Annotated in this window: 54 protein-coding genes, 1 other RNA gene and 1 pseudogene (2 of these 56 running past the window's edge); 35 read left to right on the top strand and 21 right to left on the bottom strand. The window is 60.1% G+C overall.

The window, feature by feature from the left end:
* The 4 genes in view from ACM6G4_RS09070 to ACM6G4_RS09055 are tightly spaced (at most 22 nt apart) and all read right to left on the bottom strand, a layout consistent with a single transcriptional unit that may run on beyond the window.
* A protein-coding gene (locus ACM6G4_RS09070; RefSeq protein ID WP_414913519.1) for an amino acid ABC transporter ATP-binding protein crosses the window boundary here: on the bottom strand, positions 1-339 show its beginning. 399 nt of this gene lie to the left of the window's left edge; the window shows 339 of its 738 coding nt (coding positions 1-339); the start codon lies at positions 337-339; the stop codon falls past the left edge of the window.
* The gene (locus tag ACM6G4_RS09065) at positions 326-976 is read right to left on the bottom strand and encodes an amino acid ABC transporter permease (protein ID WP_056726384.1); all 651 of its coding nucleotides are present in this window, start codon (positions 974-976) and stop codon (positions 326-328) included. Before ACM6G4_RS09065 ends, ACM6G4_RS09070 begins: the two co-directional genes overlap by 14 nt.
* Positions 973-1,641, bottom strand: a complete 669-nt coding sequence (locus ACM6G4_RS09060; protein WP_046039042.1) for an amino acid ABC transporter permease — start codon at positions 1,639-1,641, stop codon at positions 973-975. The genes ACM6G4_RS09065 and ACM6G4_RS09060 overlap by 4 nt, the downstream gene beginning before the upstream one ends.
* Before the next feature lie 22 nt (positions 1,642-1,663).
* Entirely contained in the window at positions 1,664-2,449 is a 786-nt protein-coding gene (locus ACM6G4_RS09055) for a transporter substrate-binding domain-containing protein (protein ID WP_414913518.1), read from the bottom strand.
* Between the two features lie 256 nt (positions 2,450-2,705).
* Between ACM6G4_RS09055 and ACM6G4_RS09050 the strand changes: the two genes are divergently transcribed.
* The 7 genes from ACM6G4_RS09050 (at position 2,706) to ACM6G4_RS09020 (ending at position 10,946) form a co-directional block, all read left to right on the top strand.
* Positions 2,706-3,413 carry a FadR/GntR family transcriptional regulator gene (locus ACM6G4_RS09050; protein ID WP_414913517.1) on the top strand — a complete coding sequence of 236 codons (708 nt, stop codon included), beginning with the start codon at positions 2,706-2,708 and terminating at the stop codon, positions 3,411-3,413.
* A 120-nt stretch (positions 3,414-3,533) separates the two neighbouring features.
* Entirely contained in the window at positions 3,534-3,863 is a 330-nt protein-coding gene (gene trxA, locus ACM6G4_RS09045; RefSeq protein ID WP_003206727.1) for a thioredoxin TrxA, read from the top strand.
* A 247-nt stretch (positions 3,864-4,110) separates the two neighbouring features.
* On the top strand, positions 4,111-5,370 hold the full coding sequence (rho, locus tag ACM6G4_RS09040; protein WP_046039047.1) for a transcription termination factor Rho: 1,260 nt from the start codon (positions 4,111-4,113) through the stop codon (positions 5,368-5,370).
* 197 nt (positions 5,371-5,567) lie between these two features.
* Positions 5,568-7,553, top strand: coding sequence for an acyltransferase family protein (locus ACM6G4_RS09035; protein WP_414913516.1), 1,986 nt, complete (start codon positions 5,568-5,570; stop codon positions 7,551-7,553).
* A 70-nt stretch (positions 7,554-7,623) separates the two neighbouring features.
* The gene (gene ubiD, locus ACM6G4_RS09030; RefSeq protein ID WP_056726386.1) at positions 7,624-9,090 is read left to right on the top strand and encodes a 4-hydroxy-3-polyprenylbenzoate decarboxylase; all 1,467 of its coding nucleotides are present in this window, start codon (positions 7,624-7,626) and stop codon (positions 9,088-9,090) included.
* Positions 9,090-10,058 (top strand): CDP-6-deoxy-delta-3,4-glucoseen reductase, encoded by a 969-nt coding sequence (locus tag ACM6G4_RS09025; protein WP_414913515.1) that lies wholly within the window; start codon positions 9,090-9,092, stop codon positions 10,056-10,058. Before ubiD ends, ACM6G4_RS09025 begins: the two co-directional genes overlap by 1 nt.
* Positions 10,059-10,277: 219 nt before the next feature.
* The gene (locus ACM6G4_RS09020) at positions 10,278-10,946 is read left to right on the top strand and encodes a gamma-glutamylcyclotransferase (protein ID WP_056726388.1); all 669 of its coding nucleotides are present in this window, start codon (positions 10,278-10,280) and stop codon (positions 10,944-10,946) included.
* On the opposite strand, the gene glpT is transcribed toward ACM6G4_RS09020, so the two are convergent.
* Positions 10,922-12,271, bottom strand: a complete 1,350-nt coding sequence (gene glpT, locus ACM6G4_RS09015) for a glycerol-3-phosphate transporter (protein ID WP_008048696.1) — start codon at positions 12,269-12,271, stop codon at positions 10,922-10,924. The two genes, ACM6G4_RS09020 and glpT, sit on opposite strands and share 25 nt — an antisense overlap.
* 326 nt (positions 12,272-12,597) lie before the next feature.
* Here glpT and ACM6G4_RS09010 point away from each other — a divergent pair, with 326 nt between their 5' ends.
* Positions 12,598-13,212 (top strand): energy transducer TonB, encoded by a 615-nt coding sequence (locus ACM6G4_RS09010; protein ID WP_414913514.1) that lies wholly within the window; start codon positions 12,598-12,600, stop codon positions 13,210-13,212.
* A gap of 51 nt (positions 13,213-13,263) precedes the next feature.
* On the opposite strand, the gene ACM6G4_RS09005 is transcribed toward ACM6G4_RS09010, so the two are convergent.
* On the bottom strand, positions 13,264-14,241 hold the full coding sequence (locus ACM6G4_RS09005; RefSeq protein WP_056726390.1) for an NADPH:quinone oxidoreductase family protein: 978 nt from the start codon (positions 14,239-14,241) through the stop codon (positions 13,264-13,266).
* Positions 14,242-14,391: 150 nt separating this feature from the next.
* Here ACM6G4_RS09005 and ACM6G4_RS09000 point away from each other — a divergent pair, with 150 nt between their 5' ends.
* On the top strand, positions 14,392-14,799 hold the full coding sequence (locus tag ACM6G4_RS09000; protein ID WP_414913513.1) for a flagellar basal body-associated protein FliL: 408 nt from the start codon (positions 14,392-14,394) through the stop codon (positions 14,797-14,799).
* Positions 14,800-14,941: 142 nt separating this feature from the next.
* Here ACM6G4_RS09000 and ACM6G4_RS08995 read toward each other — a convergent pair whose 3' ends face one another.
* Positions 14,942-15,394 carry an EVE domain-containing protein gene (locus ACM6G4_RS08995; protein ID WP_056726392.1) on the bottom strand — a complete coding sequence of 151 codons (453 nt, stop codon included), beginning with the start codon at positions 15,392-15,394 and terminating at the stop codon, positions 14,942-14,944.
* Between the two features lie 195 nt (positions 15,395-15,589).
* On the opposite strand from ACM6G4_RS08995, the gene ACM6G4_RS08990 reads away from it, so the two are divergent.
* On the top strand, positions 15,590-15,745 hold the full coding sequence (locus ACM6G4_RS08990) for a hypothetical protein (RefSeq protein WP_007982896.1): 156 nt from the start codon (positions 15,590-15,592) through the stop codon (positions 15,743-15,745).
* Positions 15,746-15,780: 35 nt separating this feature from the next.
* Here ACM6G4_RS08990 and ACM6G4_RS08985 read toward each other — a convergent pair whose 3' ends face one another.
* The 4 genes from ACM6G4_RS08985 to ACM6G4_RS08970 form a co-directional block, all read right to left on the bottom strand.
* The gene (locus tag ACM6G4_RS08985) at positions 15,781-16,386 is read right to left on the bottom strand and encodes a 5-formyltetrahydrofolate cyclo-ligase (protein WP_008048703.1); all 606 of its coding nucleotides are present in this window, start codon (positions 16,384-16,386) and stop codon (positions 15,781-15,783) included.
* Between the two features lie 86 nt (positions 16,387-16,472).
* A non-coding RNA gene (ssrS, locus tag ACM6G4_RS08980) (6S RNA) lies at positions 16,473-16,651 on the bottom strand.
* A 30-nt stretch (positions 16,652-16,681) separates the two neighbouring features.
* Complete coding sequence (locus ACM6G4_RS08975; RefSeq protein ID WP_007982900.1) at positions 16,682-16,999, bottom strand: cell division protein ZapA; 318 nt, start codon at positions 16,997-16,999, stop codon at positions 16,682-16,684.
* Positions 16,996-17,205 carry a TIGR02449 family protein gene (locus tag ACM6G4_RS08970; RefSeq protein ID WP_007940359.1) on the bottom strand — a complete coding sequence of 70 codons (210 nt, stop codon included), beginning with the start codon at positions 17,203-17,205 and terminating at the stop codon, positions 16,996-16,998. The genes ACM6G4_RS08975 and ACM6G4_RS08970 overlap by 4 nt, the downstream gene beginning before the upstream one ends.
* Positions 17,206-17,325: 120 nt before the next feature.
* Between ACM6G4_RS08970 and ACM6G4_RS08965 the strand changes: the two genes are divergently transcribed.
* The 9 genes and pseudogenes from ACM6G4_RS08965 (at position 17,326) to gcvH (ending at position 26,414) form a co-directional block, all read left to right on the top strand.
* Complete coding sequence (locus tag ACM6G4_RS08965; protein ID WP_056726393.1) at positions 17,326-17,883, top strand: YecA family protein; 558 nt, start codon at positions 17,326-17,328, stop codon at positions 17,881-17,883.
* A 27-nt stretch (positions 17,884-17,910) separates the two neighbouring features.
* Positions 17,911-19,245 carry a Xaa-Pro aminopeptidase gene (gene pepP / locus ACM6G4_RS08960; RefSeq protein WP_414913512.1) on the top strand — a complete coding sequence of 445 codons (1,335 nt, stop codon included), beginning with the start codon at positions 17,911-17,913 and terminating at the stop codon, positions 19,243-19,245.
* Positions 19,242-20,429, top strand: coding sequence for a 2-octaprenyl-6-methoxyphenyl hydroxylase (gene ubiH, locus ACM6G4_RS08955; protein WP_414913511.1), 1,188 nt, complete (start codon positions 19,242-19,244; stop codon positions 20,427-20,429). The genes pepP and ubiH overlap by 4 nt, the downstream gene beginning before the upstream one ends.
* A gap of 58 nt (positions 20,430-20,487) precedes the next feature.
* Positions 20,488-20,574, top strand: a pseudogene (locus tag ACM6G4_RS08950) (tetrameric acyl-CoA thioesterase); the annotation flags it as partial.
* Between the two features lie 9 nt (positions 20,575-20,583).
* Positions 20,584-21,801 carry a 2-octaprenyl-3-methyl-6-methoxy-1,4-benzoquinol hydroxylase gene (locus tag ACM6G4_RS08945; RefSeq protein ID WP_414913630.1) on the top strand — a complete coding sequence of 406 codons (1,218 nt, stop codon included), beginning with the start codon at positions 20,584-20,586 and terminating at the stop codon, positions 21,799-21,801.
* Positions 21,802-21,981: 180 nt separating this feature from the next.
* Positions 21,982-22,986 carry an extracellular solute-binding protein gene (locus ACM6G4_RS08940; protein ID WP_056726397.1) on the top strand — a complete coding sequence of 335 codons (1,005 nt, stop codon included), beginning with the start codon at positions 21,982-21,984 and terminating at the stop codon, positions 22,984-22,986.
* 139 nt (positions 22,987-23,125) lie between these two features.
* Positions 23,126-24,742: an ABC transporter permease gene (locus tag ACM6G4_RS08935; RefSeq protein WP_056726677.1), complete on the top strand. Its 1,617-nt coding sequence runs from the start codon at positions 23,126-23,128 to the stop codon at positions 24,740-24,742.
* A gap of 156 nt (positions 24,743-24,898) precedes the next feature.
* Entirely contained in the window at positions 24,899-25,981 is a 1,083-nt protein-coding gene (gene gcvT, locus ACM6G4_RS08930; RefSeq protein ID WP_414913510.1) for a glycine cleavage system aminomethyltransferase GcvT, read from the top strand.
* Between the two features lie 49 nt (positions 25,982-26,030).
* Positions 26,031-26,414, top strand: a complete 384-nt coding sequence (gcvH, locus tag ACM6G4_RS08925) for a glycine cleavage system protein GcvH (RefSeq protein WP_414913509.1) — start codon at positions 26,031-26,033, stop codon at positions 26,412-26,414.
* 54 nt (positions 26,415-26,468) lie between these two features.
* Here gcvH and ACM6G4_RS08920 read toward each other — a convergent pair whose 3' ends face one another.
* Entirely contained in the window at positions 26,469-27,611 is a 1,143-nt protein-coding gene (locus ACM6G4_RS08920) for a DegT/DnrJ/EryC1/StrS family aminotransferase (RefSeq protein WP_414913508.1), read from the bottom strand.
* Positions 27,612-27,764: 153 nt separating this feature from the next.
* Between ACM6G4_RS08920 and gcvP the strand changes: the two genes are divergently transcribed.
* Positions 27,765-30,638 carry an aminomethyl-transferring glycine dehydrogenase gene (gcvP, locus tag ACM6G4_RS08915; protein ID WP_414913507.1) on the top strand — a complete coding sequence of 958 codons (2,874 nt, stop codon included), beginning with the start codon at positions 27,765-27,767 and terminating at the stop codon, positions 30,636-30,638.
* Positions 30,639-30,738: 100 nt separating this feature from the next.
* Here gcvP and ACM6G4_RS08910 read toward each other — a convergent pair whose 3' ends face one another.
* The 5 genes from ACM6G4_RS08910 to ACM6G4_RS08890 all read right to left on the bottom strand — a co-directional run bounded on the left by ACM6G4_RS08910 (position 30,739) and on the right by ACM6G4_RS08890 (position 34,802).
* On the bottom strand, positions 30,739-31,056 hold the full coding sequence (locus ACM6G4_RS08910) for a DUF2388 domain-containing protein (protein WP_056726402.1): 318 nt from the start codon (positions 31,054-31,056) through the stop codon (positions 30,739-30,741).
* 68 nt (positions 31,057-31,124) lie between these two features.
* Positions 31,125-31,574, bottom strand: a complete 450-nt coding sequence (locus ACM6G4_RS08905; protein ID WP_056726403.1) for an NfeD family protein — start codon at positions 31,572-31,574, stop codon at positions 31,125-31,127.
* Between the two features lie 8 nt (positions 31,575-31,582).
* On the bottom strand, positions 31,583-32,503 hold the full coding sequence (locus ACM6G4_RS08900; RefSeq protein ID WP_056726404.1) for an SPFH domain-containing protein: 921 nt from the start codon (positions 32,501-32,503) through the stop codon (positions 31,583-31,585).
* An 85-nt stretch (positions 32,504-32,588) separates the two neighbouring features.
* A complete protein-coding gene (locus ACM6G4_RS08895; RefSeq protein WP_414913506.1) occupies positions 32,589-34,373 on the bottom strand; it encodes a GspE/PulE family protein in 1,785 nt (594 codons plus the stop codon).
* 90 nt (positions 34,374-34,463) lie between these two features.
* On the bottom strand, positions 34,464-34,802 hold the full coding sequence (locus ACM6G4_RS08890; RefSeq protein WP_056726406.1) for a hypothetical protein: 339 nt from the start codon (positions 34,800-34,802) through the stop codon (positions 34,464-34,466).
* 126 nt (positions 34,803-34,928) lie between these two features.
* On the opposite strand from ACM6G4_RS08890, the gene ACM6G4_RS08885 reads away from it, so the two are divergent.
* Positions 34,929-35,399 carry an Lrp/AsnC family transcriptional regulator gene (locus ACM6G4_RS08885; RefSeq protein WP_056726407.1) on the top strand — a complete coding sequence of 157 codons (471 nt, stop codon included), beginning with the start codon at positions 34,929-34,931 and terminating at the stop codon, positions 35,397-35,399.
* Positions 35,400-35,485: 86 nt separating this feature from the next.
* Here the strand turns inward: ACM6G4_RS08885 and ACM6G4_RS08880 are convergent, their stop codons facing one another.
* Positions 35,486-36,853, bottom strand: a complete 1,368-nt coding sequence (locus ACM6G4_RS08880; protein ID WP_414913505.1) for an inorganic triphosphatase — start codon at positions 36,851-36,853, stop codon at positions 35,486-35,488.
* 157 nt (positions 36,854-37,010) lie between these two features.
* Between ACM6G4_RS08880 and argE the strand changes: the two genes are divergently transcribed.
* Together argE and argA are read left to right on the top strand one after the other, a co-directional pair.
* On the top strand, positions 37,011-38,168 hold the full coding sequence (gene argE, locus ACM6G4_RS08875; protein ID WP_414913504.1) for an acetylornithine deacetylase: 1,158 nt from the start codon (positions 37,011-37,013) through the stop codon (positions 38,166-38,168).
* Positions 38,169-38,319: 151 nt separating this feature from the next.
* A complete protein-coding gene (gene argA, locus ACM6G4_RS08870) occupies positions 38,320-39,618 on the top strand; it encodes an amino-acid N-acetyltransferase (protein WP_223541302.1) in 1,299 nt (432 codons plus the stop codon).
* A gap of 107 nt (positions 39,619-39,725) precedes the next feature.
* Here the strand turns inward: argA and tauA are convergent, their stop codons facing one another.
* On the bottom strand, positions 39,726-40,715 hold the full coding sequence (gene tauA, locus ACM6G4_RS08865) for a taurine ABC transporter substrate-binding protein (RefSeq protein WP_056726411.1): 990 nt from the start codon (positions 40,713-40,715) through the stop codon (positions 39,726-39,728).
* Positions 40,716-41,076: 361 nt separating this feature from the next.
* On the opposite strand from tauA, the gene ACM6G4_RS08860 reads away from it, so the two are divergent.
* The 10 genes from ACM6G4_RS08860 to ACM6G4_RS08815 all read left to right on the top strand — a co-directional run bounded on the left by ACM6G4_RS08860 (position 41,077) and on the right by ACM6G4_RS08815 (position 50,077).
* Positions 41,077-42,408: an OprD family porin gene (locus ACM6G4_RS08860; protein WP_414913503.1), complete on the top strand. Its 1,332-nt coding sequence runs from the start codon at positions 41,077-41,079 to the stop codon at positions 42,406-42,408.
* A gap of 413 nt (positions 42,409-42,821) precedes the next feature.
* On the top strand, positions 42,822-44,165 hold the full coding sequence (locus ACM6G4_RS08855; RefSeq protein ID WP_223541303.1) for an OprD family porin: 1,344 nt from the start codon (positions 42,822-42,824) through the stop codon (positions 44,163-44,165).
* A 292-nt stretch (positions 44,166-44,457) separates the two neighbouring features.
* On the top strand, positions 44,458-45,096 hold the full coding sequence (locus ACM6G4_RS08850; RefSeq protein ID WP_056726414.1) for a peroxiredoxin: 639 nt from the start codon (positions 44,458-44,460) through the stop codon (positions 45,094-45,096).
* 34 nt (positions 45,097-45,130) lie between these two features.
* Positions 45,131-45,379 (top strand): hypothetical protein, encoded by a 249-nt coding sequence (locus tag ACM6G4_RS08845; protein WP_223541304.1) that lies wholly within the window; start codon positions 45,131-45,133, stop codon positions 45,377-45,379.
* On the top strand, positions 45,380-45,973 hold the full coding sequence (gene ssuE / locus ACM6G4_RS08840) for an NADPH-dependent FMN reductase (protein WP_056726415.1): 594 nt from the start codon (positions 45,380-45,382) through the stop codon (positions 45,971-45,973).
* A 90-nt stretch (positions 45,974-46,063) separates the two neighbouring features.
* Positions 46,064-47,059: a sulfonate ABC transporter substrate-binding protein gene (locus ACM6G4_RS08835; RefSeq protein ID WP_409078180.1), complete on the top strand. Its 996-nt coding sequence runs from the start codon at positions 46,064-46,066 to the stop codon at positions 47,057-47,059.
* A gap of 25 nt (positions 47,060-47,084) precedes the next feature.
* Positions 47,085-48,233: an FMNH2-dependent alkanesulfonate monooxygenase gene (ssuD, locus tag ACM6G4_RS08830; protein ID WP_056726417.1), complete on the top strand. Its 1,149-nt coding sequence runs from the start codon at positions 47,085-47,087 to the stop codon at positions 48,231-48,233.
* Positions 48,234-48,242: 9 nt separating this feature from the next.
* Positions 48,243-49,025 carry an aliphatic sulfonate ABC transporter permease SsuC gene (gene ssuC, locus ACM6G4_RS08825; protein ID WP_414913502.1) on the top strand — a complete coding sequence of 261 codons (783 nt, stop codon included), beginning with the start codon at positions 48,243-48,245 and terminating at the stop codon, positions 49,023-49,025.
* Complete coding sequence (gene ssuB, locus ACM6G4_RS08820; protein WP_056726419.1) at positions 49,022-49,828, top strand: aliphatic sulfonates ABC transporter ATP-binding protein; 807 nt, start codon at positions 49,022-49,024, stop codon at positions 49,826-49,828. The genes ssuC and ssuB overlap by 4 nt, the downstream gene beginning before the upstream one ends.
* 33 nt (positions 49,829-49,861) lie before the next feature.
* Positions 49,862-50,077 carry a TOBE domain-containing protein gene (locus ACM6G4_RS08815; RefSeq protein ID WP_007967989.1) on the top strand — a complete coding sequence of 72 codons (216 nt, stop codon included), beginning with the start codon at positions 49,862-49,864 and terminating at the stop codon, positions 50,075-50,077.
* A gap of 139 nt (positions 50,078-50,216) precedes the next feature.
* On the opposite strand, the gene ACM6G4_RS08810 is transcribed toward ACM6G4_RS08815, so the two are convergent.
* Together ACM6G4_RS08810 and ACM6G4_RS08805 are read right to left on the bottom strand one after the other, a co-directional pair.
* Positions 50,217-50,852: a TetR/AcrR family transcriptional regulator gene (locus ACM6G4_RS08810; RefSeq protein WP_056726420.1), complete on the bottom strand. Its 636-nt coding sequence runs from the start codon at positions 50,850-50,852 to the stop codon at positions 50,217-50,219.
* Between the two features lie 263 nt (positions 50,853-51,115).
* A complete protein-coding gene (locus ACM6G4_RS08805) occupies positions 51,116-52,492 on the bottom strand; it encodes a glutamine synthetase family protein (RefSeq protein WP_414913501.1) in 1,377 nt (458 codons plus the stop codon).
* A gap of 667 nt (positions 52,493-53,159) precedes the next feature.
* Here ACM6G4_RS08805 and ACM6G4_RS08800 point away from each other — a divergent pair.
* Entirely contained in the window at positions 53,160-54,518 is a 1,359-nt protein-coding gene (locus ACM6G4_RS08800) for a glutamine synthetase family protein (RefSeq protein WP_056726421.1), read from the top strand.
* Positions 54,519-54,577: 59 nt separating this feature from the next.
* On the top strand, positions 54,578-55,359 hold the 5' portion of the coding sequence (locus tag ACM6G4_RS08795; protein ID WP_056726422.1) for an aspartate aminotransferase family protein. The gene runs 583 nt beyond the window's last position; the window shows 782 of its 1,365 coding nt (coding positions 1-782); the start codon lies at positions 54,578-54,580; its stop codon lies off the right edge, out of view.

Here is a 55,359-nt window from a genome sequence, read left to right as displayed (position 1 = left end):
GGCTTTCGGCACTTTCTGCACCACTTGCGGCGCGAGCATGACGTTCTCACCCACGGTCAGGTGCGGGAACAGGTTGAACTGCTGGAACACCATGCCGACTTTCTGCCGCAGGCTGCGCAGGTCGGCGCGGGCGGCGTCGAGGTACTCGCCGTCGACTTCGATCACGCCGTCGTTGATCGACTCCAGGCCGTTGAGGGTGCGCAGCAAAGTGGACTTGCCCGAGCCGCTGCGACCGATGATCGCCACCACCTGGCCTTCCTCGATGCTCAGGTCGATGCCTTTGAGCACATGGTGATCGCCATAATATTTATGCAGGGCGGAAATTCTAAGCAGAGGCATGCAGTCTCCTTTCCAGGTAGCGCGCACTGAGCGACAAGGGGTAGCAGAGCAGGAAATAGCCGAGGGCGACGAGGCCGTAGACCATGAAGGGTTCGAAGGTGGCGTTGGCGAGCATGCCGCCGGTCTTGGTCAACTCGGTGAAGCCGATGATCGAGGTCACGGCGGTGCCTTTGACCACCTGCACCGAAAACCCCACTGTCGGCGCCACGGCGATGCGCAGGGCCTGAGGCAGGATCACATGGCGCAATTGCTCCAGAGGGGTCAGCGCCAGACTCGATGAGGCTTCCCATTGGCCGTTTGGAATCGAATCGACGCAACCGCGCCAGATCTCCGCCAGATAAGCGCTGGTGAACAACGTCAGTGCAATCGCCGCCGCCATCCACGGCGAAATCTCTATCCCGGCCAATGCCACGCCGAAAAACACCAGGAACAGCTGCATCAATAGCGGTGTGCCCTGGAACAGTTCGATGTAGGTACGGGCGAAACTACGCGGCAGGGATTTTTTCGAGATACGCATGACCATGATCAGCAAGCCAATCAGCCCTCCGCCAATGAACGCCACCAGCGACAGCGCCAGCGTCCATTGCAGTCCCATGAGCAGGTTGCGCACGATGTCCCAGAAGGTGAAGTCGCTCATCGGCTGCTCCTTGCAATGAAGCGGTGGCCTATCCAGTTCAGCAACTGGCGGATCAGCAGCGCCATGCACAGATAGAGCAAGGTAGTCAGGGCATAGGTTTCAAAGGCGCGGAAGTTGCGCGATTGAATGAAGTTGGCGGCGAAGCTCAGCTCCTCCGTCGCAATCTGCGAACACACCGCCGAGCCGAGCATGACGATGATGATCTGGCTGCTCAGGGCCGGCCAGACCTTGCCCAGGGCCGGTAGCAGCACCACATGGCGGAACGCCTCGAAGCGCGTCATCGCCAGTGCCGCCGCGGCTTCCAGCTGACCCCGGGGGATCGCCTGGATGCCGGCGCGGATGATCTCGGTGGAATAGGCGCCGAGGTTGATGACCATCGCCAGCACCGCCGCCTGCCATTCGGAAATTTGCACGCCCAGGGACGGCAAGCCGAAGAAGATGAAAAACAACTGCACCAGGAATGGCGTGTTGCGGATCAACTCGACGTAGACCGCGAAAATTCCCGCGAAAGGCCGAATGTTCCACGCCCGCACCAGCGCCCCGACGATGCCCAGTCCCACGCCGAGCACAGCGCCGATGGCGGTCAGCTCAAGGGTGAACAACGCACCGCGCAGCAACAGGTCGGTGTTGTTCACCACCGGCAGGAAATCGAACTGATAAGCCATAAAACGTCTCCAGCACGCCGAATCAGAGATCGGCCGGCAACGGCTCTTTCAGCCAGGTCAGGGCGTTCTTTTCCAGCGCGCCGTCACTCTTGGCGGTCACGAGGATCTGGTTGACCTTGTCCAGCAGCGCCGGCTCGTTCTTGTTGACGCCGACGTAGACCGGCGAATCCTTGAGCTTCACTTTCAGCGCCGGCACGCGTTTCGGGCTTTTCTCGCTGATCGCGACCATCACCACGTTGCCGCTGGCGATCAGGTCGACTTGCCCGGCCAGGTACGCGGCAATGGTCGAGTTGTTGTCTTCGAAACGCTTGATGGTCACGCCTTCGGGGGCGACCTTGGTCAGTTCGATGTCTTCGATGGCACCACGGGTGACGCTGATGGTCTTGCCCTTGAGATCGTCCAGGCCCTTGATGTCGGCGTCTGGCGGACCGAACACGGCGAGGTAGAACGGCGCGTAGGCACGGGAGAAGTCGATGACTTTTTCGCGTTCCGGGTTCTTGCCGAGGCTGGAGATCACCAGGTCGACCTTGCCGGTGGTGAGGAAGGGGATGCGGTTGGTGCTGTTGACCGGGGTCAGTTCGAGTTTGACCTTGAGCTGGTCGGCCAGCAGTTTCGCGGTGTCGATATCGAGGCCGCGGGGTTTCATGTCCGGGCCGACCGAGCCGAAGGGCGGGAAGTCCTGGGGCACGGCCACCTTGAGGACGCCGCGCTTGACCACATCCTCCAGACCGTCGGCGTGGGCGGGTGCCTGGTTCAGCATCAGGCTGGCAAACAGGGCGGCGAGGAGGGCGCTGTAACGCTGGGTCATGGCAAATCTCCGGATCGGCAAGAAGTGATTTCTGCGGATCGACAGAGCATGGGCCATGCCAACATGGGGTCTTGAGGGCGCCAGGGCGCGGTTTTGCTGGTGTCGTACGGTCTTACTGGTCTGAACAGTCGGGTTGCGTTTCGCACCCCGATGGCGCAGCCGTGAAAATCACCGAACCCCCATGGGGCACGACTTGCCGGGCGTCGCGAATAGCTTTACAACTGAGCGCACATTGGCCTGGTTCGTCTGGAAAACCATGAACTCGATCTCCCGCGCCGTACCTGAAGTGGCGCTGCAAGCCATCCGTAAACTGATTACCGAACAGGGCTTCGGGCCGGGGGATGCCTTGCCTTCGCAACGGGACCTGGCGGTGCAACTGGGGGTCAGTCGGGCGTCGCTGCGCGAGGCGTTGTCATCGCTGAGTGCGCTGGGGGTCATCAGCATCCAGCCGGGCAAAGGCGTATTCGTGCAGTCGCCGGTGGAGCTGCCGCGTGGCGATGCAGCGCCGGGCTGGCCGTTCGCGGCGCAGGCTGCGCCGCTGGACATCTTCCAGTTGCGCTATGCGCTGGAAGGGTTTGCGGCGGGGTTGGCGGCCGTAACCTTGAGCACCGACGAACTGGATGCGCTGGAAGACAATGTCGCCGCCATGCGTAACGAACTGAAGTCCGGCGACTTCGAAGCCGCGGCCCGCCTGGATTTCGAATTCCACCGCCGCATCCTGCTGGCCAGCGGCAATCAGGCGATGCTGAGCATCCTGACTGCCAGCGCCGACATCTTCCTGGAGAGTCAGAAGCTACCGTTCATCCGGGTCGAACGTGCCATGGAAACCTGGCAGGAACACCGTAAAATCCTTCGTGCGCTGGCCCGTCGAGCGTCTGGCTCCGCGCAAAAGGCTATGCAAGAGCACGTACGCAATGCCGCGCTGCGTACCGGAATCGCGTTCATCGCTCCCGTCGCCTCATGACCTGAGCTATACCCAAACTCATGAATCACCATAGCGAGACTCAATCATCTGCACCTTCCTGAACGAGGGAAGGACCGCTATGATGGGCCACGTTTTTTTGCTTACAACCTGGAGAATTCCATGAGCAGCGATCTTATCAAACACGTTAGCGACGCTAGCTTCGAGGCCGACGTACTCAAGGCCGAAGGCGCTGTACTGGTCGACTACTGGGCTGAATGGTGCGGCCCTTGCAAAATGATCGCTCCGGTTCTGGACGAAATTGCCGAGACTTACAAAGGCAAGCTGACCGTTGCCAAGCTGAACATCGACGAGAACCAGGAAACCCCGGCCAAGCACGGCGTGCGCGGTATCCCGACCCTGATGCTGTTCAAGAACGGCAACGTTGAAGCGACCAAGGTCGGCGCACTGTCGAAGTCGCAACTGGCTGCCTTCCTCGACGCCAACATCTAAGCGTCGCTGCAAAGTGTCCTGAAAAAGCCCCGCAAATAGCGGGGCTTTTTGCGTATTCAGGGCTAGACGCTCCTAAACTCAGGTGGTACATTCGGCCCCGCACTGGTTTCTCCATTGCCCCCTGCTAGCCGTCGCCGACGCACTCCTTTTCGAATAAGTACGCGATCCTGTCGCCTTCTCTGCGGCGCGGCCTCATTAAGCCAAAAGCTTAATTTCCCCCCTCCATAAATGATTACGTCATTCCTATATGAATCTGACTGAACTCAAGCAAAAGCCGATTACCGAACTGCTCGAATTGGCCGAACAGATGGGCATAGAAAATATGGCCCGTTCGCGCAAGCAGGACGTGATTTTCTCCCTGCTCAAGAAGCACGCGAAAAGCGGTGAGGAAATCTCCGGTGATGGCGTGCTGGAGATTCTCCAGGACGGCTTCGGCTTCCTGCGCTCCGCTGACGCTTCCTATCTCGCCGGCCCAGACGATATCTACGTCTCGCCGAGCCAGATCCGTCGCTTCAACTTGCGCACCGGTGACACCATCGTTGGCAAGATCCGCCCTCCAAAGGAAGGCGAGCGTTATTTCGCGCTGCTCAAGGTCGACACGATCAACTACGACCGTCCGGAAAACGCGAAGAACAAGATTCTCTTCGAGAACCTGACCCCGCTGTTCCCGACCGTGCGCATGAAGATGGAAGCCGGTAACGGCTCCACCGAAGACTTGACCGGTCGTGTCATCGACCTGTGCGCCCCGATCGGCAAAGGCCAGCGCGGCCTGATCGTTGCACCGCCGAAAGCCGGCAAGACGATCATGCTGCAGAACATCGCGGCGAACATCGCACGTAACAACCCTGAAGTTCATCTGATCGTATTGCTGATCGATGAACGTCCGGAAGAAGTGACCGAAATGCAGCGCACCGTGCGCGGCGAAGTGGTTGCCTCGACGTTCGACGAGCCGCCAACCCGCCACGTGCAGGTTGCCGAAATGGTGATCGAGAAGGCCAAGCGCCTGGTCGAGCACAAGAAAGACGTGGTGATCCTGCTCGACTCCATCACCCGTCTGGCCCGTGCCTACAACACCGTGATCCCGAGCTCCGGCAAGGTACTGACCGGTGGTGTCGATGCCCACGCCCTGGAGAAACCGAAACGTTTCTTCGGCGCCGCGCGGAACATCGAAGAAGGCGGCTCGCTGACCATCATCGCCACCGCGCTGGTTGAAACCGGCTCGAAGATGGACGAAGTGATCTACGAGGAATTCAAAGGCACCGGCAACATGGAACTGCCGCTGGATCGCCGTATCGCTGAAAAGCGCGTCTTCCCGGCCATCAACATCAACCGTTCCGGCACCCGCCGCGAAGAGTTGCTGACTGCCGACGACGAGCTGCAGCGCATGTGGATCCTGCGCAAGCTGCTGCACCCGATGGATGAAGTGGCTGCCATCGAGTTCCTGGTCGACAAGCTGAAAACGACCAAGACCAACGACGAATTCTTCCTGTCGATGAAACGCAAGTAACATCGCCCGTTGAGTTCAAGAGAATGGCGCCCCGGTGGGGCGCCATTTTTTTTGCCCGCACTTTTTTGCCCGGGCCATGGGAGGTTTTTGATTGGCCAAGGTCAGTTACTTGGCAATTCAACCAGGCGCGTTTGCAGTCATCTCCGGGGACGATGCCCAAGCGCGCCGAAAACAACGATCTGAATGGTTTAATGTTTATGAGCTCACTGGCTTATCGACGGGATATCGACGGCTTGCGCGCAGTGGCGGTGATCGCTGTCGTGCTGTTTCATTTTGGTGTTCCGGGGTTTACCGGCGGCTTTGTCGGCGTGGACGTGTTTTTCGTGATTTCCGGTTACCTGATCACCTCGATCATCTGGAATCAGCGCCAGGCCGGGCAATTCAGCTTTGTCGATTTCTGGGCCCGGCGTGCGCGGCGGATTTTGCCGGCGTTGTTCGCGATGATCATCGCGGTGCTGGCGGTCGGCTGGTTTTTGCTGGCACCGAAGGATTACGAAGAGCTGGGGCGATCGGTGCGTTACCAGGTGATGTTCGTGTCCAACATCCTGTTCATGCGCCAGGACGGCTATTTCGATGTCGCCTCCGATCTCAAACCCCTGCTGCACACCTGGTCGCTGGCCGTGGAGGAGCAGTTTTACATCGTCTTCCCGTTGCTGCTGACACTGCTGTCGAGCCGTCTCAAGCATCGGCGACTGACGCTGTTCGGCGTATTGCTGCTGTCCTTTGGCTTGAGCGTGTGGGCCGTCGCCCATCATCCGGAAAAAGCCTTCTTCCTGTTGCCGATGCGTGCGTGGGAGCTGTTGGCCGGAGCGATGCTGGCGGTCGCGCCCAAGTCTGCGTGGCGTCTCAAGCCGATGGCGGCGCAGTGGCTGAGCCTGCTGGGCATGGTGCTGATCCTGCTGGCGGTGTTCGGTTATGACAAGGCCACGCCATTCCCGGGCGTCGCGGCGTTGTTGCCGGTGCTGGGTGTGGTGCTGCTGATTCTGGCCAACGGTCATCGTGAAACCTGGATTGGTCAGTTTTTGAGCAGTCGGATAATGGTCGGCCTCGGCCTGGTTTCTTATTCCTGGTACCTGTGGCACTGGCCGGTGTTCGTATTCTCCCGCTATGCCAGCATCGGTGAGCCGAGTGCTTTCGACAGTGCCGGGTTGATTCTGCTGACGCTGTTGCTGGGTTATCTGTCCTGGAAATTTGTCGAAACCCCGTTTCGTGAGCGTCGCCTGCTTGCCGGACGCCGGCAGATCCTGCTCGCCAGTGCATGCGGTGTCCTGGTGCTCGGCCTGGCCGGGCAGACCTTGCGCTGGACCGACGGCTTGCCGTGGCGTCTGTCTGACCAGGCCTTGCAATACGCCAAGGCTCGCGAATGGCGACCGGAGCTGATGGCCTGCCTGGCCGATGACAAGACGCCGGATGACAAGTTGTTCTGCCGTTATGGCGCACAAAATCGCCTGCCCCCAGCGCTTGTCTGGGGCGATAGCCATGCCACGGCGTTGATTCCGGTTTTCGACGAGGGTGCCAAGGCCCATGGCGTCAACGTGATCCTCGCCAGTTCTGCTGGTTGTTTGCCAGTCGATGGCCTGGAGCACGATGCGCGTTGTGCGCGGTTCAACCGGCGCGTTGAACAGGCCTTGATGCCGCAAGCTGTCGGCGATGTGGTGTTGGTCGCGCACTGGAGCCTGTACCTCTATGGCGACGGCAAAGGTGACTTGGGCCACGCACTGAAAAGCGCTGACGGGCACTACGACCGCGCCAGCGCCGAACAACGTCTGGCCGATGGCTTGCGTGCGCGAGTCGCGCAATTGCGTGCCGGCGGGCATCGGGTCTGGCTGGTAAAAGAGGTGCCGTTGCAGGCCTTCAGCCCTCCGTATCGCCTCACCCGTCTGGCAATGCTGGACCGTCCGGTCGACGATGTCGGGCTGGCGCTCGCAGAGCACCACAAGCGCCAGGCATTCATCAGTCGATTGTTTGCACAACTGGCGCAAGACCCGGCGGTACAGGTGCTGGATCCGGCGCCAAGGCTGTGTGACGCGAGCGGCCTGTGCCGCGCCGAACGCAGCGGCTACTCGTTGTACACCGATAACAATCACCTCTCGGAAGTCGGTGCGCGGTTCGTGGCGCCGATCCTCGAACCGCTGTTTGTCAGTCTGCAACCGGGGCAAACCCGGGGTAATGCATCCAGATAAGCAGCGATAAGCTGCCAGCGGCCAGCAGAGCAGGTAGGATGTACGCCTATTTTTCGGGTGCCATCATCAAATGAAATTCAAGGATCTTCGGGATTTCGTGCAGCAGCTTGAGCAGCGCGGAGAGTTGAAACGCATCCAGATCCCCGTCTCTCCAGTGCTGGAGATGACCGAGGTGTGTGATCGCACACTGCGTGCCAAAGGCCCGGCGCTGTTGTTCGAAAAGCCGACAGGCTATGACATCCCGGTGCTCGGCAACCTGTTCGGCACCCCCGAGCGGGTCGCCATGGGCATGGGTGCCGAGTCGGTCAGCGAGCTGCGCGAAATCGGCAAGCTGCTTGCGTTCCTCAAGGAGCCCGAGCCGCCGAAAGGCTTGAAGGATGCCTGGTCCAAGCTGCCGATCTTCCGCAAGATCATTTCGATGGCGCCGAAAGTCGTCAAGGACGCGGTGTGCCAGGAAGTGGTCATCGAAGGCGACGACGTCGACCTGGCCATGCTGCCGGTACAGACCTGCTGGCCGGGCGATGTCGGTCCGCTGATCACCTGGGGCCTGACCGTCACCAAAGGCCCGAACAAGGATCGCCAGAACCTCGGCATTTATCGTCAGCAGGTGATTGGTCGCAACAAAGTCATCATGCGCTGGCTGAGCCACCGTGGCGGCGCGCTGGATTACCGCGAGTGGTGCGAGAAGCACCCGGGCCAGCCGTTCCCGGTTTCCGTGGCCCTGGGTGCGGACCCGGCGACCATCCTCGGTGCCGTGACCCCGGTGCCCGACAGCCTTTCCGAATACGCCTTCGCCGGCCTGTTGCGCGGTAACCGCACTGAGCTGGTGAAGTGCCGCGGCAACGACCTGCAAGTGCCGGCCACCGCCGAAATCATCCTCGAAGGCGTAATCCATCCGGGCGAGATGGCCGATGAAGGCCCATACGGCGACCACACCGGTTACTACAATGAAGTCGACAGCTTCCCGGTGTTCACCGTCGAGCGCATCACCCATCGGATCAAGCCGATCTATCACAGCACCTACACCGGCCGTCCGCCGGATGAGCCGGCGATCCTCGGCGTGGCGTTGAACGAAGTGTTTGTGCCGATCCTGCAGAAGCAGTTCCCGGAGATCACCGATTTCTACCTGCCACCCGAAGGCTGCTCGTACCGCATGGCCATCGTGACCATGAAGAAGTCGTATCCGGGCCACGCCAAGCGGGTAATGCTGGGTGTCTGGTCGTTTTTGCGACAGTTCATGTACACCAAATTCGTTATCGTCACCGACGACGATATCAACGCCCGGGACTGGAACGACGTGGTCTGGGCCATCACCACGCGCATGGATCCCAAGCGCGACACGGTGATGATCGACAACACGCCGATCGACTACCTGGACTTTGCCTCGCCGGTGTCCGGCCTGGGGTCGAAAATGGGCCTCGATGCCACGCATAAATGGCCGGGCGAAACTACCCGCGAATGGGGCCGGGTCATCGTCAAGGACGATGCCGTGACCCAGCGGATCGATGCCATCTGGAATCAGTTAGGAATAGATTGATGCGTGTAACCTTGCAGCCCTCCGGAGCAGTGCTTGAGATATTGCCCGGCGAGCGGATTCTCGATGGCGCACGACGTCTGGGCTACGAATGCCCGCAAAGCTGCCGCAACGGCAATTGCCATGTGTGCGCGGCGCTGCTGGTGGAAGGCCGGGTCGAGCAGACCGGCGATGTGCGCGACCATGGCGAGTTCTACACTTGCATAGCGGAGCCGCTGGAAGACTGCATCGTGCTGTGGGATGGCGTGCTCGCGCTGGGAGAACTGCCGGTGCGCAGCGTGTCGTGTCAGGTCATTGAGTGCAAGGAAGTGGGCGGCGACACCTGGCGCGTGCGTCTGCGGGCTCCGGCCGGTAAACCACCGCGCTACCACGCCGGCCAGTACTTGATGATCGAGCGCGAGAACGGCGAAAAGTCCGCCTTCTCCCTCGCCTCGGCCCCGCATGCGGGGCGCGACCTGGAAATCCACGTACTGGCGCGCGAATCCAGTGCGCTGAGCCTGATCGAACAGCTCCAGCGCAACAGCATGGTGCGGGTCGAATTGCCGTTTGGCGATACTCACCTGGAGGAGTTGCCGGACGGTCCTCTCGTGCTGATCGCCGCTGGTACCGGCATGGGCCAGATCCACAGTCTGATCGAGCATTGCCGGGCCTCGGGGTTCAAGCACCCGGTGCATCTGTATTGGGGCGTGCGTCGTCCTGAAGATTTTTATCAAATCGAGCATTGGGACGAATGGCTGAAGCTGCCCAACCTGTTCCTGCACAAGGTCGTCAGCGATCAATGCGGTTGGGGAGGGCGGTGCGGCATGTTGCATGAAGCGGTCTGTGAAGACTTCCCTGACCTCAAGCCGCTGCACGTGTACGCCAGCGGCTCTCCGGCCATGGTCTACGGCACGCTGGATGCGCTGGTGGAAGCGGGGATGGACGCCCACCAGATGCGCGCCGACGTTTTTGCGTATGCGCCGCGGTCTTGAGCCGCGCTCTTGATCCGCGCTCTTTCGTTATAACTCTATATATAGCCAATCGGCGTTTATAAACTTTTATAAATGTCGGTAGGTTATATGTCGTACAGGCATTTAAATAAGTACGGTGCCATGGCATTCAAATTGCCTTAAAACTTATGTGCCTTATTGTTACAGCTGTGCGTTCTATTAAGTAATTCTTCACTCGCGGGGAGCTGAACGCTATTCGCCATGAGCGCCATTGAATCTGCTTTTTTGAATCTGGCTTACCCTCCGCGGCTCGATCTGGGGCCGCAGCTCACGCACGAACAACTGCTCGGCTCGATGCAATCGACCATGGCGCGCCACAAAGGTGGGCCGGTCTGGTTGTTTGCGTATGGTTCGCTGATCTGGCGCCCTGAGTGCACGGCGGTTGAGCGGGTTCGCGGCCGGGTGCATGGCTACCATCGCGGGTTGTACCTGTGGTCCCACGAACATCGCGGCACACCGGAAATGCCTGGCCTGGTGTTTGGCCTGGATCGCGGCGGTTCTTGCAGCGGTTTCGCCTATCGCTTGCCCGAAGAGCAACTCGAAGCCTCGCTCTACGCACTATGGCAGCGCGAGATGCCTTTCCCTTCCTACCGCCCGCACTGGCTCAACTGCCGTCTCGAAGATGGCAGTCAGGTTCAGGCATTGGGATTCGTTCTGGAGCGACACCTGCCCAGCTATGCCGGCAACCTGCCGGACCATGTGCTGAGCCATGTGTTCGAAAACGCCTGCGGGCGCTACGGCACCACTCGCGATTATGTCGAGCAGACCGCGCACGCCCTGCGCAGCCACGCCATGCCAGACCGGAATCTGGAGGCGCGGCTCAAGCGCTGTAAATCAACGGCCGATCAAGCGAGTGCTTCGCGGCCCTGACTGGCGATTTGTTTGTGCCGTAGCGTCGGGGCCAGGAAGGCCATCGCCAGCAGGCAGGCGCCGACCAGCAGCACGAAGCCGCCGTCCCAGCCGAAATGGTCCACGGTGTAGCCCATCGCTGCACTGGCCGCGACCGAACCGCCCAAGTAGCCGAACAGACCGGTAAAGCCCGCCGCCGTACCGGCAGCTTTCTTCGGTGCCAGTTCCAGCGCCTGCAGGCCGATCAGCATTACCGGGCCGTAGATCAGGAAGCCGATGGAAAGCAGCGCGATCATGTCGACCATCGGATTACCGGCAGGGTTGAGCCAGTAAACCAGCGTCGCAACCGTCACCAGCGCCATGAACACCATGCCGGTCAGGCCACGGTTGCCCCGGAAGATCTTGTCCGACATCCAGCCGCACAGCAGCGTGCCCGGGATACCTGCCCACTCGTAGAAGAAGTACGCCCACGAGGTTTTATCCACAGTGAAACCCTTGGCCTCCTTGAGGTAGGTTGGCGCCCAGTCCAGCACGCCGTAACGCAGCAGATAGACAAAGACGTTGGCCAGGGCGATGTACCAGAGCATTTTGTTGCGCAGCACGTATTTGACGAAAATTTCCTTGGCGCTGAATTCCTCTTCGTGGCTGGCGTCGTAGCCTTCCGGGTAGTCGTTCTTGTATTGCTCGATCGGCGGCAGGCCAACCGATTGCGGGGTGTCGCGCATGGTCACAAAGGCAAACACCGCTACTGCCAGCGCCACGGCTGCCGGCACGTAGAACGCGGCGTGCCAGTCATTGAACAGGCCCATGCCGATCAGGAACAACGGGCCGATCAGGCCACCACCGACGTTATGCGCCACGTTCCATACGGACACCACGCCGCCACGTTCCTTCTGCGACCACCAGTGCACCATGGTTCGACCACTCGGCGGCCAACCCATGCCCTGCGCCCAGCCGTTGATGAACAGCAGAATGAACATCATGGTCACGCTGGACGTCGCCCAGGGTGCGAAACCGAAAATGAACATCACTCCGGCCGACACCAATAGGCCGAACGGCAGGAAGAAGCGCGGGTTGGAACGGTCGGACACCAGGCCCATCAGAAACTTCGACAGGCCGTAGGCAATCGCGATGGCAGACATCGCCAGGCCCAGCTGGCCACGGGAGTAACCCTCGTCGATCAGGTACGGCATGGCCAGGGAGAAGTTCTTGCGCAGCAGGTAGTAACCGGCATAGCCGATGAAGATACCGGCGAAAATCTGCCAGCGCAGGCGTCGGTAGGTGCTGTCTATTTTTTCTTCAGGCAATGGAGCCTGATGTGCGGCAGGACGAAAGAAAGCAAACATTCAAGAGCTCCAGGTTTCTTGTTTTGACTGCGGATACGAATGTTACAGTTTCGTTACCGAAAATAGCACCGGTTCTCATCGGCAAAACAGCGGAAATGTTGGATATCGCGCGTTCCTTTATGAACATGTCGGTCAGATGTAAGTGAGGGGCGTTGTAGGAAGCGTTACCTGTTTGGTTGGCAGGCGCTTGATGTGCCTGAAATAGGGCAGGTCTTTAGGAAAGGCCCTTCGTTTAAAGCAGAAGTCATGGCGTTATGCCGAATGACTCAGCGCCTTAACCTTTGTGCTGTTGCCAGGTCTGGCGTTGCAGGCGAAGGGAGAGGGACATGCGGTGGTGGGTATGCGTGCTGTTGTTGGTGGTGTCCCTGGATGTCAGGGCCGGGGAGGTGTTCCTGATACCCGAGAATAATCCGAAGCCGGTTTATCCAATGGCGCTGCATAGGGCGGGTGTCACCGGCATGGTGCGTATCAGCATGACTGTGAAGGCCGATGGATCAGTCAGTAATGCCGTGATTGCGCAAAGTGCGCATCCCGAACTCGAAGAGGCGTCATTGGCCGCAGTCAACCAATGGCGATTCAAGCCGTGGACAATTACCAAGGATCAGCCTGCACAAATCATCGTGGTCGCACCTATGGAGTACAGGCTGGACAGAGATCATCCCTTCCACGTCAACAAGGAATTGGAGCGGCTGAAATGCAGTGCTATCGCACGGGCATCGTTGAACATCGCCACTTCCTCGTGGGTGGACCTGCCGGTTTTCAGCTGGACTCGCAGTTACCTGACCCACTCGCTTTCACCGACGCAATTGCCGGAAGAGAAACGTCTGGCTCTGATCGCCAGGCTCAATGCCAGCGTGCGTTCGATTGTGCAGCGGTGTAGCGCACATCCGGCGAGTCGGTATGTGCGGTTTTTGCCGGAGGAGATTCGGGTGTTGCTTTGACGGCAAGAAAGAGCGCGGCTAAATGGCCGCGCTTTTATTGCAGATAGAGATTCAGCGAACCTGCACCACCACTTTCCCCACCGCTTTACGCTGGCCAAGGTCATTGATCGCCTGCGCCGCATTGCTCAGCGGATACACCTGAGACACCAGCGGCTTGAGCTTGCCTTCGGCAAACCAGCCAAACAACTGTTGGAAGTTTGCCGCATTGTCTTGCGGCTGACGTTGGGCGAACGAGCCCCAGAACACGCCGAGCACCGCCGCGCCCTTGAGCAGGGCCAGATTGACCGGCAATTCGGGAATGCGCCCGCTGGCGAAGCCGACCACCAGCAGGCGGCCGTTCCAGGCGATGGCGCGGATCGCCTGGTCGAACAGGTCGCCGCCGACCGGGTCGTAGATCACGTCGGCACCCTGGCCGTCGGTCAGGCGCTTGATTTCGTCCTTGAGACTGGTTTCGCTGTAGTTGATCAGTTCGTCGGCACCGGCGGCCTTGGCCACGGCGAGTTTCTCTGCGCTGCTGGCCGCGGCGATCACCCGGGCGCCCATGGCTTTGCCGATTTCCACCGCCGCCAGGCCGACACCACCGGAGGCACCAAGCACCAGCAGGGTTTCGCCCGGCTGCAGGTTGCCGCGCTGCTTGAGGGCGTGCATCGAGGTGCCGTAGGTCATGCTGAAGGCGGCGGCAGTGTTGAAGTCCATCGATGGCGGGATCGGCAGCGCGTTGTAACCCGGCACAGCGACCTGCTCGGCAAAGCTGCCCCAGCCGGTCAGGGCCATGACCCGGTCACCGACTTTCAGGTGGCTGACCTTTTCGCCCACTGCGCTGACCACGCCGGCTGCTTCACCGCCCGGTGAAAACGGGAAGGGCGGCTTGAACTGGTATTTACCCTCGATGATCAACGTGTCGGGGAAGTTCACCCCGGCGGCGTGCACGTCCAGCAGGATTTCGTTCTTCTTTGCGACAGGACTGGCGACGTCTTCCAGCACCAGCGATTCGGCAGGGCCGAAGGCTTTGCACAGCACGGCTTTCATCAGGGCTATTCCTTTGGGAGTGATGGCCGATAAGTGTAGGTGTGTGGGTCGATGGGTCAACGAGCATGCCCGACCCTGATAGTCAGCCATAAGCTTGTGCTGGCGTGGCGGGTCGTTATGCTAGGCCGCAAACCGGATAAGGAGCGAATTGTGAAAGCGTGGATCATGTTGATGCTGGCCCTGTCTCTGCCTGTGGCAGCGGTGGCCGAAGAAGCCAGGGAAGATGCAGCGCCGAAAGTCAGTTACATCACCCTGAGCCCGCCGTTCGTGGGTAACTACGGGCTGGATGGCACGCCGAAACTGAAGGTCTACAAGGCCGATGTGGCGTTGCGGGTAACCGGTGACGAAGCCGCCAAGGCGGTGAAGGCCAATGAGCCGTTGATCCGCAATCAATTGGTCGCGCTGTTCGCCCAGCAGACCACCGAGACGATGAACAATGTCGAGGCCAAGGAAAAGCTGCGTCAGGAAGCGCTGAAGCAGACCCAGCAGATCATGAGTGATGAAACCGGTAAGCCGGTGGTTGAGGATTTGTTGTTCAACAACCTGATCATCCAATAAGACTCTCGCTGTCCTGACGGGCCTCTTCGCGAGCAAGCCCGCTCCCACAGGGTTCCGTGGTGGACTTATGATCATGTTCCAACACAAATCCACTGTGGGAGCGGGCTTGCCCGCGAAGGCGTTCTGAAAGACGCTGCAAATCCTACGGCTTGAGCGCAACCACCGCTGCCCACTGCTCCGCCGTCACCGGCATCACCGACAGCCGCGAGCCTTTCTGCACCAGCGGCAAGCCGGCCAGCGCCGTCTGCTGTTTCAGATAATCCAGTTTCAGCACCCGGGCAAAGGTCTCGACATGCTCGACATCGATCGCGCTCCAGGCGTTTTTGTCCGGGGTGGCCTTAGGGTCGAAATAATGGCTCTCTGGCTCCAGCGCCGTCGGGTCCGGGTACGCGGCTTCGACAATCTTGCCGATTCCGGCGATGCCCGGCTCAGGGCAGCTGGAATGATAGAAAAAGAACTCATCCCCCACCGCCATGGTCCGCAGGAAATTGCGTGCCTGATAGTTGCGAACCCCGTCCCAGCGCGCTTTGCCGAGCTTTTCCAGCCCCTTGATCGAGAGTTCGTCGGGCTCGGACTTCATCAGCCAATAGGCCATGTCTGTTGCTCCTTGCGTGGTGATTGAGCAGCTTGTAGGCGATTTTATGACAAACCGACAGTCGGTTGACGTCAGCATTTGCGCAGCGGTTCACGTTGTCGCAAAATGCCGGCCTTTAGAGCTTGACGCTGCTGCACGGCCTACAAACGGAAACCGCTGCTGTCATCGTGTTGATGTGCCTTTGGGGGGCAATCGATGAAACGCAAACCGGATTTACTATGGATTTTGGTCATTTTGTTTGGCCTTGGCGTCGTGACCACTGGCTATGCCCAAAGCCTGTGGGCCAACAAGACCGATGCACCGGTCGAACTCGCCCAATTGCAGCAACAGTCGACCGCCTTCAAGCGCTGATCCTGTTGCCTCGGCGCCACTGATCGAAGTGGCGTCTAGCCTGCGTAATACCAGGCCTTGTCTGTCACCGTTCCTTGCAGCGGCACATCCCAGCTCGCCTGAGCCAATCGCGCCACTTTCTGACATTCATGGGCCAGCCCCAACAGCGTCGGCTTGCGCCAGTCGTTTCGTCGCGCCAGGTAGGCCAGGCTGCGGTCGTAGAAGCCACCGCCCATCCCCAGGCGCCCGCCGACATCGTCAAAACCCACCAATGGCAACAGCACCAGATCCAGTGCCCAGATCTTGCGCTGCCGGGCGAGGTTGGCCCGTGGTTCGAGAATACGGAAGCGGTTGGGTTTGAGTTTTTCCCCGGGTCGGATGCGCTGGAACACCATTTTGGTTCGCGGCCAGGCGCTCAGCACCGGTAGATAGGTGGCCTTGCCCCGGCGTTGCGCGGCGCGCAGCAACAGGCGCGGATCGATTTCACCGTCGGTGGGCAGGTAGAGCGAGATGTGCCGGGCGCGGCGGAACAGCGGTTGCTGGGCCAATTGCTTGTACAGTCCGCGAGCGGCCTGGCGTTGCTGACTGGGAGTCAGTGCGCGGCGGGCCTTGCGCAGCATGCGTCGAAGTTGCGGGCGGGGGAGCAGCGCAGGTTCGGTCATGTATTCGGGCTTCAACAATGCGGATACGTGAAGCGTACCCGTAAAAACGCCAATGCCGGTATCAAAACCGGCATTGGACTGAAATCAGGCTCCCCGAATGTGCCGCTGTCGACTTAGCCCTTGAACCCGAAAGTTCAAGGTGGAAGATGCAGTAGGCTTTAAGGCTTTCCGTCTAGCGGACATGCACACCAGCCCAACGTGCAACCTCCAGGGTATAGCAAATCGGCTCAGGGACATCGCCAACTGGCAAGCACCCCAGGGAGTGAGGGGATTATACCGCAAGCGGCGGCGCGAATCAGCCTTTGGTGACGTCCGGATCGGTGGCGAGCGCCAGATCGACGCGATCGAGCAGGTCACGCACCTGTTCGCGGGTCGATCCGCTGGCCTGGATATCCGGGCGTTCTTCCTTGTGCAGCAAGTCGTGGGTGATGTTCAGCGCGGCCATCACGGCGATACGGTCGGCACCGATGACCTTGCCGCTGCTGCGGATCTCGCGCATCTTGCCGTCCAGATAACGGGCTGCGCTGACCAGGTTACTGCGCTCTTCCTGAGGGCAGATGATCGAATACTCTTTGTCGAGGATCTGCACGGTGACGCTATTGCTTGAACTCATGAGTCTTGCTCCAGGGCCTTGAGGCGCGAAATCATCGATTCGACCTTACGCCGGGCGATTTCGTTTTTTTCAATGAGGTGCGCGCGTTCCTCGCGCCAGGTCTTTTCCTGAGCTAGTAAGAGTGCGTTTTGACTCTTAAGTTGCTCGACTCGGGTAATCAGCAGCTCGAGTCTGGCCATCAGCGCTTGCAGGTCGGTGTCTTCCATATTGTCCACTGTGTCTGACGGGGTAGCTGGCGGACAGCCTTTAATAGTCTTGGCGAGTCTGTCGATGTAGGATACAAGGCCTTCATTCTAGACATAGCGCCGTCTGGCGCCTAGCTGCCCATGACCATTCAGAATTCCCCGTACCAAGCCTTCGCCACCCTGCTGACTTCCAGCGGTCACAACGTCTCGCCCGCTGAACTGCACGGGCTGTTGCTCGGCCGCAGCTGCGCCGGCGCCGGTTTCGACGCCGAAGGCTGGCTGATCGACGCCGCTGAACTGCTCGAAAGCGAGCCGCAGGACAACGTTCGCAACGCCCTGACCGGCCTGCAAGAGATGGTAAAAGGCGAACTCACCGGCGATGACGTGACCGTCGTTCTGCTGCTGCCGACTGACGACGCCCCGCTCACCGAGCGTGCCGCTGCACTGGGCGAGTGGTGCCAGGGCTTCCTCAGTGGCTTTGGCTTGAACTGCCGTGACAGCAGCGCCCTGAGCACCGAGGCCACCGAGGTGTTGCAGGATCTGGCGGCCATTTCCCAGGTGCAAGATGCCCTGGAAGAGTCCGACGACGGCGAAAACGACTACATGGAAGTCATGGAGTACCTGCGCGTCGCACCGCTGCTGCTGTTCTCCGAGACCAAAAAAGACGTGCAGGTCGCTGCCAAACCGTCTTTGCACTAATCGTAAGACAGGGAAAACCATCTGCCCATGATTCATATCCCGAAATCGGAATACAGCCGTCGCCGCAAGGCCCTGATGGCGCAGATGGAACCCAACAGCATCGCCATCCTGCCCGCCGCCGCGGTCGCAATTCGTAACCGCGACGTCGAGCACGTCTACCGCCAGGACAGCGACTTCCAGTACCTCAGCGGTTTTCCCGAGCCTCAGGCCGTACTGGTGCTGATGCCGGGGCGCGTGCATGGCGAATACATCCTGTTCTGCCGCGAACGCAATGCCGAGCGCGAGCTGTGGGATGGCCTGCGTGCCGGGCAGGAAGGCGCAATTCACGACTTCGGCGCCGACGACGCCTTTCCAATCACTGATATCGACGACATCCTGCCAGGCCTGATCGAAGGCCGTGACCGGGTGTATTCGGCGATGGGCAGCAACCCCGAATTCGATCGCCACCTGATGGAGTGGATCAACGTGATCCGCTCCAAGGCCAACCTCGGTGCCCAGCCGCCGAACGAATTCGTTGCCCTGGATCATCTGCTGCACGACATGCGCCTGTATAAATCGGCGGCAGAAGTGAAAGTGATGCGCGAGGCGGCGCGGATTTCCGCCCAGGCGCATGTACGGGCCATGCAGGCCTGTCGCGCCGGGTTGCACGAATTCAGCCTGGAAGCCGAGCTCGATTACGAATTTCGCAAGGGCGGGGCGAAGATGCCAGCCTACGGGTCGATCGTCGCGGCGGGGCGTAACAGCTGCATCCTGCATTACCAGCAGAATGACGCGTTGCTCAAGGATGGGGATATGGTGCTGATCGACGCCGGTTGCGAGATCGACTGCTACGCCAGTGACATCACCCGGACCTTTCCGGTCAGCGGTAAGTATTCTGCGGAACAGAAAGCGATTTACGAATTGGTGCTGGCTTCCCAGGAAGCCGCCTTTGCCGAAATCGCCCCGAACAAGCACTGGAATCAGGCACACGAAGCAACGGTCCGGGTCATTACCGCCGGGCTGGTCAAACTGGGCCTGCTGCGGGGCGACGTTGATGAACTGATCGCCAGCGAAGCCTACAAGGCGTTTTACATGCACCGCGCCGGCCATTGGTTGGGCATGGATGTGCATGACGTCGGCGAATACAAGGTCGGCGGCGAGTGGCGCGTACTGGAAGTCGGCATGGCGCTGACCGTGGAGCCGGGGATCTATATTGCCCCGGACAACCAGAATGTTGCGAAGAAATGGCGTGGCATTGGCGTGCGCATCGAGGACGACGTAGTGGTCACCAAAACCGGCTGTGAAATATTGACGAACGGCGTGCCGAAAACCGTCGCCGAGATCGAGGCCCTGATGGCCGCCGCGCGGACACAGGCAGCATGAGTCGAGTCAACCTGGCAATCATTGGTGGCGGGCTGGTCGGTGCAAGCCTGGCGCTGGCGCTTCAGGCCGGGGCCAAGGCCCGGGGCTGGAAGATCGTGTTGATCGAACCGTTCGCCCCTGGCGACAGCTATCAACCGAGTTACGATGCCCGTTCCTCGGCGTTGTCCTTCGGCTCGCGGCAGATCTATCAACGGCTGGGCGTCTGGCAGGAAGTCTCGCGCCGCGCCGAGCCGATCAAGCAGATTCATGTTTCCGACCGTGGTCGGTTCTCGACGGCGCGGCTGTCGGCGATGGAAGAGGGTGTTCCAGCGCTGGGCTATGTCGTTGAAAACGCCTGGCTCGGCCAATGCCTGTGGCAAGGCCTGGACAAGGACGTGATCAGTTGGCGCTGCCCGGCGGAAGTCACCCGCATGGAGCCGCTGAGCGATGGCTATCGCCTGACCCTGAATGATGAAACCACCCTGGAATGCGACCTCGCGGTGCTCGCCGATGGCGGCCGTTCCGGCTTGCGCGAGCAGTTGGGGATCGGTATCCGCAAGCGTCCGTACAACCAGAGCGCGCTGATCGCCAACATCACCCCGAGCGAAGCCCACAACGGCATGGCCTTCGAGCGTTTCACCGACGAAGGCCCGATGGCGTTGCTGCCGCTTCCGGATAATCGCTGCGCACTGGTCTGGACCCGCCTGGGCATGGACGCGCAACGCCTGGCGGCCCTGGATGAGCGCAGCTTCCTCAGCGAGTTGCAGGGTGTGTTCGGTTATCGCCTCGGCACATTGAAGCAGGTGGGTGCGCGGCATCTGTATCCACTGACGCTGGTCGAGGCTGAAGAACAGGTGCGCCCGCATCTGGCGATTCTCGGCAACGCAGCGCACAGCCTGCATCCGATCGCCGGCCAAGGGTTCAACCTGTCCCTGCGCGATGCCCAGGCTTTGGCCGATGCCTTGCTCGCCAGCGAAAACCCTTTGGGCGACTTCGCCACGTTGCAGGCCTATCGCGAACGCCAGCGACTCGATCAGGACCTCACCGTGGGTTTCTCCGATCAGGTTACGCGCCTGTTCGGCAGCACCCAGCCGCTGGTGTCCCTGGGGCGCAACATCGGCTTGCTCGGCCTGGATCTGCTGCCACCGGCCAAACGCTGGTTTGCCCGGCAGGCGATGGGGTTGGGTACGCGACCGGATGCGTGACTGGCTGATCCGCGGATTCGGCAAGGCACGATCGATAAAAATACCTGCCTGCAGGTTCGGCATTCATGACGGCTCTTGCCACTTGGTGGCGTGGGTCGGGAAAACCCTTTACGTGCGGCTCAAGCCGCAAGAGAGACAGGCTTAAAGCATGGAAATGCGCGCAGATCTGCTGATTGTCGGGGCCGGAATGGTCGGCAGCGCCCTGGCGCTGGCGTTGCAGGACAGCGGGCTGGAAGTCCTGCTGCTGGACGGCAGCCCCTTGAGCGTCAAACCGTTCAACGCTCAGGCTGCGTTTGAACCGCGGGTGAGCGCCTTGTCGGCCGCCAGCCAGCGGATTCTCGAGCGCCTGGGCGTGTGGGACGGCATCGCCGGGCGGCGCAGCAGCCCCTACACCGACATGCAGGTCTGGGATGGCAGCGGCACCGGGCAAATCCACTTCTCGGCGACCAGCGTGCATGCCGAGGTACTGGGACATATAGTCGAGAACCGCGTGGTGCAGGATGCCTTGCTCGAGCGCCTGCACGATTGCGACCTGGGGTTGCTGGCCAATGCTCGCCTGGAGCAGATGCGCCGCTCCGGCGATGATTGGCTGCTGACCCTGGCCGACGGCCGCACCCTGCGCGCGCCGCTGGTGATCGCGGCGGATGGCGCCAACTCGGCGGTGCGACGCCTGGCCGGTGTGGCGACCCGCGAATGGGATTATCTGCACCATGCCATCGTTACCAGCGTGCGTTGCGCCAGGCCGCATCAGATGACGGCCTGGCAGCGCTTCACCGATAACGGTCCGTTGGCGTTTCTGCCCCTTGAGCGCGACGGCCAACAGGATTGGTGTTCGATCGTCTGGTCGACCACACCCGGCGAAGCCGAACGCCTGATGGCGATGGATGAACAAGGTTTCCGCAAGGAGCTGGAGCGGGCCTTTGAAGGTCGGCTCGGCGAGGTGCTTAGCGCTGACCCGCGCCTGTGTGTGCCTCTGCGCCAGCGGCATGCCAAGCGTTATGTGGCTGAAGGCCTGGCATTGATCGGCGACGCGGCCCACACCATTCACCCGTTGGCCGGGCAGGGGGTGAATCTCGGGTTCCTTGATGCCGCCGTGCTGGCCGAAGTGTTGCTGCAAGCGACAACACGTGGCGAACGCCTGGCGGATGTGAAGGTCCTCAGCCGTTACGAACGTCGGCGCATGCCCCACAACCTGGCGCTGATGGCGGCGATGGAAGGCTTCGAGCGCTTGTTCCAGGCCGATCCGTTGCCGGTGCGCTGGTTGCGTAATACCGGGTTGAAAATTGTGGAGAAGATGCCGGAAGCCAAGGCGTTGTTCGTGCGTGAAGCGCTGGGGTTGACCGGGGATTTGCCGGCACTCGCCAAACTCTGAGATTTTCGTTGAGGCTTATGGCCTCATCGCGAGCAAGCTTGCTCGCGATGGCGGCAGTTCAGTCACCTCATATTCCAGCTCAAGCAACATCTGGTAACTCCTCCACGGCCAGCTTCGATTGAGAAGCTAAATGTGAGTCCTTATCATTTGTCCTCATTTTTCAATCGAGAGACCGCTCCCATGTTGGCACCGAAGCGTCTACTGACTGCACTGGCCTTGACCCTGATCGGCAGCACCGCCGCCCAGGCCGCTGACGAAGTGGTGGTCTACTCCTCGCGAATCGACGAGCTGATCAAGCCAGTATTCGATGCCTACACCGCCAAGACCGGCGTGAAGGTGAAGTTCATCACCGACAAGGAAGCGCCGCTGATGCAGCGGCTCAAGGCCGAGGGCGCGAATACACCGGCCGACCTGCTGCTGACCGTCGATGCCGGTAACCTCTGGCAAGCCGAGCAGATGGGCATACTCCAGCCGTTCACCTCGAAAACCATCGACACCAATATTCCGCTGCAATACCGGGCTGCCTCCCATGCCTGGACCGGCCTGAGCCTGCGGGCGCGGACCATCGCCTACTCCACTGATCGGGTGAAGCCGGGTGAACTGACCACCTACGAAGCGCTGGCCGACAAGCAATGGGAAGGCCGCCTGTGCCTGCGCACGGCGAAGAAGGTCTACAACCAGTCCCTGACCGCGACCATGATCGAAGTGCACGGCGCCGGGAAGACCGAGGAAATCCTCAAGGGCTGGGTCAGGAACCTGTCCACTGACGTGTTCTCCGACGACACCGCCGTGCTGGAAGCGATCAACGCCGGCCAGTGCGACGTCGGTATCGTCAACACCTACTACTACGGCCGCCTGCACAAGCAGAAGCCAGACCTGCCGGTGAAGCTGTTCTGGCCGAACCAGGCTGACCGTGGCGTACACATCAACCTGTCGGGTATCGGCTTGACCCAACACGCGCCACACCCGGAAGCGGCCAAGGCCCTGGTGGAGTGGATGACCACCCCTGAAGCACAGAAAATCTTTGCCGACGTGAACCAGGAGTTCCCGGCGAACCCGGCCGTGCAGCCATCGGCTGAAGTCGCCGCATGGGGCAAGTTCATCGCGGATACCTTGCCTGTGGAAATCGCCGGCAAGCGCCAGGCCGAGGCGATTCGCCTGATGGACAAGGCTGGCTGGAACTGAGCCTGCTGTTTTAAAAGGTCAAAAGATCGCAGCCTCCGGCAGCTCCTACAGGGTGATCACCAACCCAATGCAGGAGCTGCCGGAGGCTGCGATCTTTTTGCGTTTTCTCTACTCTTCAAAATTTCGCGAGAGATTTTCCTTGGCCCATCCCGCCCAACGCCGCTGGTATCCCGTCGTCTTCGCCATCGCTGCGCTGGTCCTGTTGCCCCTGAGCGTCCTGCTGCTTTCCTGGCAAACCATCGATCAACAGATCTGGTCCCATCTCTGGGACACACAGATGCCGCGGTTGCTGGGCAATACACTGACCCTGGTGCTAGGCGTCGGTGTCGGCGTGACCGCCCTGGGTGTCAGCCTGGCCTGGCTCACCAGCCTTTGCGAATTCCCCGGCCGGCGCTGGCTGGACTGGGCGCTGATGCTGCCCTTCGCGATCCCTGCCTATGTGTTGGCCTTCGTCTTCGTTGGCCTGCTGGATTTCGCCGGCCCCGTGCAAACCCTGCTGCGCGAGTGGTTTGGCAGTGGTCTGCGGCTGCCGCGCGTGCGCTCCACAGGTGGGGTGATTGTGGTGCTGGTGCTGGTTTTCTATCCCTATGTCTATCTGCTGGCGCGCACCGCCTTCCTCGCCCAGGGCAAGGGCCTGATGGAAGCCGCGCGAGTCCTTGGCCAGTCGCCCTGGCAAGCGTTCTGGCGGGTGGCGTTGCCCATGGCGCGACCAGCCATCGGTGCGGGCGTGGCATTGGCTTTGATGGAAACCCTGGCGGACTTCGGCGCCGTGTCGGTGTTCAACTTCGATACCTTCACCACGGCCATCTACAAGACCTGGTACGGTTTTTTCAGCCTGTCGTCCGCCGCGCAACTGGCCAGCCTGTTACTGCTGGTGGTGATGCTCGTGCTCTACGGCGAACGGCGTGCCCGTGGGGCCAACCGGGCGAGCAACGAGCGACCACGGGTCAAGGCGCTGTATCACCTGCGAGGCATCAAGGCACTGGCGGCCACGACGTGGTGCGGTCTGGTGTTCGCCTGCGCCTTCGTTATCCCGATGCTGCAATTGGCGGTGTGGTTCTGGTTGCGCGGGCGCTTCGATCTCGACGAGCGCTACACCGGGTTGATCGTCCATACCTTGTACCTGGGGGCGATGGCGGCGTTGATCACCGTCAGCGTCGCCTTGTTACTGGCGTTTGCCCGACGACTGGCACCCACCCGGGTCATTCGTTCCGGGATCAGTCTGGCCAATCTGGGTTATGCCTTGCCTGGTTCGGTGCTGGCGGTGTCGATCATGCTGGCGTTCAGTTACCTGGATCGCGAGCTGGTGATCCCGTTCTCGAGCTGGCTCGGTGGCGCGGGCAAGCCACTGCTGCTGGGCAGCCTGTCGGCGTTGTTGCTGGCCTATCTGGTGCGTTTCATTGCGGTGGCCTACGGTCCGCTGGAAAGCAGCCTGGCGCGTATAAGGCCATCTTTGCCCGAAGCGGCACGTAGCCTTGGCGTCAGTGGGCCACGACTGTTTTTCAAAGTGTATCTGCCATTATTGCTACCCGGCACGTTGAGCGCCGCGCTGCTGGTGTTCGTCGACGTGCTCAAGGAAATGCCCGCGACCTTGCTGATGCGCCCGTTTGGTTGGGACACGCTGGCAGTGCGAATCTTCGAAATGACCAGCGAAGGCGAATGGGCGCGGGCGTCTTTGCCGGCCTTGACCCTGGTGCTGGTCGGGCTGTTGCCGGTCATCGGATTGATCCGGCGCTCGGCGCATCGAAACAGCTAGGTGTCAGTCCTACACCTTGCGGCTACAATGCGCGGCATTCGGTGCGGTCAGTCTGACAGACCAGGTAGCTGAAATCGGCTGAAGGCCCTTTGTTTCAAGGCATTCAGTCCGTGCAGCACTTGCCCGCGCCTTCGCCACGCCCGGAAGGAGAAACCCATGGGACAGCGTACGCCTCTGTATGACCTTCATCTCGCACTCGGCGCGAAGATGGTCGATTTTGGCGGTTGGGACATGCCTCTGCATTATGGATCGCAGGTCGAGGAGCACCATCAGGTGCGCCGCGATTGCGGTGTCTTCGATGTATCCCACATGACCGTAATCGATGTCGGCGGCACCCAGGCCAAAGCCTGGCTCCGGCATTTGCTGGCCAATGATGTCGAACGCCTGCACAGCCCCGGCCGTGCTTTGTACAGCACCATGCTCAACGAGCAGGGCGGGATCGTCGATGACATGATCGTCTACCGTCTCGATGAGGGTTATCGCCTGGTGGTCAACGCCTCCACCCGCGATCAGGACATGGCCTGGATGCAAGCGCATCTCGACGGTTTCGACGTGCAACTTCGCGAGCGTTCCGAATTGGCGATGCTGGCCATCCAGGGCCCTCACGCCCGGCAGAAAATTGCCGAACTGGTCAGCCAGTCCCGCGGCAACCTGATCCAGCTCCTCAAGCCCTTCGAAGGCCTGCCCGATGGTGACTGGTTCATCGCGCGCACCGGTTATACCGGCGAAGACGGCCTGGAAATCATTCTGCCGGCCGATCAGGCGCCAGGCTTTTTCAACGATCTGGTCGGTGCCGGGATTTCTCCCATCGGCCTTGGCGCGCGGGATACCTTGCGGGTCGAAGCCGGCATGAACCTTTATGGTCAAGACATCCAGCAGGATATTTCACCCTTGGCCTCCAATATGGCCTGGAGCATTGCCTGGGAGCCCGCCACCCGGAAGTTCATCGGGCGCAAGGCGCTGGAAGCCGAGCAGGCCGCCGGCATACAGCACAAACTGGTAGGGCTGGTCCTTGAGGAGCGCGGTGTTTTGCGTGCTCATCAGGTGGTTCGTATCGCTGATGTTGGCGAAGGGGAGATCACCAGTGGTAGTTTCTCTCCTACGCTAAGCAAGTCGATTGCACTGGCGCGCGTGCCGATGGCAACAGCCGACCGCGCTGAAGTGGAAATCCGTGGCAAGTGGTACCCGGTCCGGGTGGTCAAGCCGACCTTCGTACGCCACGGCAAAACCTTGATCTAATCTTTTCCAGCGGTTAACGACCGCTGACAATTTCCTGAGGACACAGAACATGAGCAATATCCCTGCCGACCTGCGTTTTGCCGAAAGTCACGAATGGGCACGTCTGGAAGCCGATGGCACCGTCACCGTGGGCATCAGCGATCACGCGCAGGAAGCGCTGGGTGATGTGGTGTTCGTCGAGCTGACTGAAGTTGGTAAAGTCTTCAGCGCTGGCGATCAATCTGGTGTGGTGGAGTCGGTTAAAGCCGCTTCCGACATTTACGCTCCGATCAGCGGCGAAGTGATTGCAATCAACGAAGAACTGGGTGGTTCGCCAGAATTGCTCAACACCGACCCGTACGGCGCGTGGATCTTCAAGCTCAAGCCAAGCGACAAGGCAGATCTGGACAAGCTGCTGGATGCCGCCGGCTACAAGGCTGCCATCGGCGAATAAGCCTGACGCAACATCCCAAAGCCCCGATCCGTCGGGGCTTTTTCATTTGCGGGCTCAGGCGTCGCGCAAAACCGCTTTCACCGCCGCCACCGAACGCTCGACATCCGCTTTGCTCATCGCCGTGAACATCGGCAGCGAGACAATCAGCCGACCGACCCGCTCAGCGAGCGGGAACATGCCCTCCTTGAAGCCGCACTCGCGGTACAGGCTCAACAGGTGAATCGGCGGGTAGTGATAGCCGATCCCGACACCCAATGCCTGCATCTGCTCCATGAAAGTCGCCCGCGCCGGTTTGCCATCCGTGCGTTCCGGTAATACCAGCTGGAACAGATGCCAGTTACTGTTCTCGAAATCCGCTGGCGGCAGTTGCGCTCCGTACTGCGCTTCGAAATCCTCGCCAAAACAGGCGAAATAGTGCCGGGCCAGGTCACGGCGATGAGCGGTGATGGCTTCGATATGAGCAAATTGCCCCAGGCCAATGGCTGCGGCGACGTCGGTCATGTTGAACTTGCCACCCAGCACGTCGACATCCAGGCCATCGAAGCCGTTGCGGGTAACGCCCTGCAGCCGGTATTTCTCCGCCAGTCGTACTTCTTCGGCCGTATTCAGCACCAGGCAACCGCCCTCGGAGGAGGTGACGTTTTTGTTCGCCTGGAAACTGAAGGACACGAAATCCCCCGTCGAGCCAATGCGTTGACCGTTCCAGCTGGAGCCCAATGCCTGGGCCGCATCTTCGACAATCCGCAGGCCGTGCTTTTTCGCCAGGGCGTACAACCGCGTCATGTCCACCGGCAAACCGGCGAGGTACACCGGGATGATGGCTTTGGTGCGGGGGGTAATCGCCGCTTCCAGTTGATCGAGATCGATGTTGCGGGTTACCGGGTCGATGTCGGCAAACACCGGGGTGGCGCCGACTTCCAGGATGACGTTGGCGGTGGCCACCCAGGAAATCGGCGTGGTGATCACTTCATCGCCCGGCCCGACCCCGGCAATCCGCAAGGCGATTTCCATGGTGCAGGTGCCGGAATTGAAGGTGCGCACCGGGCGCCCGCCAAAATACTCCGAGAGTTGCGCTTCGAAGGCCTGGACCTTTGGGCCGCTGGTGATCCAGCCCGAGCGCAATACGTCGCCGACGGCGGCAATCGTGGCTTCATCGATAGTAGGTTTGGAAAACGGCAGGAAAGGCAGTTGGCTCATGGATACAGTCACCGATCAGCGGACATTGGGCAGGCGGCGGACATGATGATCCGGATTGCTCGAGCGCGCTACGCCATCCACCGGGAGATCGACTGCTATGCTGGTTTGACCGTGTTGCATCGACGCTGAGCGCCAGTCAAGAGAGAGCCCGTCATGTCCCAGTTGCCGTCCCTGAGCCAGTTACGCGACCCCAATGCCTTTCTGCGCCGCCACCTCGGGCCCGATGCCGCCGAGCAGCAGGCGATGCTCGACAGCCTCGGCCTGGGCAGTCGGGTCGAATTGATCGAGCAGACGGTGCCGCCGGGCATCCGTCTCAACCGGGCGCTGGATCTGCCCCCGGCACTCGATGAAGAGGCCGCGCTGGCCAAGCTGCGCGGTTATGCCGAACAGAACCAGGTCTGGACCAGCCTGATCGGCATGGGCTACCACGGCACCCTCACACCGGCCGTCATTCTGCGCAACGTGCTGGAAAATCCCGGCTGGTACACCGCGTACACCCCTTATCAACCTGAGATCGCCCAAGGGCGGCTCGAAGCGCTGCTTAACTTCCAGCAACTGACCATTGACCTGACCGGCCTGGAACTGGCCAATGCCTCACTGCTTGATGAGGCCACCGCCGCGGCGGAGGCCATGGCCCTGGCCAAGCGGGTCGCCAAGTCCAAAAGCAACCTGTTCTTTGTCGACGAAAACTGCCACCCGCAAACCATTTCCGTGGTGCAGACCCGTGCTGAAGGTTTCGGCTTCGAGCTGATCGTTGACGCTGTGGATAACTTGAAGCAGCACCAGGTGTTCGGCGCATTGCTGCAATACCCCGACACCCACGGTGAAATCCACGACCTGCGGCCGCTGATCGATCATCTGCACGCGCAACAGGCCCTGGCCTGCGTCGCCACGGATTTGCTGAGCCTGTTGATGCTGACCCCGCCAGGTGAACTGGGTGCCGATGTGGTGTTCGGTTCGTCCCAGCGATTTGGCGTGCCCATGGGCTACGGCGGGCCTCACGCGGCATTTTTTGCCAGCCGCGATGAATACAAACGGGCAATTCCCGGGCGGATCATCGGTGTTTCGAAAGATGCGCGGGGCAACACCGCCTTGCGCATGGCCCTGCAAACCCGCGAGCAACACATCCGCCGGGAGAAGGCCAACTCCAACATCTGCACGGCCCAGGTGCTGCTGGCCAATATCGCCAGTTTCTATGCGGTCTACCACGGCCCCGAAGGGCTCAAGCGGATCGCCCAGCGGGTTCATCGGCTGACCTGCATCCTGGCCGCCGGGCTAGAGCGCAACGGTATCACCCGGATCAACCGGCACTTCTTCGACACCCTGACGCTGGAAGTCGGCGGAGCCCAGACCGCGATCATCGAAAGTGCCCGGGCCGCACAGATCAACCTGCGCATTCTCGGGCGCGGCCAACTGGGCTTGAGCCTTGACGAGACCTGCGACGAAGGCACCGTGGCGAAGCTGTTCGATGTGTTCCTGGGGGCCGATCACGGGCTCAGCGTCGATGACCTGGATGCCGAGGTCTTGCCTGGCGGTATTCCCGAAGGGCTGGTGCGAACTTCGCCTTATCTGCGCCATCCCGTGTTCAGCGCCCATCACAGCGAAACCGAGATGCTGCGCTACCTCAAGCAACTGGAAAACAAGGACCTGGCGCTCAATCAATCGATGATCCCGCTGGGCTCCTGCACCATGAAGCTCAATGCCACCAGCGAGATGATCCCGATTACCTGGCCGCAGTTCGCCAACCTGCACCCGTTCGTGCCCAAGGAACAGGCCGCCGGTTATGGGCTGATGATCGAAGAGCTGGAGCGCTGGTTGTGTGCGATCACCGGTTTCGACGCGATCTGCATGCAACCCAACTCCGGTGCCCAGGGTGAATACGCCGGGCTACTGGCAATCCGCAAATACAATGAGAGCCGGCAACAGGGCGGCCGCGATATTTGCCTGATTCCTTCGTCGGCTCATGGCACCAATCCCGCGTCGGCGCAGATGGCCGGGATGCGCGTGGTGATCGTCGAGTGTGACGAGGCGGGCAACGTCGACCTGGATGACCTCAAGGAAAAAGCCGCGCAGGCCGCAGACAAACTCGCCTGCCTGATGGCGACCTATCCTTCGACCCATGGCGTGTATGAGGAGGGAATCAGCGAAATCTGTGAAGTGATCCACCATCACGGGGGGCAGGTGTACATGGATGGCGCCAACCTCAATGCTCAGGTCGGGTTGGCACGACCGGCCGATATTGGCGCCGATGTCTCGCACATGAACCTGCACAAGACCTTCTGCATTCCCCATGGTGGCGGTGGGCCGGGCATGGGGCCGATTGGTGTTCGGGCGCATCTGGCGCCGTTCGTGGCCAACCATCCGGTGGTGCCGATCGACGGCCCGCTTCCGCAAAATGGCGCCGTCAGCGCAGCACCCTGGGGCAGCGCAAGCATTCTGCCGATCAGCTGGATGTACATCGCGATGATGGGGCCGCAGTTGGCGGACGCCAGCGAAGTGGCGATCCTCGCCGCGAATTACCTGGCGCGGCATTTGTCCGGTGCCTTTCCTGTGCTCTACACCGGGCGCAACGAGCGGGTGGCCCATGAATGCATCCTCGACCTGCGTCCGCTCAAGGCGTTGACCGGCATTACCGAGGAGGACGTGGCCAAGCGCTTGATGGATTACGGCTTCCATGCCCCGACCATGTCGTTTCCGGTGCCGGGGACGCTGATGGTTGAACCGACCGAAAGTGAGTCGAAGGCGGAGCTGGACCGGTTCATCGGGGCAATGCTGAGCATCCGCGCGGAAATCAACGAGGTGCAGAACGGCAATTGGCCGGCTGAAGAAAACCCGTTGAAAGGTGCGCCGCATACGTTGGCCGATATCACCGGCGTGTGGGAGCGGCCATACAGCATCGTGCAAGCGGTCACGCCAGACGCGCACACCAAGGCGCACAAATACTGGCCGGTGGTGAACCGGGTGGACAACGTGTATGGAGACCGGAACCTGTTTTGTGCCTGTGTGCCGGTGGATGATTACCGCTGACATTTCAGGTTGCTCCCACAGGGGTATCAGTGAACATGAGGTTGTGTTCGCAAGGCAAAAAAAATGCCGCTCATATAGCGGCATTTTTCATTCGCAACGCTTACTCCGAAGCCACGGCATTCTTCGCCAGGATCGCGTTTGCCAGCTCCATGTCCGTGGCTTGCAGGCCCGGGTTGTCGGCGCGGACTTTCTGCATGGCCGCTTCCAGGTACGGGCCGCGGATACTGCCATCACTGGCGACGAAGCTGCTGGCATCGTCCTGGGCTGCGACAACCAGCTTGTTATCCTTGGATGTCAGATAGCTCGAACCGGTGGTTGCACCGGAGGTGAGAACGTTACGCCAAAAAGTATCGGCCATCGCCGAACCGACAGGCAAAGACAACAGCGCGACGGTAGCGACAGCAAGTTTGAAACGCATGACAGGGTGACTCCACTGGGTTGACTACGCGGTTGGATTGCCAACCCCCAATCGAGTTCCGTGGTCGCCTAATCCGCCGCTTCGACCAGCAGGATTGCGCCTTGCTGGCCGACCACCCGCACGCGACTGCCAATGCCAGCATCCGGCCCTCGGGCCATCCACACGCCGTCGGCCACCTTGATTTTGCCGCGACCGTCGACAATCGCTTCATGCACCACAAAGGTTTTGCCGATCAGATCCTGACCGCGCAGGTTCAGGTGCGGCTGATCGCTCGGGCGCGCCGCCGTGCGCTGACGTCGCCACCAGTACAACGCGGTGGTGATCGATAGCAGGCCGAACAGCAGAAACTGCCATTCCCAGGACAGGTCCGGCAGCAGGAAGGTCAAGACGCCCACGGCGGCCGCAGCCATGCCGATCCACAGCAGGTAACCGCCGGCGCCGAACACCTCAAGAATCAACAGCACCGTGCCCAGCGCCAACCAGTCCCAGAACGAAAGGTGCTGCAAAAATGCCCACATGGCGCGCCTCAGGCTTTCTTGTTATCGAAAGTGGCCTTGACGATTTCGCCAATGCCGCCCACCGCGCCAATCATCGAACTGGCCTCCAGCGGCATCAGGATCACCTTGCTGTTGTTGGCCGAAGCCAGCTTGCCCAGCGCATCGATGTACTTTTGCGCGACGAAGTAGTTGACCGCCTGCACGTTGCCGCTGGCGATGGCTTCGGACACCACTTTGGTCGCCTGTGCTTCTGCCGCGGCTTGCCGCTCGCGGGCTTCGGATTCCAGGAACGCGGCCTGGCGACTGCCTTCGGCTTCGAGGATCTGTGCCTGCTTCTTGCCTTCCGCGGTCAGGATCGCTGCGGCGCGCAGGCCCTCGGCTTCGAGGATCTGTGCACGCTTGATCCGTTCGGCTTTCATTTGCCCCGACATCGCCGCCATCAGGTCGGCGGGTGGGCTGATGTCCTTGATCTCGATCCGGGTGATCTTGATGCCCCACGGTGCGGTCGCTTCGTCGACAGTGCGCAGCAGTTTTTCGTTGATCCCGTCACGCTGGCTGAGCATGGCGTCGAGTTCCATCGAGCCGAGCACGGTGCGGATGTTGGTTTGCAGCAGGTTGCGGATGGCGTGTTCGAGGTTGTTGACCTCATAGGCCGCCTGGGCCGTGTTGACCACCTGGAAGAAGCACACGGCGTCGATTTGCACCGTGGCGTTGTCGGCGGTGATGACTTCCTGCGGCGGAATATCCAGCACGCTTTCCATCACATTCATCTTGCGGCCGATGCGGTCCATGACCGGAATGATGACGTTCAGACCCGGCTTGAGCGTGTTGGTGTAGCGACCGAAACGCTCGACTGTCCATTCAAAGCCCTGGGGCACGACCTTGAAACCCATGAACAGAATGGCGACCACCAGGCCGACAAAAAGCAAAAGCACACTACCGATCTGCATAACGATTCCTTGTTGATGTGTGGATCTGTGGAGTTTCAATCGCTGGAGTGTAGCTGTGCCGATGCCGGATAAGTACAGCCGGGTCTCAGTTCTGCTCGCTCTGGGGTGTCACGCGCAGAACCTCCTCGATGGTCGTCAGCCCGGCGCCGATTTTTTGCGCTCCTGACAGCCGCAGGCTGCGCATGCCTTCCTTGAATGCCTGGCGCCGCACCGCCAGCAGGTCGGTATCAGGACTGATCAGCGCTTTGATGCCATCGCTTAACTGCATGATTTCGTAGACCCCGGCGCGACCGCGATAACCGGTGTCGCGGCACTCCACGCAACCGATGGCTCGCTGGGCATTGGTCGGCAAGGGTGCTTGCCAGGGGCGGGTCAGGGTTTGCCAGTCGTCTTCGCCCAACGTCAGCGGCGCCTTGCAGTGCGAGCACAGGGTTCGCACCAGTCGCTGGGCCATGACGCCAAGCACCGTGGCCTTGATCAGGTAGTGCGGCACGCCGAGCTCCAGCAGGCGGCTGATGGCGCTGGGTGCGTCGTTGGTGTGCAGGGTCGACAGCACGAGGTGCCCGGTGAGCGCGGCCTGGATCGCCATCTCTGCAGTTTCGAGGTCGCGGATCTCGCCGATCATGATGATGTCCGGGTCTTGCCGCATCAGCGCGCGCACGCCGGCGGCGAAGGTCAGGTCGATGTTGTGCTGGACCTGCATTTGGTTGAACGCAGGCTCGACCATTTCGATCGGGTCTTCAATGGTGCAGAGGTTGACCTCCGGCGTCGCCAGTTTTTTCAGGGTGGTATAGAGGGTGGTGGTCTTGCCCGAACCCGTCGGCCCGGTGACGAGGATGATGCCGTGGGGCTGGCGGGTCATGTCTTGCCAGCGGCGCAGGTCGTCGGCGGAGAAACCAAGCTGGTCGAAGTCCTTGAGCAATACTTCCGGATCGAAGATCCGCATGACCATTTTTTCGCCGAAGGCCGTGGGCAGTGTCGACAAGCGCAGTTCGACCTCTCCGCCGTCCGGGGTCTTGGTTTTCACCCGGCCGTCCTGGGGTTTGCGTTTCTCCGCGACGTTCATGCGCCCCAGGGTTTTCAGGCGACTGACGATGGCCATGGTGACCTGGGGCGGGAATTGATAGACGTTGTGCAGCACGCCGTCGATGCGAAAACGCACCGTGCCTTGCTCGCGCCGGGGCTCGATGTGGATGTCGCTGGCACGCTGCTGGAACGCGTACTGGAACAGCCAGTCGACGATGTTGACGATGTGTGCGTCGTTGGCGTCGGGCTCCTGGTCGCTGGCGCCGAGGTTGAGTAACTGTTCGAAATTGCCGAGGGTACTGACTTGCGGGTCGGCGCTGTTCGCCCCGGTGACCGATTTGGCCAGGCGGAAGAATTCGACGCTGAAGCGCTGGATGTCCACCGGGTTGGCCACCACGCGCTTGATCGGCAGCTTGAGCACATGGGTCAGGTCAGCTTCCCAACCGCTGACATAAGGTTGGGCGCTGGCCACGGTGACCGCCTCGCGGTCGATCGATACCGCGAGGATCTTGTGGCGCTGGGCGAAGGCATAGGACATCAGCGGGGTCACGGCAGCGACATTGATTTTCAACGGGTCGATGCGCAGGTAAGGCTGGCCGGCCTGCCGGGATAGCCACAAGGTCAGGCTCTCGAGGTCCAGCGGTTTGCCGGGACGGCTGAGATCGTCCAGCTGTTGGCTGGCAATGAACTCCAGCGGATGCATCTGGCCAAGGGAAGCGTTGCGGCGACGGGCATTGAGCGCGTGTTCGGCAGAATCCTGACTGATAAAGCTCTGGGCGACCAGTTCGCGCAGCAGGTCATTGAGATCCAGCCAGCGGTCCTGAAAGGCGAGATGTACGGACATGCGGGCTCCTTTTGAACGACAGTGCGCAAAGGATAGCCGTGGCCCGGCTGACAGCTGGGCCACTACCCGACAAAGCCGTTTCGGCGTTTTTCAGCCCGCCGCTTGAGCCGCTTCGGCCCATGGGGAATCAGCTTCTTGCAGCTCCACCGAGCAAACGCTGATCAGGTTACGAAGTTTTTCCGCAATCACTTGCGCGCGGTGCCAGCTCAAACCGTCGATGACGATCTCGATGTTCAGCCAGTCGTCCTGGCGCTGTGCGTTGACCTGTTCCGGGGTGAGCAGTTGCAAAGCGAACAGATTGAGGGCACGACACAGCAGGTCTGGTTCTGCCTCGGCCAGCATTTGATAGCGAACCCGGCAATGGGCGTTACCGACGTTCCAGACATCCGAACGGGCAGGTGGGGTGTTTACGGCTTCGAGATACGGCATGGTCTGGCTCCAAAATCATTGGAGAAATGTTTACATCCTGTGCCGGGTATTTCTTCTCTATGATTGGCTGTATTGCAGAATTGAAGAATAAATCAATTCACTTGTTAGTCGATTAAGGGTTTTTTTATGCAAAGCGAACTGGACAGCTACGACCGCAAGATCCTCGCCTTGCTGCAAGAGGATGCTTCGCTTTCCAGCGCACAGATCGCCGAACAGGTGGGGCTCTCGCAATCGCCGTGCTGGCGGCGGATTCAGCGGATGAAAGAGGAGGGCATCATTCGCGCTCAGGTGACCTTGCTCGACCGCAAGAAAATCGGCCTGAACACGCAGATCTTCGCGGAGGTGAAACTCAATGCCCACGGGCGTTCGAACTTCACCGAATTCACCGAGGCGATTCGCGGCTTTCCGGAGGTGCTGGAGTGTTACGTGCTGATGGGGGCGGTGGATTTCTTGCTGCGGATTGTCACGGCGGACATCGAGGCCTACGAGCGTTTCTTTTTCGAGAAACTGTCGATGGTGCCGGGGATTCAGGAGGTGAATTCGATCGTGGCGTTGTCGGAGATCAAGTCGACGACCAGTTTGCCGGTGGTGCGATAAAGCAAAAAGATCGCAGCCTGCGGCAGCTCCTACATTCGGATGGAGTACACCCGTAGGAGCTGGCGAAGCCTGCGATCTTTTCGGTATTACAGGCGCAGTAACATTTTCCAGGCACGGTTCTGATACACCGCAATCGCCTGCTGCTTGCGCGCATCCAGGACTTCGTCGGTGATCGATTCGTTAGCCAGTTGCGCCAGTTTGTTCAGCTCGCCGTAGAGGCGATCCATTTCCGGGATCTCCAGCACGTTACGCGCATGGTGCAGCCAGACCTGGATGCGTTCGATGCGCGGCAGTTGCTCGGCCAGGTCTTCCGGTTGTTGCTGGTAACGTTGCAATTGCAACGAAGTGGCCTCTTCGCCCAAAAGGCGCGGCAACCAGCTGCCCAGTTGCGCAGCGCCCTGGCGATTGCCACGGGTGTTGCGGTCGGCGGCCCAGGTGCGGGCCAGCAGCCAGCGCGAGCTGGTCAGGGAGAACAGGCCCCAGCGCGGGTCTTCGAGCTCTTCGAGGAACTGCTCGGGCGCGGCTTTGCGCACGTCTTCATCTTCCAGACCGGCCTGGACCAGCGGGCGCCAGTCTTCCAGCAAGGCATCAAGGGCGATACGCAGGTCGTGGGTCGACTGACGCGGAGCGGCCTGGCCCAGGCTGCTGATCAGCGCGCGCATTTCCGCGAGACATTCGATCCAGTCCTGCAACAGGCGCCAGTGACCATTGAAGCGATACTGCTCGGCCAGACGCTGGCTGCTGCCCAGCAAATGCCAGCTCAGCGCGGCGAACGCGTCGTCCAGCGGCGTTTCGGCGGTGATCTGCGGCGCCGGCAGGCTCAACGAATAGCTGTGGGCGTCGTACAGGCGATAACCGCGCTCGGCCTTGCTGATGTCGCAAGGCATCAGGGCCAGTTTCTCGGCCAGCTCGGCGGCCAGTTCCAGCAGGGCTGCCGGCTCGCCTTCGCGCAGTTCCAGTTCCAGCTCACAGATTTCTTCTTTCTGCTTGCCAACCACGACGTGACCCAGGTCCAGCGCGGCTTCGATGACCACTTTGGTCTTGCCGCGACCCCAGGCGATTTCCGCGCGTTCGCGGACGAAGTCGGTGGTGAAGATTGGCTTCAGGGTCTTCTTGTCCAGCTCGGCCAGTTCCTCGGGCCAGCATTCGCCGTCGAGTTTCTTCAAGTCGAGCTTGGCCTTGGGCAGGGGCCAGTTGAATTCATTACGCTCGGACAAGCCGGCGACGCTCTGGCCGCGGGTCTTGAGGGTCTGAATCACTTCTTCGCCATCCTTGCGCAGGCGCAGGGCGACTTTGGCCTGGGCCAGGTCGCGCTCGGGCGTGTCGAAGTACTGATTCATCAACTCACGGCGTTCCCAGCCACTTTTGTTGCGTTTTTTCAGTAACGGGTGCTCGCGCAGGGCGGCGAGGGTTTCGCGGCTGACGCGGAGTTTGATTTCGGTTTCTTTCTGCATGGCCGGAAAATCCAGGATCGGGAGCGCAGCCGGGGGAATGTGTGGCTGCCAAGGTCGTGCAGTGTACAGGACTCACGGTTAGTACGCGCCGAGACGGTTTATTCCTGTCATCGGTTGGTTCTATGATGGACCTCAATTCGGGTGCCGGGAGTCAGCGATGCCATTGCCATCGATGAAAGAACAATTCGCTGCGTTGATCGCCGCACCGTCGGTCAGTTGCACGCAGCCCAGTCTCGATCAAACCAACCGCCCGGTTATCGATCTGCTGGCGACGTGGCTCGGTGAGCTGGGTTTCACCTGCGAGATCCAGCAGGTCAGCCCTGGCAAGTTCAACCTGCTGGCCAGTTTCGGCTCCGGCCCCGGCGGCCTGGTGCTGGCCGGGCACAGTGACACCGTGCCGTTCGACGGCGCGCTGTGGCAAACCGACCCGTTGAAGCTGACTGAAGTCGACGGTCGTTGGATTGGCCTGGGCAGTTGTGACATGAAGGGTTTTTTCGCCCTGGCCATCGAGGCGGTCAAACCGCTGCTCGATCAACCGTTCAAACAGCCGTTGCTGATTCTCGCCACCTGCGATGAAGAAAGTTCGATGTCCGGTGCCCGCGCGCTGGCCGAAGCGGGGCGACCGCTGGGGCGGGCGGCGGTGATCGGCGAGCCGACCGGGCTCAAGCCGATCCGCATGCACAAAGGCATCATGATGGAACGCATCGACATTCTCGGGCAGAGCGGTCATTCCTCCGACCCGCGCCTGGGCCACAGCGCCCTGGAAGCCATGCACGATGCCATCGGTGAACTGCGTGGCCTGCGCCTGTTGTGGCAGCGCGAATTCCGCAATCCGCAGTTTGGCGTGCCGATGCCAACGATGAATTTCGGCTGCATCCATGGCGGCGACAACCCCAACCGAATCTGCGGCCAGTGTTCGCTGGAATTCGATTTGCGCCCGCTGCCCGGCATGGACCCCAAAGTCCTGCGCGCCGAGATCCTGCAGAAGCTCAAGCCGGTTGCCGAGCGGCATCAGGTCAAGATCGATTACGCGCCGTTGTTCCCTGAAGTGCCGCCGTTCGAGCAGGCTGAGGACGCCGAGCTGGTACGCCTTGCCGAAAAGCTCACCGGTCACAGCGCCGAAGCAGTGGCGTTCGGCACCGAAGCACCTTATCTTCAGCGCCTTGGCTGTGAAACGCTGGTGCTTGGCCCGGGTGATATCGCTTGCGCCCACCAGCCGGGGGAATACCTCGAAATGTCACGTTTGCAGCCTACGGTGCATCTATTAAGGCAACTGATCGAACACTATTGCCTGGCACCGGCGCCGTTCGTATAAAGGGCGGGCATTTAAATTGCCGGTACCCCAACCCGTATTCATGAGGAGAGCGCGCGTGTCGCCAAGCCTGTTCCGACGATAACCATCAGCCCGCTGTGCGTTTTTCTGTTTCGCCCTTTTTTCGGCTGCTATTTATTACAGGCCCAGGTTCATGCCCGAATACGTCAATTGGCTTCGTCACGCTTCGCCTTACATCAACGCCCACCGCGATTGCACCTTTGTCGTCATGCTGCCCGGCGACGGCGTTGAGCATCCGAACTTCGGCAATATCGTCCACGACCTGGTGCTGTTGCACAGCCTGGGTGTGCGTCTGGTACTGGTTCACGGTTCCCGCCCGCAAATCGAAGCGCGCCTCACGGCCCGCGGCCTGACCCCGCATTACCACCACGGTATGCGTATCACCGATGCCGCGACCCTGGAGTGCGTGATCGACGCAGTTGGCCAGTTGCGCATTGCCATTGAGGCTCGCCTGTCGATGGACATGGCTTCGTCGCCGATGCAGGGCTCGCGCCTGCGGGTGGCCAGCGGCAACCTGGTGACGGCACGGCCGATCGGCGTGCTTGAAGGCGTCGACTATCACCACACCGGCGAGGTGCGCCGGGTCGACCGCAAGGGCATCAACCGTCTGCTGGACGAGCGCTCCATCGTGCTGCTGTCGCCGCTGGGCTATTCGCCGACCGGGGAAATTTTCAACCTGGCCTGCGAAGACGTCGCCACCCGCGCGGCCATCGATCTGGGCGCGGACAAGCTGCTGCTGTTTGGCGCCGAACTGGGCTTGATCGACGAAAACGGGCGCCTGGTGCGCGAATTGCGTCCGCAACAGGTGCCGGCGCATTTGCAGCGCCTGGGCAGTAACTATCAGGCGGAACTGTTGGATGCCGCTGCCGAAGCTTGTCGTGGCGGTGTGGCCCGTAGTCATATTGTCAGTTATGCCGAGAACGGTGCACTGCTGACCGAACTGTTCACCCGTGACGGCGGCGGTACGCTGGTGGCCCAGGAGCAGTTCGAAGTGGTGCGCGAAGCGGCCATCGAAGACGTCGGCGGACTGCTGGATTTGATCAGCCCGCTGGAAGAGCAGGGCATCCTGGTGCGCCGTTCCCGCGAGGTGCTGGAGCGCGAGATCGAGCAGTTCAGCGTGGTCGAGCGCGAAGGCATGATCATCGCCTGTGCGGCGCTGTATCAGATTGCCGATTCGGATGCCGGTGAACTGGCGTGCCTGGCGGTGAATCCGGAGTATCGCCATGGCGGTCGCGGTGATGAATTGCTGGAGCGCATCGAGACCCGCGCCCGGGCTCAGGGTTTGAAGACTTTGTTCGTCCTTACCACCCGTACCGCTCACTGGTTCCGCGAGCGTGGTTTTGTGCCGAGCAGCGTTGACCGTCTGCCGTCGGCGCGGGCGTCGCTGTACAACTATCAGCGTAATTCGAAGATCTTCGAAAAAGCCCTTTGAGGTTTGAACGACTTTTGTAGGAGCTGCCGCAGGCTGCGATCTTTTTGATTTTGCTTTTTCAATATCAAAAGATCGCAGCCTGCGGCAGCTCCTACAGGAACCTTGTGTTACTCCTGCACAAACTTCGCACTGACATACGGCGAATAGTCCGCCAGCACCGTCTCCACCTTCCCTTGCTCCTTCAAGAATTTCGCCGTCTCGCCAATGGCCTTGGCCGTGCCGCCGTCCAGTAGCGCGGTGCTCTGTTGCGCCTTGGCATCCGGGAATGCGGATCCGGCCAGTAACTCCGGCACATCGGCGGCATTGGCACCGGTCAGTTTGGCGATTTTCTGCACGGGCTCCGAGTCCACCGTCCAGTCGGCTTTATGCGCTGCGTAGTCGGCAAAGGCGTCGAGGGTGACCTTGGCGAATCTGGCCACCACCTCCGGGTGCTTCTCGGCGTAATCCTTGCGCGCCACCCAGACTTCAAAGGTGGGCGCACCCCATTGGCCTACCTGCGCAGCGTCGGTCAGGGTCTTGCCAGTCCTGCGGATTTCCCCCAGGGCGGGCGACCAGACAAACGCGCCATCAATATCACCACGCTTCCAGGCTGCTGCGATTTCCGCCGGCTGCAGGTTCACCACTTTGACTTGCGAACTGTCCAGGCCCCAGTGCTTCAGCGCACCAAGCAGGCTGTAGTGGGAGGTTGAAACGAAAGGCGTGGCGATGGTCTTTCCGATCAGATCTTGCGGTTTCTCGATGCCGCTGCCGTTGCGCACCACCAACGCTTCGGCCGCGTTGATCTGGGCCGAGACGATGAACGCGACAATCGGCAGGTTGCGCGAGGCGGCAGCGGCCAGCGGACTGGAGCCGAGATTGCCGATTTGCACATCACCGGAGGCAATCGCCGTGACCACTTCCGGGCCGCTGTTGAAGCGTCGCCAGTCGATGGGCTGGCCAATGGTTTTTTCATAAAGGCCATCGGCCTGGGGGACTTTGCTGGGGTCGATTCCGGTTTGATAGCCGACAGTGAGGTTTGCTGCCTGGGCGGCGAAAGAAAATGCGAGAGATACACAAACTGTAACAATTGGTCCGGATAGTGCGCGTTTGGTCGTCATGGGGCCGCCTTTCGGTAAGGATTTGTTTCCGAATTGCGTAAAAAACTAATCGATCTAAAAAAACAAAAATAAATACTTTTTAGGAATTAGCTTATGAGCCGAACCCTCTGTTCTGGGGGATCTGTAAATCGGGCGCTAAATTCCTAAACGGTATTAGAAAAGAATCGGGTAATTCTTTTCAGGTTCATGACGAACTCATGACCCGGCAGGGACCAAAAAACGGGGATTAGACTATGGTCGTAGACACACATGGTTACGATTGACTTGTGGGTCACGGTCTGGCGCTAATCGCGAATCTTAGGATTTCGGGCGACGACTCGAGACCAGGAATACAAGAATTAGAATCGAGAGGAGCTACACAATGAACAAGTCCACCTTGGCTTTGGCCGTGGCCGTAGGGGTTTTGGCGCAGCAGGCAGGCGCCGCAGGTTTCCTGGAAGACAGCAAGGCGTCCATCAGTTCCCGGACCATGTATTACAACAACGATAACCGTGAAGGCGGTGCGGATCAGAAAGAGTCCGCGGAAGGCCTGAAATTCGATTATCTGTCCGGTTTCACCCAAGGCACTGTCGGTTTCGGTATCGACGCCCAGGCACTGCTGGGTATCCACCTGGACGGCGGCAAGGGTCACCACCCGGACAACAACACCTTCTTCCCAAGCGACACCGATGGTTCGGCCGTACACGAATGGAGCCGTGCGGCGGCCAACGTCAAGGCGCGCTTCTCGAAGACCGAAGCCCACCTGGGTGGCGCTCTGGCACCCAACTTGCCGATCCTGGTCGCGAACGACAGCCGTCTGCTGCCGCAGACCTTTGAAGGCGGCACCATCACTTCGAAAGAAATCGACAACGTGACCTTCAACGCAGGTCAGTTGGAGCATTCGGCGGGTCGCGCTTCTTCGAACTCCACCGGCCTGGCCGTGGCTGGCGGTACAGAGGACAGCAACAAGTTCTACTACGGTGGTGCTGACTGGAAGGTCACCAAGGACCTGACCCTGCAGTACTACCACTCGAATCTGAAGGACTACTACAAGCAGGACTTCCTGGGCTTGGTCCACGTGTTTACGATCGACGCCAAGCAGTCCTTCAAAACTGATATTCGCTACTTCGACAGCAGCTCCGACGGCAAGAACGGTGATCCGGGTTTCCGTTTCAACAACAACAACGGTTTCGCCAAGACCCCGGGCGAGGTCGACAACAAGACCTGGAGCGCCATGTTCACCTACACCCTGGGTGGCAATGCCTTCCTGGTCGGTCATCAGCGCGTCAGCGATGACGGTGGTTTTGTCTACCTGAACCAGGGCAACGTGGTCGATGGCAATGGCCGTCCGGAAGGGAACGGCGGCGCCAGCTTCTACCTGTTCACCGATTCCATGATCAACGGGTTTGTTCGTGCCGGTGAAAACACCACCTTCGGTCAATACTCCTATGACTTCGCCGGACTGGGCGTGCCGGGCCTGAAAACTTCGATCGCCTACCTGCATGGCGACAACATCAAGGCTACCAACGGCAGCGGCCCTGATGGCTCCGAGTGGGAACGCGACATGCGGATCGACTACACCATCCAGCAGGGCACGCTCAAAGGTTTCGGCGTAACGCTGCGTAATGGCGTCTACCGTGGCAGTGAAGTCTCCAACAACCCTGATGTTGACCAGACTCGTCTGATCTTCAACTACACCTACAGCTTCCTGTAACAAGCCTTGAGAAAAAAACCTCGCCCGCTGGCGAGGTTTTTTTTGTTCGTTCTTTTATATTCCATAAAGATCTTTGCTGATTATTTATTATTCTTTTTGGTTTTTAAATATCCCGCTTAAAGTGCGTCTGTCCGCCACTCATCCCTGAGCCCGGATTTGGCAGTTTCGTCCCTCGATATTTGCTCAGGTTCAGGATTCGGCCTTGCCGCCGATACCTCGGATCTGTCGTGGGAAGCCATATTCCTAAGCGGAATTAAAAACTATCAAAAAATTCTTTTTGGCTTTAAGGCCATGTATCCTGCGGCCCGCAAAACGACCGGCCTAGACGGTTTGCCGCGAATTAATGCATTCAGGATCCCGGGCAATCGATTCGGGACCAGGAACATCAGAACTAGAAACGAGAGGAGCGAAACATGAACAAGTCCACCTTGGCCATGGCTGTGGCCGTCGGGGTTTTGACCCAGCAGGCAAGCGCCGCGGGTTTTATCGAAGACAGCAAGGCAACACTGGGGCTGCGTAACTTCTACATCAATACCGATTACCGTGACGGTACTGGCCCGAACAAAAACGAAGAATGGGGCCAAGGCTTCGATCTACGTTTCATCTCGGGTTACACCCAGGGCACCGTCGGCTTCGGTATCGATGCGATCGGCCTGTTGGGCGTCAAACTGGATTCCGGTGGCGGCACCAACGGCGCGAGCAACAACTCGTATGGCGGCACCGTGTTCCCGAGCAAGTCCAACGGCGAAGCGGTTGATGACTTCTCCAGCCTGGGTTTGACTGCCAAAGCCAAGATCTCCCAGACCGAGCTGAAGCTGGGTACCTTGCAGCCCAAGCTGCCGGTGATCGTGACCAACGACGGTCGTCTGTTGCCGCAAACCTGGCAGGGTGGCCAGATCTCCTCGAACGACATCAAGGACCTGACCTTGATCGGCGGTCAGATCGAGCAGGTAAAAGGTCGTAACTCGAGCAACAATGAACAGTTGTCTATCTCTGGCGCCAACAGCCGTTCCGCTGCAGGCCGCGACAGCAACAAGTTCATCTATGCCGGTGGCGACTACAAGATCACCAAGGACCTGACGGCCCAGTACTACTACGGCACCCTGGAAGAGTTCTACAAGCAACACTTCCTGGGTCTGGTGCACAACTGGGCCATCGGCCCTGGCGTGCTGAAGTCTGACTTGCGTTACTTCAACAGCTCCGACGACGGTGCCAACGGTCACGATCCTCTGTACTACACCACTGGCAACTACAGCGGTGCAGCCAACGGCAAGGGTAAGGTCGACAACAATCTGTACAGCGGCCTGTTCCTGTACTCCGTTGCCGGCCACACCTTCGGTGGCGGTTATCAGGTCAGCAACGGCAGCAGCGATTTCCCTTGGCTGAACCAGGGCGACGGTTCATCGAACTACACCATCACCGATTCGCAAATCCAGAAGTTCGGCCGTGCCGGCGAGCGTACCTGGCTAGCACGCTACTCCTATGACTTCGCCAAGGTCGGCGTACCTGGCCTGACTGCTGGCCTGGTGTACCTGCGCGGTGACAATATCGATACCGTTAACGCCAAGGGGGGCGAGGCGGCCAATGGTGCCTCTGAGTGGGAGCGCGACCTGACCGTGGGTTACGTCGTTCAGTCCGGCGCGCTGAAGAACCTCGGCCTGATGTGGAAAAACGCCACGTGGCGCACCGACCTGCCGAACACCCGTTCGCAGGACGAAAACCGCCTGATCGTCAGCTACTCGATCCCGCTGTTGTAATAAGCGCTCGCGTAACCGAGACAAAAAAGCCCCGCCCGGTATTGCACCGGGCGGGGCTTTTACATTTTCAAGACGGGTTCACCCCCGTAATCCCGCCTTGAACTTCCCTCTTTGCAGCAACTCAAGGCCTTCTCGAACCTTGGGGGCGATGTTCGGCCGGTTGCGCGGGCACGTCCAGTGAACAGATATTTAATATTTCTTTATGATCTAAATAAATCGATATTTATTCTTTTTAATAGATAAAAAACACAGGCACAGTTGAACCCATCAAGCACTTACAAGGAGCAGCACCATGGGTCTCAGACTTGGCGATATCGCCCCCGATTTCGAACAGAACTCCAGCGCAGGCACCATCCGTTTCCATCAGTGGCTGGGCGATAGCTGGGGCGTGCTGTTTTCCCATCCCGCGGACTTCACACCGGTGTGCACGACTGAGCTGGGCTTCACCGCGAGGCTCAAGGATGAGTTCGCCGCGCGCGACGTCAAGGCCATCGCTTTGTCAGTGGACCCGGTGGAGTCGCACCACAAGTGGATCGAGGACATCAACGAAACCCAGGGCACCGTGGTCAACTTTCCGATCCTGGATGACGCCGACCGCAAGGTCTCGGACCTCTACGACCTGATCCACCCCAACGCCAACGACACCCTGACCGTGCGCAGTCTGTTCGTGATCGACCCGAAGAAAAAGGTCCGGCTGACGATTACCTACCCGGCGAGCACCGGCCGCAACTTCAATGAAATCCTGCGGGTGATCGACTCGCTGCAACTCACCGACAACTACAAGGTGGCCACGCCGGCCAACTGGCAAGACGGTGATGAGGTGGTGATCGTACCGTCGCTCAAGGATGAAGATGAAATCAAACAGCGCTTTCCCAAGGGCTATCGGGCGGTCAAGCCTTACCTGCGTCTGACGCCGCAGCCCAATCGTTGAAGGTCAGAAGATCGCAGCCTGCGGCAGCTCCTACGTGCATACGTCGATCCCTGTAGGAGCTGCCGCAGGCTGCGATCTTTTCAAGGCACCCACAAAGCAGGGGATTTCAGGCCGTTTCGACGGCCTGTTTTTTTGCCTGGAAGAAACCGGGTTATATATTTCTTTTATGCATAACCAAATGAATAAATATGATTTATGGATATATGAATCAGCTGTTAAGGTCACTCCATCGAAGCGAGATCGCAAACCGCGAATCGCCAACACCGTGCAAGGAATCGTCTGAATGTTGGTTGTCTCACTCGGTGGCAGTCCCAGTCAGCGCTCTCGTTCCGGGGTGCTGCTGGATCGCTCCCAGCGTTGGTTGCAAGGGCAGGGCGTGGAAGTAGTGAGTTATCAGGTGCGGGACTTCCCGGCCGAGGACTTGCTGCACGCACGCTTCGACAGCCCCAAGGTGATCGACTTGTTGCAACAGATTGAAAATGCCGATGGCCTGCTGATCGCCACACCGGTTTACAAGGCATCGTTTTCCGGAGCACTGAAAGTCGTGCTGGATCTGCTGCCCGAACGCGCCTTGAGCCACAAGGTGGTTCTGCCGATGGCCACTGGCGGCAGCATCGCCCATATGTTGGCAGTGGATTACGCGCTCAAGCCGGTGCTGTCGGCATTGAAGGCCCAGGAAATGCTGCAAGGCATTTTCGCCGTCGACAGCCAGATCGCCTACGGCGAAGGCAGCGCCCAGGCGCAGTTGGCACCGGAGCTGGAACAACGACTGAATGAATCGCTGGAGCTGTTTTTTAGCGCCATGGCGCGACGGCCCAAGCCGCTCGACCCGAACCTGTTGAATGATCGTTTGTTGAGTGCTCGCTGGAGCATTTGAACCTCACCAAAAAATTGAAGTACTGGCCTTACTCGCCCGCCAACGGGCAAGCAGGTGCAGCCAAAACCCAACTGCAAAAAGGAGAGCGCCATGCGCCCTGTCATTTTGCGTCGTGGTCTGGTCGCTCTGTTTGCTGCGGCTTTGACCTTCGGCGCCATTACTCAAGCTCAGGCGCTTTCTACCCGGGAAGGCGTGCTACGAATCGGCTATCAGAAATACGGCACCCTGGTGCTGCTCAAAGCCAAGGGCACCCTGGAAAAACGTCTCGCCGCCCAAGGTGTGGACGTGCAATGGACGGAATTCCCCGGTGGCCCGCAACTGCTTGAAGGCCTGAACGTCGGCTCCATCGACTTCGGTGTTACCGGCGAAACGCCTCCGGTGTTTGCCCAGGCAGCGGGTGCCGATCTGCTCTACGTCGCCTATGAACCGCCAGCGCCGCACAGTGAGGCGATCCTGGTGCCGAAGGACTCGGCGATCAAGTCGGTGGCGGACCTCAAGGGCAAGAAAATCGTGCTCAACAAGGGCTCCAACGTGCACTACCTGCTGGTGCGTGCGCTGGAAGATGCCGGCCTCAAATACACCGACATCCAGACCGTATTCCTGCCGCCGGCCGATGCCCGCGCCGCGTTCGAGCGTGGCAGTGTCGACGCCTGGGTGATCTGGGACCCGTACCAGGCCGCTGCCGAACAACAGCTGCAAGCGCGCACCCTGCGCGATGGCCAAGGCATCGTCGACAACCATCAGTTCTACCTGGCAACCAAGCCTTATGCGCAGAAAAATCCCGAGGTGATCAAGACACTGGTGGAAGAAGTGCGCGCGGTAGGCGAGTGGTCCAAGGCTAACCCGCAAGAGGTGACCCAACAGGTTTCACCGCTGCTCGGCCTGCCAGCGGACATCACCCTGACCTCGGTGAAACGCCAGGGCTATGGCGCGCTGTTCCTCACCCCGGAAGTGGTCGCCGCACAGCAGAAAATCGCCGACAGCTTCTACCAGCTCAAGCTGATTCCCAAGCAGTTGAGCATTAAAGACGTGATCTGGACGCCGCCGGCTGCCGTTGCCCAAAGCTCAGTAACCAAAGCCCAATAATTCGATTCCCCAAGGAGACCACTCCATGAGCCTCAATATTTTCTGGTTCCTGCCTACCCACGGCGACGGCCATTACCTTGGCACCGCCGAAGGCGCTCGCGCCGTTGACCACGGTTATCTGCAACAAGTGGCGCAAGCGGCGGATCGTCTGGGCTTCGGCGGTGTGCTGATTCCTACCGGTCGCTCCTGCGAAGACTCGTGGCTGGTGGCGGCATCGCTGATTCCTGTGACCCAGCGCTTGAAGTTCCTGGTTGCCCTGCGCCCGGGGATCATTTCCCCGACGGTGGCGGCGCGTCAGGCTGCGACCCTGGATCGACTGTCCGGCGGTCGTGCGTTGTTCAATCTGGTGACGGGTGGGGATCCGGAAGAGTTGGCGGGCGATGGTCTGTTCCTGAGCCACGAAGAGCGCTATCAGGCCTCGGTGGAATTCACCCGCATCTGGCGTCGGGTACTGGAAGGCGAAACCGTCGATTACGACGGCCAGCACATCAGCGTGAAGGGGGCGAAATTGCTCTATCCGCCGATCCAGCAACCGCGTCCGCCGCTGTACTTCGGCGGTTCCTCTGAAGCCGCCCAGGATCTGGCCGCCGAACAGGTGGAAATGGTCCTGACCTGGGGCGAACCACCGGCCGCCGTTGCGGAAAAAATCGAACAGGTCCGTGCCAAGGCCGCCAGGCTTGGTCGCACCGTACGCTTCGGCATTCGCCTGCATGTGATCGTGCGTGAAACCAACGCCGAAGCCTGGCAAGCGGCGGACAAATTGATCTCGCATCTGGACAACGAAACCATCGCCCGTGCCCAGGCTTCGCTGGCGCGTTTCGATTCGGTCGGTCAGCAACGCATGGCTGCGCTGCATGGCGGAAGCCGTGACAACCTGGAAGTCAGTCCTAACCTGTGGGCCGGCGTCGGTCTGGTGCGCGGCGGTGCCGGTACGGCGCTGGTGGGCGATGGTCCGACCGTGGCCGCCCGCGTGAAGGAGTACGCGGACCTGGGCATCGATACCTTCATCTTCTCCGGTTATCCACACTTGGAGGAGTCGTACCGGGTGGCGGAGTTACTGTTCCCGCACCTCGATGTCGAGCGTCCTGAACTGCCGAAGAGCGCCGGTTACGTCAGCCCGTTCGGCGAGATGGTCGCCAACGACATTCTGCCAAAAGCCGCGTCCCAGAGCTGAGGCGCGATCATGAAGAAAATCATCCACAGCCTGGCGCCCTGGGCGTTGCCGGTGTTGTTGCTGGCGGTGTGGCAGTTGAGTGTGTCGGCGGGCTGGTTGTCGACACGAATCCTGCCGGCACCCATCGCCGTCCTCGAGGCCGGCGTGAGCCTGGTGCGCAGTGGCGAAATCTGGACGCACTTGGCGATCAGTGGCTGGCGTGCCGCGCTGGGCTTCACCATCGGTGGTGGCATCGGCCTGACCCTTGGCTTCATCACTGGTCTGTCGAAGTGGGGCGAGCGCTTGCTCGACAGTTCGGTGCAGATGATCCGCAACGTGCCGCACCTGGCGCTGATTCCACTGGTGATCCTGTGGTTCGGCATTGATGAGTCGGCAAAGATTTTCCTGGTGGCGCTGGGCACCTTGTTCCCGATTTACCTCAACACCTATCACGGCATCCGCAATGTCGACCCGGCGCTGGTAGAGATGGCGCGTAGCTATGGCCTGAGCGGTTTCAGCCTGTTCTGGCAGGTGATTTTGCCGGGGGCGCTGCCTTCGATTCTGGTTGGCGTACGCTTCGCGCTGGGCTTCATGTGGCTGACGTTGATCGTCGCGGAAACCATTTCCGCGAGTTCCGGCATCGGCTATCTGGCGATGAATGCCCGGGAGTTCTTGCAGACCGACGTGGTGGTGCTGGCGATTCTGTTGTACGCGGTGCTCGGCAAACTGGCAGACCTCGCGGCCCGTGGACTTGAACGAGTGTGGCTGCGCTGGCATCCGGCGTATCAGGTTGCGAGGGGAGGTTCGGTATGACTGCCCAACAGCCTCCACGCCTGCTGCGCGGGACTCCGCTGGTGGTGCGCAAGTTGCAAAAAACCTTCGGTGCGCGGCAGGTGCTGCGCGAGATCGACCTGCACATTCCGGCGGGCCAGTTTGTCGCTGTGGTCGGTCGCAGTGGTTGCGGCAAAAGTACCCTGTTGCGCTTGCTCGCCGGCCTCGATCAACCAAGCGGCGGTGAGTTGTTCGCCGGTGCCGCGCCATTGAGTGATGCGCGGGAGGATACGCGGCTGATGTTCCAGGAAGCGCGTTTGCTGCCCTGGAAAAAGATCATCGACAACGTCGGTCTGGGCCTCAAGGGGAACTGGCGGCCGCAGGCGCTTGAAGCTTTGGAAGCGGTGGGCCTGGCCGATCGTGCCCACGAGTGGCCGGCCGCGCTGTCCGGTGGGCAGAAGCAACGCGTGGCATTGGCTCGTGCGTTGATTCATCAGCCGCGCCTGCTGTTGCTCGACGAACCTTTGGGTGCGCTGGATGCCCTGACCCGAATTGAAATGCAGCAACTGATCGAACGGCTCTGGCAGCAGCACGGCTTCACGGTGTTGCTGGTGACCCATGACGTCAGTGAAGCCGTGGCGATTGCCGATCGGGTGATCCTGATCGAAGACGGCGAAGTCGGCCTCGACCTGCACGTGGAACTGCCGCGCCCTCGGGTTCGTGGTTCCCATCGGCTGGCGGCGCTGGAAACCGAAGTGCTAAATCGCGTGCTGGCGCTGCCCGGCCAACCGCCGGAACCGGAACCTGTTTCACCCTTGCCTACGCAATTGCGCTGGGCTCAATAACTCAAGTCTTACCCAACGACAGGAATCAACATCATGACTATCAAGGCCATCAACGTTCGCAACCAGTTCAAGGGCTCCATCAAGGAAATCGTCCTCGGCGACGTGCTGTCGGAAATCGACGTGCAGACCGCGTCCGGCATTGTCACTTCGGTGATCACCACGCGTTCGGTGAAAGAGCTGGAACTGGCGGTCGGCAGTGAAGTGATCGCGTTTGTGAAATCCACCGAGGTGTCGATCGCCAAGTTGTAAGGCAGATGCGTAAACAACAACCCCGAAGGGTTTGAGCCCTTCGGGGTTTTTTATTCGTTAAGATCAAAAGATCGCAGCCTTCGGCAGCTCCTACTGGAATACGCATTCCGATGTAGGAGCTGCCGAAGGCTGCGATCTTTTAAAGCGCCACACGCTTGGGCAAATACGGCGGCAAATACAACCCCACATAAGCATCAAACACCCGCATCCCTTCCTCGGCCATGCGTGGCGTAATCTGCCCGTGCTGCTGCACCGAGCGCGCATACACCCGGTCGCCCAGTTCCATGGCCAGGGCAAACACATCGACATCACTGGGCAACGTCGGCAGCTCGAAGTGATGGTCGAACAGCTTGTGCATCAGGTCGCCCAGTTCGATGTCGTGCTGGCGGTCGGCCTGGGTGACTTCAGTCAGACCGTGCTGGGCCAGAATGAGTTGGCGGGCGGCGGCGTCTTCTGCGTAGATGTCGAGCATGCGTTGTTCCACCAGTCGCGACAGATCGCGCCAGCCATTCAAGGCGAGATGGTCGATGGGAGCTTGCAGGCAGGCGCGGAAGGCCGCATGGACGTCGGCGGTCAAGGCTTCGAGCAAAGCCGGCACGCTGGCGAAGAAGTGGTAGACCGAGGAGGGCGGAATCTCCGCGCGCTCGGCGACGCTGTAGATCGACAGACTGGCCACACCCTCGGCAGCCAGCAGCGTGCGAGCGGCATCGAGTATCGAATCGATCCGGGCCTGGCTGCGTGCGCGGGGTTTGCGGGGGGTGGCTACGCGTGTCATTGGAGTCTCCTGCGGGGCAGCGGGCATTGTACGCAGAGCGGGCAGATGTTCCATATCCCCTGTGGCGAGGGAGCTTGCTCCCGTTGGGTCGCGAAGCGGCCCCAAAACGGCCGATGCGGTGTGCCTGACAGAACCGACTGCGGATTAAAGGGAGTCCTTCGGCCTCCAGCGGGAGCAAGCTCCCTCGCCACGGGGTTTGATGGCACCCATAAAAAAACGCCGCCGGCTTTTACAGCCGGCGGCGTTTTTTTTACTGCAACCGATTAAACGGTATGCAGGTACCAGTTGTACTCGAGGTCGGAGATGGAGTGTTCGAACTCCTCCAGCTCACTCTCTTTGCACGCGACGAAGATATCGATGTATTTCGGATCGATGTACTTGGCCATGACTTCGCTGTCGTCCAGCTCGCGCAGTGCATCGCGCAGGTTGTTCGGCAGGCTCTGCTCGTTCTGCTCGTAGCTGTTGCCTTCGACCGGGGCGCCAGGCTCGATCTGGTTGGTCAGGCCGTGGTGCACACCCGCCAAAACCGAAGCCATCAGCAGGTACGGGTTGGCATCGGCGCCGGCTACACGATGCTCGATGCGCACGGCGTCGGAAGAACCGGTCGGTACGCGAATCGCCACAGTACGGTTATCCAGGCCCCAGCACGGCGAGTTCGGCACGTAGAACTGTGCGCCGAAACGACGGTAGGAGTTGACGTTCGGGCAGAGAAAAGCCATCTGCGCCGGTAGGGTCTCGAGCACACCGCCGATCGCGTGACGCAGTGCGGCGTTCTGCTCGGGATCCTCACTGGCAAAAATATTCTTGTCGTCTTTGTCGAGAATCGAAATGTGGACGTGCAGACCATTACCCGCCTGGCCTGGGTAAGGCTTGGCCATGAAGGTGGTGTCCATTTCATGGTCGTAGGCGATGTTCTTGATCAGGCGCTTGAGCAGGACCGCGTAGTCGCAGGCCTTGATCGGGTCGGCCACGTGGTGCAGGTTCACTTCGAACTGCGCCGGGGCACTTTCCTTGACGATGGCGTCGGCCGGGATGCCTTGCTCTTTTGCACCTTCCAGAATGTCCTGGAGGCAGTCGACGTATTCGTCGAGGTCGTCGATCAGGTAGACCTGAGTCGAGTGCGGACGTTTGCCGGAAACCGGCGAGCGAGGTGGTTGCGGACGACCGTTCACGTTCTCCTGGTCGATCAGGTAGAACTCCAGTTCGAACGCGGCACAGATGGTCAGGCCCATTTCGTCGAACTTGCGTACCACATTGGCCAGCACTTCACGCGGGTCGGCGAAGAATGGCTCGCCTTCGAGTTCGTGCATGGTCATCAACAGTTGCGCGGTCGGGCGCTTCTGCCATGGCTCGTTGCATAGGGTATCGGGGATTGGATAGCAGATTCGGTCAGCATCACCGATGTCCAGGCCCAGGCCGGTGCTTTCCACCGTCGAGCCATTGATATCCAGAGCAAATAGAGAGGCCGGCAGGTTGATGCCTTTCTCGTAAACCTTGTGGAGGCTGGTGCGTTCGATGCGCTTGCCGCGCACCACACCATTCATATCCGCAATCAGAAGGTCAACGTACAGAACCTCAGGATGTTCCTTAAGGAACGCGTTCGCTTCGTTAAGCTGAACGGCACGCGGGGGTACCGACATGATGCAACACCTTTGTTGTTAAAAATATCAATCATTGATCTTTTCAGATTCCAGTCAACCCGAACGGCATGCCGAAGTCAAGCGAGGCCTTTTTTGCCCTAAAAAAGCGCCCGTGTGGCTTTTTTGAGGCACTTTGGGGCGTTTTTATGCCTTTAGCCTCCATGGCGCCCGCAGGCTTGAGCGGGCCGTGTTGTATTTTTTACGGGGGTGTTGTGTAAAAAAATGAACAAGGCTAAGCTCGAATCAAACCCATAACAGCAATAATACCGGGGTGCTTCATGTCTCGCCTGCCGATAATCGGCGTCACCGACTGCTCAAGACAGGTCGGTCGGCATGTTTATCACATCAGTGATGACACGTCCGTCCGTTGCGTGGTCTCAGCGGTTCTGGTGATCCTCCCATCCGTGACGGTTCAACCGTCCCCGTCCGATATTCTGGACGGTCGTGATGGCACCCCCATTACGGTTACTCCATTCAATATAGAACCGATTCACAATAGCGGCCTGACCATCGTTCAGGGCACCGCTCGCGATTCTGCACGCCCGGCTTCTGCAGCCGTGTCGGCAAGCACGATAATCTGCCGCGCAAACGCTCTACAACGCGACGCCGATGCGTCAAACAACGCCTGACCTTAAAAGGGTCAGACAACTCAAGCCTAGAGGCATTTATGAGTAACAACCTCGACCAGCTCACCGATTGGTTGAAAAACCACAAGATCACAGAAGTCGAATGCATGATCGCCGACTTGACCGGGATTACCCGGGGCAAGATTTCGCCGACCAACAAATTCATCGCCGAAAAAGGCATGCGCCTGCCAGAAAGTGTGCTGTTGCAGACAGTGACCGGCGATTACGTCGAAGACGACATCTATTACGAGCTGCTCGACCCGGCCGATATCGACATGATCTGCCGTCCAGACCAGGGCGCGGTGTACCTGGTGCCGTGGGCCATCGAGCCGACCGCCATCGTCATCCACGATACCTACGACAAGCAAGGCAACCCGATCGAGCTGTCGCCGCGCAACGTGCTCAAGAAAGTCCTGAAACTCTATACCGACAAAGGCTGGCAGCCGATCGTGGCGCCGGAAATGGAGTTTTACCTGACCAAGCGCAGTGACGACCCGGACTACCCGCTGCAACCGCCGATCGGCCGTTCCGGTCGTCCGGAAATCGGTCGCCAGTCGTTCTCCATCGAAGCGGCGAACGAATTCGACCCGCTGTTCGAAGACGTCTACGACTGGTGCGAATTGCAGGAACTGGACCTCGATACCCTGATCCACGAGGACGGCACGGCGCAGATGGAAATCAACTTCCGTCACGGCGATGCCCTGTCCCTGGCCGACCAGATCCTGGTGTTCAAGCGCACCATGCGCGAAGCCGCGCTCAAGCACGACGTGGCCGCGACCTTCATGGCCAAGCCGATGACCGGCGAGCCGGGCAGTGCCATGCACTTGCACCAGAGCATCATCGACATCGAGACCGGCAAGAACATCTTCTCCAATGAAGACGGGACCATGAGCCAGTTGTTCCTGCACCACATCGGTGGTCTGCAGAAGCTCATTCCCGAACTGTTGCCGCTGTTCGCACCCAACGTCAACTCGTTCCGCCGCTTCCTGCCGGATACTTCGGCGCCGGTGAACGTGGAGTGGGGTGAAGAGAACCGCACCGTGGGCCTGCGGGTACCGGATGCGGGGCCGCAAAACCGACGGGTGGAAAACCGCCTGCCCGGCGCCGATGCCAACCCGTACCTGGCGATTGCCGCGAGCCTGCTCTGCGGTTACATCGGCATGGTCGAAGGCCTGAACCCGAGTGCGCCGGTGGTGGGGCGAGGCTATGAACGCCGCAACCTGCGCCTGCCGCTAACCATCGAAGACGCACTGGAACGCATGGAAAACAGCGCGACCATCGAGCGGTACCTGGGCAAAAATTTCATCACTGGCTACGTTGCGGTCAAGCGGGCCGAGCATGAAAACTTCAAGCGCGTGATCAGTTCGTGGGAAAGGGAATTCCTGCTCTTTGCCGTCTGATACGCCGGGCGCCGCCGCTGCCTGGCGGCGCCTTCACCTGATTGTTTTAGGAGATTCGTATGACCAGCAACAATCCGCAAACCCGTGAATGGCAAACCCTGAGCAATGATCACCACCTGGCTCCGTTCAGCGACTTCAAGCAGCTGAAAGAGAAAGGCCCGCGGATCATCACCAACGCCAAGGGCGTTTACCTCTGGGACAGCGAAGGCAACAAGATCCTCGACGGCATGGCCGGCCTGTGGTGCGTCGCGATTGGTTATGGTCGCGATGAACTGGCCGATGCCGCCAGTAAACAGATGCGTGAACTGCCTTACTACAACCTGTTCTTCCAGACTGCGCACCCACCGGTACTGGAACTGGCCAAGGCCATCGCCGACATTGCGCCAGAAGGCATGAACCATGTGTTCTTCACCGGCTCCGGCTCCGAAGGCAACGACACCATGCTGCGTATGGTTCGTCACTACTGGGCGATCAAGGGCCAGCCGAACAAGAAAGTCATCATCAGCCGCAAGAACGGCTATCACGGTTCCACCGTGGCCGGCGCGAGCCTGGGCGGCATGACGTACATGCACGAACAGGGCGACTTGCCGATCCCGGGTATCGTACACATCGCCCAGCCGTACTGGTTCGCCGAAGGCGGCGACATGACCCCGGAAGAATTCGGTATCTGGGCGGCCAACCAGCTGGAAGAAAAGATTCTGGAAGTCGGCGTCGACAACGTCGGTGCCTTTATTGCCGAGCCGATCCAGGGCGCCGGTGGCGTGATCATTCCGCCAGAGACCTACTGGCCGCGCATCAAGGAAATCCTCGCCAAGTACGACATCCTGTTCGTGGCTGACGA

The organism is Pseudomonas sp. IT-P258 (assembly GCF_949767825.1).
In the GTDB taxonomy this organism is placed as follows: Bacteria; Pseudomonadota; Gammaproteobacteria; order Pseudomonadales; family Pseudomonadaceae; genus Aquipseudomonas; species Aquipseudomonas monachiensis.
The sequence above is the reverse complement of the archived record's forward strand: the minus strand, read 5'-3'. Positions and strand labels throughout refer to the sequence as shown.

Coding starts and splice junctions, on each gene's coding strand:
- ACM6G4_RS08880 (WP_414913505.1), bottom strand. CDS start 36,853: ATGCAGAAAGAAACCGAAATCAAACTCCGCGTCAGCCGCGAAACCCTC.
- ACM6G4_RS08860 (WP_414913503.1), top strand. CDS start 41,077: ATGAACAAGTCCACCTTGGCTTTGGCCGTGGCCGTAGGGGTTTTGGCG.
- ACM6G4_RS09005 (WP_056726390.1), bottom strand. CDS start 14,241: ATGAAAGCCGTGCTGTGCAAAGCCTTCGGCCCTGCCGAATCGCTGGTG.
- ACM6G4_RS08975 (WP_007982900.1), bottom strand. CDS start 16,999: ATGAGTTCAAGCAATAGCGTCACCGTGCAGATCCTCGACAAAGAGTAT.
- trxA (WP_003206727.1), top strand. CDS start 3,534: ATGAGCAGCGATCTTATCAAACACGTTAGCGACGCTAGCTTCGAGGCC.
- ACM6G4_RS08910 (WP_056726402.1), bottom strand. CDS start 31,056: ATGCGTTTCAAACTTGCTGTCGCTACCGTCGCGCTGTTGTCTTTGCCT.
- argE (WP_414913504.1), top strand. CDS start 37,011: ATGCCATTGCCATCGATGAAAGAACAATTCGCTGCGTTGATCGCCGCA.
- ACM6G4_RS08835 (WP_409078180.1), top strand. CDS start 46,064: ATGCGCCCTGTCATTTTGCGTCGTGGTCTGGTCGCTCTGTTTGCTGCG.
- gcvP (WP_414913507.1), top strand. CDS start 27,765: ATGTCCCAGTTGCCGTCCCTGAGCCAGTTACGCGACCCCAATGCCTTT.
- ACM6G4_RS09025 (WP_414913515.1), top strand. CDS start 9,090: ATGCGTGTAACCTTGCAGCCCTCCGGAGCAGTGCTTGAGATATTGCCC.
- ACM6G4_RS09055 (WP_414913518.1), bottom strand. CDS start 2,449: ATGACCCAGCGTTACAGCGCCCTCCTCGCCGCCCTGTTTGCCAGCCTG.
- ACM6G4_RS08885 (WP_056726407.1), top strand. CDS start 34,929: ATGCAAAGCGAACTGGACAGCTACGACCGCAAGATCCTCGCCTTGCTG.
- glpT (WP_008048696.1), bottom strand. CDS start 12,271: ATGTTTGCTTTCTTTCGTCCTGCCGCACATCAGGCTCCATTGCCTGAA.
- ACM6G4_RS08800 (WP_056726421.1), top strand. CDS start 53,160: ATGAGTAACAACCTCGACCAGCTCACCGATTGGTTGAAAAACCACAAG.
- ubiD (WP_056726386.1), top strand. CDS start 7,624: ATGAAATTCAAGGATCTTCGGGATTTCGTGCAGCAGCTTGAGCAGCGC.
- ACM6G4_RS08815 (WP_007967989.1), top strand. CDS start 49,862: ATGACTATCAAGGCCATCAACGTTCGCAACCAGTTCAAGGGCTCCATC.
- ACM6G4_RS08855 (WP_223541303.1), top strand. CDS start 42,822: ATGAACAAGTCCACCTTGGCCATGGCTGTGGCCGTCGGGGTTTTGACC.
- ACM6G4_RS09010 (WP_414913514.1), top strand. CDS start 12,598: ATGCGGTGGTGGGTATGCGTGCTGTTGTTGGTGGTGTCCCTGGATGTC.
- tauA (WP_056726411.1), bottom strand. CDS start 40,715: ATGACGACCAAACGCGCACTATCCGGACCAATTGTTACAGTTTGTGTA.
- ACM6G4_RS09065 (WP_056726384.1), bottom strand. CDS start 976: ATGAGCGACTTCACCTTCTGGGACATCGTGCGCAACCTGCTCATGGGA.
- ACM6G4_RS09050 (WP_414913517.1), top strand. CDS start 2,706: ATGAACTCGATCTCCCGCGCCGTACCTGAAGTGGCGCTGCAAGCCATC.
- ACM6G4_RS08970 (WP_007940359.1), bottom strand. CDS start 17,205: ATGGAAGACACCGACCTGCAAGCGCTGATGGCCAGACTCGAGCTGCTG.
- ACM6G4_RS08810 (WP_056726420.1), bottom strand. CDS start 50,852: ATGACACGCGTAGCCACCCCCCGCAAACCCCGCGCACGCAGCCAGGCC.
- gcvT (WP_414913510.1), top strand. CDS start 24,899: ATGGGACAGCGTACGCCTCTGTATGACCTTCATCTCGCACTCGGCGCG.
- ACM6G4_RS09035 (WP_414913516.1), top strand. CDS start 5,568: ATGAGCTCACTGGCTTATCGACGGGATATCGACGGCTTGCGCGCAGTG.
- ACM6G4_RS08895 (WP_414913506.1), bottom strand. CDS start 34,373: ATGTCCGTACATCTCGCCTTTCAGGACCGCTGGCTGGATCTCAATGAC.
- ACM6G4_RS08965 (WP_056726393.1), top strand. CDS start 17,326: ATGACCATTCAGAATTCCCCGTACCAAGCCTTCGCCACCCTGCTGACT.
- ACM6G4_RS08805 (WP_414913501.1), bottom strand. CDS start 52,492: ATGTCGGTACCCCCGCGTGCCGTTCAGCTTAACGAAGCGAACGCGTTC.
- ACM6G4_RS08985 (WP_008048703.1), bottom strand. CDS start 16,386: ATGACCGAACCTGCGCTGCTCCCCCGCCCGCAACTTCGACGCATGCTG.
- ACM6G4_RS08890 (WP_056726406.1), bottom strand. CDS start 34,802: ATGCCGTATCTCGAAGCCGTAAACACCCCACCTGCCCGTTCGGATGTC.
- ubiH (WP_414913511.1), top strand. CDS start 19,242: ATGAGTCGAGTCAACCTGGCAATCATTGGTGGCGGGCTGGTCGGTGCA.
- gcvH (WP_414913509.1), top strand. CDS start 26,031: ATGAGCAATATCCCTGCCGACCTGCGTTTTGCCGAAAGTCACGAATGG.
- argA (WP_223541302.1), top strand. CDS start 38,320: ATGCCCGAATACGTCAATTGGCTTCGTCACGCTTCGCCTTACATCAAC.
- ACM6G4_RS08990 (WP_007982896.1), top strand. CDS start 15,590: ATGAAACGCAAACCGGATTTACTATGGATTTTGGTCATTTTGTTTGGC.
- ssuB (WP_056726419.1), top strand. CDS start 49,022: ATGACTGCCCAACAGCCTCCACGCCTGCTGCGCGGGACTCCGCTGGTG.
- pepP (WP_414913512.1), top strand. CDS start 17,911: ATGATTCATATCCCGAAATCGGAATACAGCCGTCGCCGCAAGGCCCTG.
- ACM6G4_RS08940 (WP_056726397.1), top strand. CDS start 21,982: ATGTTGGCACCGAAGCGTCTACTGACTGCACTGGCCTTGACCCTGATC.
- ACM6G4_RS08920 (WP_414913508.1), bottom strand. CDS start 27,611: ATGAGCCAACTGCCTTTCCTGCCGTTTTCCAAACCTACTATCGATGAA.
- ssuE (WP_056726415.1), top strand. CDS start 45,380: ATGTTGGTTGTCTCACTCGGTGGCAGTCCCAGTCAGCGCTCTCGTTCC.
- ssuC (WP_414913502.1), top strand. CDS start 48,243: ATGAAGAAAATCATCCACAGCCTGGCGCCCTGGGCGTTGCCGGTGTTG.
- ACM6G4_RS08905 (WP_056726403.1), bottom strand. CDS start 31,574: ATGTGGGCATTTTTGCAGCACCTTTCGTTCTGGGACTGGTTGGCGCTG.
- ssuD (WP_056726417.1), top strand. CDS start 47,085: ATGAGCCTCAATATTTTCTGGTTCCTGCCTACCCACGGCGACGGCCAT.
- ACM6G4_RS08945 (WP_414913630.1), top strand. CDS start 20,584: ATGCGCGCAGATCTGCTGATTGTCGGGGCCGGAATGGTCGGCAGCGCC.
- ACM6G4_RS08850 (WP_056726414.1), top strand. CDS start 44,458: ATGGGTCTCAGACTTGGCGATATCGCCCCCGATTTCGAACAGAACTCC.
- rho (WP_046039047.1), top strand. CDS start 4,111: ATGAATCTGACTGAACTCAAGCAAAAGCCGATTACCGAACTGCTCGAA.
- ACM6G4_RS09060 (WP_046039042.1), bottom strand. CDS start 1,641: ATGGCTTATCAGTTCGATTTCCTGCCGGTGGTGAACAACACCGACCTG.
- ACM6G4_RS09020 (WP_056726388.1), top strand. CDS start 10,278: ATGAGCGCCATTGAATCTGCTTTTTTGAATCTGGCTTACCCTCCGCGG.
- ACM6G4_RS08995 (WP_056726392.1), bottom strand. CDS start 15,394: ATGGCCTATTGGCTGATGAAGTCCGAGCCCGACGAACTCTCGATCAAG.
- ACM6G4_RS08900 (WP_056726404.1), bottom strand. CDS start 32,503: ATGCAGATCGGTAGTGTGCTTTTGCTTTTTGTCGGCCTGGTGGTCGCC.